The 55597-nt window shown below is 68.3% G+C and carries 54 protein-coding genes, 1 tRNA gene, 1 pseudogene and 1 riboswitch (1 of these 57 cut by a window edge); of the genes and pseudogenes, 31 read left to right on the top strand and 25 right to left on the bottom strand.

All coding sequences use genetic code 11. From position 1 onward, the window contains the following. The 4 genes from CHC08_RS03985 to CHC08_RS03970 form a co-directional block, all read right to left on the bottom strand. Positions 1 to 1026, bottom strand: the start of a protein-coding gene (locus CHC08_RS03985) for an AfsR/SARP family transcriptional regulator (protein WP_179281869.1). Its footprint begins 1965 nt before the window's first position; 1026 of the gene's 2991 nt are visible here — the first part of the coding sequence; it begins with the start codon at positions 1024 to 1026; the stop codon falls past the left edge of the window. Positions 1027 to 1343: 317 nt separating this feature from the next. After that, on the bottom strand, positions 1344 to 2081 hold the full coding sequence (locus CHC08_RS03980) for an aspartate/glutamate racemase family protein (protein WP_245878105.1): 738 nt from the start codon (positions 2079 to 2081) through the stop codon (positions 1344 to 1346). Positions 2082 to 2187: 106 nt separating this feature from the next. Beyond that, entirely contained in the window at positions 2188 to 2823 is a 636-nt protein-coding gene (locus CHC08_RS03975) for a response regulator (RefSeq protein WP_089205781.1), read from the bottom strand. Continuing rightward, complete coding sequence (locus CHC08_RS03970) at positions 2820 to 3938, bottom strand: sensor histidine kinase (RefSeq protein ID WP_089205780.1); 1119 nt, start codon at positions 3936 to 3938, stop codon at positions 2820 to 2822. The genes CHC08_RS03975 and CHC08_RS03970 overlap by 4 nt, the downstream gene beginning before the upstream one ends. Before the next feature lie 141 nt (positions 3939 to 4079). On the opposite strand from CHC08_RS03970, the gene CHC08_RS03965 reads away from it, so the two are divergent. Next, the gene (locus CHC08_RS03965; protein WP_218825115.1) at positions 4080 to 5135 is read left to right on the top strand and encodes a hypothetical protein; all 1056 of its coding nucleotides are present in this window, start codon (positions 4080 to 4082) and stop codon (positions 5133 to 5135) included. Between the two features lie 164 nt (positions 5136 to 5299). Here CHC08_RS03965 and CHC08_RS03960 read toward each other — a convergent pair whose 3' ends face one another. Together CHC08_RS03960 and CHC08_RS03955 are read right to left on the bottom strand one after the other, a co-directional pair. Next, positions 5300 to 5728 carry a VOC family protein gene (locus CHC08_RS03960; RefSeq protein WP_089205778.1) on the bottom strand — a complete coding sequence of 143 codons (429 nt, stop codon included), beginning with the start codon at positions 5726 to 5728 and terminating at the stop codon, positions 5300 to 5302. A gap of 39 nt (positions 5729 to 5767) precedes the next feature. Beyond that, positions 5768 to 6217 (bottom strand): helix-turn-helix domain-containing protein, encoded by a 450-nt coding sequence (locus CHC08_RS03955; RefSeq protein WP_089205777.1) that lies wholly within the window; start codon positions 6215 to 6217, stop codon positions 5768 to 5770. Between the two features lie 46 nt (positions 6218 to 6263). Here CHC08_RS03955 and CHC08_RS03950 point away from each other — a divergent pair, with 46 nt between their 5' ends. The 4 genes from CHC08_RS03950 to CHC08_RS03940 all read left to right on the top strand — a co-directional run bounded on the left by CHC08_RS03950 (position 6264) and on the right by CHC08_RS03940 (position 8117). After that, entirely contained in the window at positions 6264 to 6563 is a 300-nt protein-coding gene (locus CHC08_RS03950; protein ID WP_218825114.1) for an inositol monophosphatase family protein, read from the top strand. Between the two features lie 96 nt (positions 6564 to 6659). After that, positions 6660 to 6830: a glycerophosphodiester phosphodiesterase family protein gene (locus CHC08_RS48005; RefSeq protein ID WP_275937155.1), complete on the top strand. Its 171-nt coding sequence runs from the start codon at positions 6660 to 6662 to the stop codon at positions 6828 to 6830. A 198-nt stretch (positions 6831 to 7028) separates the two neighbouring features. Further along, the gene (locus CHC08_RS52870) at positions 7029 to 7535 is read left to right on the top strand and encodes an excisionase family DNA-binding protein (RefSeq protein WP_089205775.1); all 507 of its coding nucleotides are present in this window, start codon (positions 7029 to 7031) and stop codon (positions 7533 to 7535) included. Positions 7536 to 7553: 18 nt separating this feature from the next. Beyond that, positions 7554 to 8117: a PIN domain-containing protein gene (locus tag CHC08_RS03940; protein ID WP_218825113.1), complete on the top strand. Its 564-nt coding sequence runs from the start codon at positions 7554 to 7556 to the stop codon at positions 8115 to 8117. A 30-nt stretch (positions 8118 to 8147) separates the two neighbouring features. Here CHC08_RS03940 and CHC08_RS03935 read toward each other — a convergent pair whose 3' ends face one another. The 3 genes from CHC08_RS03935 to CHC08_RS03925 all read right to left on the bottom strand — a co-directional run bounded on the left by CHC08_RS03935 (position 8148) and on the right by CHC08_RS03925 (position 10160). After that, on the bottom strand, positions 8148 to 8525 hold the full coding sequence (locus CHC08_RS03935) for a VOC family protein (RefSeq protein WP_089205773.1): 378 nt from the start codon (positions 8523 to 8525) through the stop codon (positions 8148 to 8150). Between the two features lie 81 nt (positions 8526 to 8606). Continuing rightward, positions 8607 to 9323 carry a polyprenol monophosphomannose synthase gene (locus tag CHC08_RS03930; RefSeq protein ID WP_089205772.1) on the bottom strand — a complete coding sequence of 239 codons (717 nt, stop codon included), beginning with the start codon at positions 9321 to 9323 and terminating at the stop codon, positions 8607 to 8609. Between the two features lie 237 nt (positions 9324 to 9560). Beyond that, positions 9561 to 10160, bottom strand: a complete 600-nt coding sequence (locus CHC08_RS03925) for a DUF1707 SHOCT-like domain-containing protein (protein ID WP_089205991.1) — start codon at positions 10158 to 10160, stop codon at positions 9561 to 9563. A gap of 185 nt (positions 10161 to 10345) precedes the next feature. Between CHC08_RS03925 and CHC08_RS03920 the strand changes: the two genes are divergently transcribed. From CHC08_RS03920 to CHC08_RS48000, 4 genes are all read left to right on the top strand, one after another. Beyond that, entirely contained in the window at positions 10346 to 11068 is a 723-nt protein-coding gene (locus CHC08_RS03920; RefSeq protein WP_089205771.1) for a hypothetical protein, read from the top strand. 207 nt (positions 11069 to 11275) lie between these two features. After that, positions 11276 to 12364 carry a hypothetical protein gene (locus tag CHC08_RS03915; protein WP_089205770.1) on the top strand — a complete coding sequence of 363 codons (1089 nt, stop codon included), beginning with the start codon at positions 11276 to 11278 and terminating at the stop codon, positions 12362 to 12364. Between the two features lie 149 nt (positions 12365 to 12513). Then, on the top strand, positions 12514 to 12927 hold the full coding sequence (locus CHC08_RS03910; protein ID WP_218825112.1) for a ribonuclease domain-containing protein: 414 nt from the start codon (positions 12514 to 12516) through the stop codon (positions 12925 to 12927). A gap of 8 nt (positions 12928 to 12935) precedes the next feature. Beyond that, the gene (locus CHC08_RS48000) at positions 12936 to 13313 is read left to right on the top strand and encodes a barstar family protein (RefSeq protein WP_143653103.1); all 378 of its coding nucleotides are present in this window, start codon (positions 12936 to 12938) and stop codon (positions 13311 to 13313) included. Between the two features lie 60 nt (positions 13314 to 13373). Here the strand turns inward: CHC08_RS48000 and CHC08_RS03900 are convergent, their stop codons facing one another. Continuing rightward, complete coding sequence (locus CHC08_RS03900; RefSeq protein WP_089205769.1) at positions 13374 to 14123, bottom strand: SDR family oxidoreductase; 750 nt, start codon at positions 14121 to 14123, stop codon at positions 13374 to 13376. A gap of 248 nt (positions 14124 to 14371) precedes the next feature. Here CHC08_RS03900 and CHC08_RS03895 point away from each other — a divergent pair, with 248 nt between their 5' ends. Continuing rightward, positions 14372 to 15235 (top strand): aldo/keto reductase, encoded by an 864-nt coding sequence (locus tag CHC08_RS03895; protein WP_089205768.1) that lies wholly within the window; start codon positions 14372 to 14374, stop codon positions 15233 to 15235. A 371-nt stretch (positions 15236 to 15606) separates the two neighbouring features. Continuing rightward, entirely contained in the window at positions 15607 to 17082 is a 1476-nt protein-coding gene (locus CHC08_RS03890) for a sensor histidine kinase (RefSeq protein ID WP_089205767.1), read from the top strand. 559 nt (positions 17083 to 17641) lie between these two features. On the opposite strand, the gene katG is transcribed toward CHC08_RS03890, so the two are convergent. Continuing rightward, positions 17642 to 19873, bottom strand: coding sequence for a catalase/peroxidase HPI (gene katG / locus CHC08_RS03885; RefSeq protein WP_089205766.1), 2232 nt, complete (start codon positions 19871 to 19873; stop codon positions 17642 to 17644). Positions 19874 to 19906: 33 nt separating this feature from the next. Further along, complete coding sequence (locus tag CHC08_RS03880; RefSeq protein WP_089205765.1) at positions 19907 to 20344, bottom strand: Fur family transcriptional regulator; 438 nt, start codon at positions 20342 to 20344, stop codon at positions 19907 to 19909. Positions 20345 to 20747: 403 nt separating this feature from the next. Here CHC08_RS03880 and CHC08_RS03875 point away from each other — a divergent pair, with 403 nt between their 5' ends. Together CHC08_RS03875 and CHC08_RS03870 are read left to right on the top strand one after the other, a co-directional pair. Next, on the top strand, positions 20748 to 22955 hold the full coding sequence (locus CHC08_RS03875; protein ID WP_089205764.1) for a phosphocholine-specific phospholipase C: 2208 nt from the start codon (positions 20748 to 20750) through the stop codon (positions 22953 to 22955). A gap of 156 nt (positions 22956 to 23111) precedes the next feature. Then, a complete protein-coding gene (locus CHC08_RS03870; RefSeq protein WP_089205763.1) occupies positions 23112 to 23990 on the top strand; it encodes an acyl-CoA thioester hydrolase/BAAT C-terminal domain-containing protein in 879 nt (292 codons plus the stop codon). Positions 23991 to 24087: 97 nt separating this feature from the next. Here CHC08_RS03870 and CHC08_RS03865 read toward each other — a convergent pair whose 3' ends face one another. Further along, positions 24088 to 24774, bottom strand: a complete 687-nt coding sequence (locus CHC08_RS03865; protein ID WP_089205762.1) for a TenA family protein — start codon at positions 24772 to 24774, stop codon at positions 24088 to 24090. Beyond that, positions 24762 to 24860: riboswitch (TPP riboswitch) on the bottom strand. (Overlaps the previous gene by 13 nt.) A gap of 62 nt (positions 24861 to 24922) precedes the next feature. Then, a complete protein-coding gene (locus CHC08_RS03860) occupies positions 24923 to 25510 on the bottom strand; it encodes a TetR/AcrR family transcriptional regulator (protein ID WP_089205761.1) in 588 nt (195 codons plus the stop codon). Positions 25511 to 25671: 161 nt separating this feature from the next. On the opposite strand from CHC08_RS03860, the gene CHC08_RS03855 reads away from it, so the two are divergent. The 6 genes from CHC08_RS03855 (at position 25672) to CHC08_RS03830 (ending at position 31829) form a co-directional block, all read left to right on the top strand. Then, the gene (locus CHC08_RS03855; protein ID WP_089205760.1) at positions 25672 to 26691 is read left to right on the top strand and encodes an aldo/keto reductase; all 1020 of its coding nucleotides are present in this window, start codon (positions 25672 to 25674) and stop codon (positions 26689 to 26691) included. 174 nt (positions 26692 to 26865) lie between these two features. Continuing rightward, positions 26866 to 27741, top strand: coding sequence for an LLM class flavin-dependent oxidoreductase (locus CHC08_RS03850; protein WP_089205759.1), 876 nt, complete (start codon positions 26866 to 26868; stop codon positions 27739 to 27741). 303 nt (positions 27742 to 28044) lie between these two features. Then, a complete protein-coding gene (locus CHC08_RS03845) occupies positions 28045 to 28584 on the top strand; it encodes a GNAT family N-acetyltransferase (protein WP_245878104.1) in 540 nt (179 codons plus the stop codon). Positions 28585 to 28695: 111 nt separating this feature from the next. Further along, positions 28696 to 29097, top strand: coding sequence for an NUDIX hydrolase (locus CHC08_RS03840; RefSeq protein WP_089205757.1), 402 nt, complete (start codon positions 28696 to 28698; stop codon positions 29095 to 29097). Between the two features lie 243 nt (positions 29098 to 29340). Continuing rightward, a complete protein-coding gene (locus CHC08_RS03835) occupies positions 29341 to 30876 on the top strand; it encodes an ISL3 family transposase (protein WP_420823553.1) in 1536 nt (511 codons plus the stop codon). Between the two features lie 362 nt (positions 30877 to 31238). Then, positions 31239 to 31829, top strand: coding sequence for a DUF6368 family protein (locus CHC08_RS03830; protein ID WP_089205756.1), 591 nt, complete (start codon positions 31239 to 31241; stop codon positions 31827 to 31829). 217 nt (positions 31830 to 32046) lie between these two features. Here the strand turns inward: CHC08_RS03830 and CHC08_RS03825 are convergent, their stop codons facing one another. Then, complete coding sequence (locus CHC08_RS03825; protein ID WP_089205755.1) at positions 32047 to 32508, bottom strand: hypothetical protein; 462 nt, start codon at positions 32506 to 32508, stop codon at positions 32047 to 32049. Between the two features lie 531 nt (positions 32509 to 33039). Further along, on the bottom strand, positions 33040 to 33927 hold the full coding sequence (locus tag CHC08_RS03820; RefSeq protein ID WP_143653102.1) for a hypothetical protein: 888 nt from the start codon (positions 33925 to 33927) through the stop codon (positions 33040 to 33042). 260 nt (positions 33928 to 34187) lie between these two features. Here CHC08_RS03820 and CHC08_RS52740 point away from each other — a divergent pair. Further along, a pseudogene (locus CHC08_RS52740) lies at positions 34188 to 35344 on the top strand (IS630 family transposase). On the opposite strand, the gene CHC08_RS50530 reads toward CHC08_RS52740, so the two are convergent. Next, the gene (locus CHC08_RS50530; RefSeq protein WP_218825111.1) at positions 35341 to 35721 is read right to left on the bottom strand and encodes a hypothetical protein; all 381 of its coding nucleotides are present in this window, start codon (positions 35719 to 35721) and stop codon (positions 35341 to 35343) included. The pseudogene CHC08_RS52740 and the gene CHC08_RS50530 sit on opposite strands and share 4 nt — an antisense overlap. A 660-nt stretch (positions 35722 to 36381) precedes the next feature. After that, positions 36382 to 36455: transfer RNA gene (locus CHC08_RS03800), tRNA-Arg, on the bottom strand. Positions 36456 to 36679: 224 nt separating this feature from the next. Here CHC08_RS03800 and CHC08_RS03795 point away from each other — a divergent pair. From CHC08_RS03795 to CHC08_RS03775, 5 genes are all read left to right on the top strand, one after another. Then, positions 36680 to 37321: a PadR family transcriptional regulator gene (locus tag CHC08_RS03795; RefSeq protein ID WP_089205752.1), complete on the top strand. Its 642-nt coding sequence runs from the start codon at positions 36680 to 36682 to the stop codon at positions 37319 to 37321. A gap of 301 nt (positions 37322 to 37622) precedes the next feature. After that, positions 37623 to 38573, top strand: coding sequence for an ATP-binding cassette domain-containing protein (locus tag CHC08_RS03790; RefSeq protein ID WP_089205751.1), 951 nt, complete (start codon positions 37623 to 37625; stop codon positions 38571 to 38573). Continuing rightward, positions 38570 to 39391, top strand: a complete 822-nt coding sequence (locus CHC08_RS03785; RefSeq protein ID WP_089205750.1) for an ABC transporter permease — start codon at positions 38570 to 38572, stop codon at positions 39389 to 39391. The genes CHC08_RS03790 and CHC08_RS03785 overlap by 4 nt, the downstream gene beginning before the upstream one ends. A gap of 309 nt (positions 39392 to 39700) precedes the next feature. Next, positions 39701 to 40501, top strand: coding sequence for a phosphotransferase enzyme family protein (locus CHC08_RS03780; RefSeq protein WP_089205749.1), 801 nt, complete (start codon positions 39701 to 39703; stop codon positions 40499 to 40501). Positions 40502 to 40520: 19 nt separating this feature from the next. Continuing rightward, on the top strand, positions 40521 to 41525 hold the full coding sequence (locus CHC08_RS03775) for a cobalamin biosynthesis protein (protein ID WP_275937148.1): 1005 nt from the start codon (positions 40521 to 40523) through the stop codon (positions 41523 to 41525). A 152-nt stretch (positions 41526 to 41677) separates the two neighbouring features. On the opposite strand, the gene CHC08_RS03765 is transcribed toward CHC08_RS03775, so the two are convergent. Further along, on the bottom strand, positions 41678 to 43837 hold the full coding sequence (locus tag CHC08_RS03765; RefSeq protein WP_245878101.1) for an RNA polymerase sigma factor: 2160 nt from the start codon (positions 43835 to 43837) through the stop codon (positions 41678 to 41680). A gap of 235 nt (positions 43838 to 44072) precedes the next feature. After that, complete coding sequence (locus CHC08_RS03760; protein ID WP_089205747.1) at positions 44073 to 44405, bottom strand: YciI family protein; 333 nt, start codon at positions 44403 to 44405, stop codon at positions 44073 to 44075. A 370-nt stretch (positions 44406 to 44775) separates the two neighbouring features. Here CHC08_RS03760 and CHC08_RS03755 point away from each other — a divergent pair, with 370 nt between their 5' ends. Next, positions 44776 to 45447 carry a DUF998 domain-containing protein gene (locus CHC08_RS03755; protein WP_089205746.1) on the top strand — a complete coding sequence of 224 codons (672 nt, stop codon included), beginning with the start codon at positions 44776 to 44778 and terminating at the stop codon, positions 45445 to 45447. A gap of 164 nt (positions 45448 to 45611) precedes the next feature. Here the strand turns inward: CHC08_RS03755 and CHC08_RS03750 are convergent, their stop codons facing one another. Further along, the gene (locus tag CHC08_RS03750; RefSeq protein ID WP_089205745.1) at positions 45612 to 46229 is read right to left on the bottom strand and encodes a mycothiol-dependent nitroreductase Rv2466c family protein; all 618 of its coding nucleotides are present in this window, start codon (positions 46227 to 46229) and stop codon (positions 45612 to 45614) included. A gap of 391 nt (positions 46230 to 46620) precedes the next feature. Between CHC08_RS03750 and CHC08_RS03745 the strand changes: the two genes are divergently transcribed. After that, positions 46621 to 48144, top strand: coding sequence for a cobyric acid synthase (locus tag CHC08_RS03745; protein ID WP_089205744.1), 1524 nt, complete (start codon positions 46621 to 46623; stop codon positions 48142 to 48144). 17 nt (positions 48145 to 48161) lie between these two features. Then, a complete protein-coding gene (locus tag CHC08_RS03740) occupies positions 48162 to 48365 on the top strand; it encodes an SHOCT domain-containing protein (protein ID WP_089205743.1) in 204 nt (67 codons plus the stop codon). Positions 48366 to 48508: 143 nt separating this feature from the next. Here CHC08_RS03740 and CHC08_RS03735 read toward each other — a convergent pair whose 3' ends face one another. Next, on the bottom strand, positions 48509 to 49543 hold the full coding sequence (locus CHC08_RS03735; RefSeq protein ID WP_089205742.1) for a 1-acyl-sn-glycerol-3-phosphate acyltransferase: 1035 nt from the start codon (positions 49541 to 49543) through the stop codon (positions 48509 to 48511). 43 nt (positions 49544 to 49586) lie between these two features. Beyond that, entirely contained in the window at positions 49587 to 50420 is an 834-nt protein-coding gene (locus tag CHC08_RS03730) for a patatin-like phospholipase family protein (RefSeq protein ID WP_089205741.1), read from the bottom strand. A 155-nt stretch (positions 50421 to 50575) separates the two neighbouring features. Here CHC08_RS03730 and CHC08_RS03725 point away from each other — a divergent pair, with 155 nt between their 5' ends. Genes CHC08_RS03725 through CHC08_RS03715 form a run of 3 tightly spaced genes read left to right on the top strand, consistent with a single transcriptional unit; the run spans position 50576 to position 53389 of the window. After that, positions 50576 to 51496, top strand: a complete 921-nt coding sequence (locus tag CHC08_RS03725; RefSeq protein WP_089205740.1) for an ABC transporter ATP-binding protein — start codon at positions 50576 to 50578, stop codon at positions 51494 to 51496. Beyond that, on the top strand, positions 51465 to 52265 hold the full coding sequence (locus CHC08_RS03720) for an ABC transporter permease subunit (protein ID WP_089205739.1): 801 nt from the start codon (positions 51465 to 51467) through the stop codon (positions 52263 to 52265). Before CHC08_RS03725 ends, CHC08_RS03720 begins: the two co-directional genes overlap by 32 nt. Further along, positions 52265 to 53389 carry a PucR family transcriptional regulator gene (locus CHC08_RS03715; RefSeq protein WP_089205738.1) on the top strand — a complete coding sequence of 375 codons (1125 nt, stop codon included), beginning with the start codon at positions 52265 to 52267 and terminating at the stop codon, positions 53387 to 53389. Before CHC08_RS03720 ends, CHC08_RS03715 begins: the two co-directional genes overlap by 1 nt. A gap of 25 nt (positions 53390 to 53414) precedes the next feature. Here the strand turns inward: CHC08_RS03715 and CHC08_RS03710 are convergent, their stop codons facing one another. Then, positions 53415 to 54614 carry a cytochrome P450 gene (locus CHC08_RS03710; RefSeq protein ID WP_179281868.1) on the bottom strand — a complete coding sequence of 400 codons (1200 nt, stop codon included), beginning with the start codon at positions 54612 to 54614 and terminating at the stop codon, positions 53415 to 53417. 66 nt (positions 54615 to 54680) lie between these two features. Beyond that, positions 54681 to 55442, bottom strand: coding sequence for an ABC transporter permease (locus CHC08_RS03705; protein WP_089205736.1), 762 nt, complete (start codon positions 55440 to 55442; stop codon positions 54681 to 54683). Positions 55443 to 55597 lie beyond the last annotated feature (155 nt).

Here is a 55597-nt window from a genome sequence, read left to right as displayed (position 1 = left end):
GTCCGCCGGGTGTGTGTCCGCGCCACGGAGGTCGACGAAGAGCTGGCAGTCCGGGTAGTGCTCGCGGACCCGGTGCGCGACGTGTACGGCGAAGACGGTCTTTCCGACGCCCGGTGGACCGGTGACCGCGCAGATCCGCGGTACGGCCTCCGGCACACCGGTCAGGGTCCGCAGGGCGACGGCGAGTTCCTGATCCCGTCCGGTGAAATCGGCGGTGTCGGCCGGAAGCTGAGCGGGCACCTCGCCCGGTGACGCCCTGCGGGCTCCCACCGTGACCTGGGGCGGGGAGAGGTCCAGCGACGGATCGGCCCGCAGGATGGCCTGCTCCAGCTCGACCACCGCGTGGCCGGGGTCCAGGCCGTGCTGTTCGACGAGCGTCCGGCGCAGGTTGCGGGCGAGATCGAGGGCGTCGATCCGGCGGCCGCTCCGGTAGAGGGCCAGCATGAGCTGCGCGCGCAGCCGTTCCCGCAGCGGATGACTGCCCACCAACCCCTGAAATTCGCTGATCACCGTGCCGTGCCGTCCCAGGGCCAGTTCGGCGTCGATCAGCCCCTCCACGCAGGCGAGTCGCTTCTCCTCGAGATGGGCCCGGACCGACTCCACGTATGCTCCGGAGGCGTCACTCAGCGCCGGGCCGTTCCAGAGTCCGAGACCTTGACGGAGCAGCCGGACGACGTGCTCGGGATCCTGCTGTGACCGGGCCTGCCTCTCGCAGGCTTCGAACAGGGCGAGGTCCAGATCCTCGGTGCCCGCCTGCAGCGCGTAGCCGCCTCGGACCGAGGTCACCGTTTCGAGGCCGAGAGTCCGCAGCTCGCCGCGGATCGCGTGGATGCCCGAGTAGATCTGGGCGCGGGCCGAGGACGGGGGTGCGCCGTCCCAGAGGGCGTCGATCATCGCCTCCGATGGGACGACCCGACCGGCGTTGAGCAGCAGGAAGCCGAGCAGCCCCCGTCGCTGGGACCGGCCGAGCGTGCGTACTTCGTTGTTGTGCCGCACCCTGACCGGGCCGAGGATCGTGAATCGCACGGTGTCTCTCCGCCCCGGACCACCCGACGGCATCACGAATGCCGTAACGATCATTATCTTCGCGGAAGAGCCCCCCAACGAAAAGGGCATATCGGGCTGTTGTCATCGGAGGTGTCGGAAAATCAGCAGAACATCGGGTACCTGGCCGGGATCCAGGGGGACGACGGCGTGAAGACACCGGGGGAGCGCCTTCGGCCGGCTGAGGGTGCCGAGCCGTTCAGGGGCTGGAGGCGCGGTGGTGGATCGGCTGTGTGCCGTCTTCCCGCTGAAGGAGGGCGTGGTCGAGTAACCGCGCCATGAAGGATCCGCCCCGTCCGCTATTGGGCGACAGGGGTGCTCAGGGCCAGGTCGAGTGCGTGCTCGACGTGGATGCGGGTGGAGTCGAACACGGGGACCGGGCTGTCCTGGGGGCCGACGAGCAGGGTGATCTCGGTGCAGCCGAGGATGACCCCCTGGGCGCCGCGTTCGGCCAGGTCGGCGATGATCCGCCGGTAGGCGGTGCGGGAGGTGTCCTCAACCCGGCCCTGGGTGAGCTCCCGGTAGATGACGTCGTGCACCAGCGTGCGGTCGGGCTCGGCCGGCACCAGCACCTCCAGGCCGTGCTCGCGCATCCGGGACCGGTAGAAGTCCATCTCCATCGTGAACCGGGTGCCCAGGAGCCCTACGGTCGTGAGGCCGGCCGCGGTGATCCGTTCCGCAGTGCTGTCGACGATGTGGATGAAGGGCACGCCGATTCCGGCCTCGATCACCCCGGCCACCAGGTGCATGGTGTTGGTGCAGAGCAGGACCATCTCCGCCCCGGCCCGTTCGAGGGTCCCGGCGGCCTCGGCCAGCAGTCGCCCCGCGGTCTCCCAGTCGCCCGCGCGCTGCAGGGCCTCGATCTCGGCGAAGTCCACGGTGAGCAGCAGGCTCCGGGCGCAGTGGTGGCCGCCGAGGCGCCGCCGGGTCTCCTCGTTGAGCAACCGGTAGTACTCGGCCGAGGACTCCCAGCTCATACCGCCGATCAGGCCGATGTTCCGCATCACGGGCCCGTGGTGACCGTTGCCTGAGTCCATGGGTGGACCTGCCCTCCTTGGTGATACCGGAACAATACTCACGGCCCGCCGATCCGATGGCAGGCGGGGATCTCGTGCATCCGGGCCTCACCGGCCGGGGCGATGCCTAGGAGCCGGTGACGGCGCCGCGGCTCCACGCCCAGGCCGCGATGCCGACCCGGTTGGCCGCGCCGAGCTTGCGCTGGACGTTCGCGACGTGGGTCTTCACCGTGCCGGGACCGATGAACAGCTCGGCGGCGATCTCCGCGTTGGTACGGCCGTGGGCGACCAGGCGGGCGATCTCCAGCTCGCGCTCCGTCAGCGGTTCGGTGAGCGCGAACGGTGCGGCGGGCACGCGCAGGTGGGCCAGCAGGCGGACGGTGATCTGCGGGCTGATCAGCGTGTCACCGGCCATCGCCGCACGGACGGCCTCGATCAGCAGCGCCGGGCCCGACCGCTTGAGCAGGAAGCCGCAGGCACCGTTGCGCAGTGCCGCGTGCACGTACTCGTCAAGGTCGAAGGTCGTCACGACGATCACCCGGGTCTGCCCGGCCAGCAGCCGGGTGACCTCCAGCCCGTCGAGTTTCGGCATGCGGATGTCGGCGAGCACCACGTCGGGCCGCAGATGCCGGGCTAGGTCGACGGCGCCACGGCCGTCGGCGGCCTCTCCCACCACGGTCATGTCGGGCTGGGAGTCGAGGATGAGCCGGAACCCGATCCGCACGTCCTCCTGGTCGTCGGCGATCAGGATCCGGGTAGTCATGCGGGCTCCCCACGGTCGGCGGCCGGACGGCTCACGGGTGCGCCGCCGCGCAGGGACTCCCGGCGCGAGCGGACGGGCAGCGGACGGATGGGCAGAAGCGCCTCGACCCGCCAGCCGCCCGGCTCGGCCCCGGACGACAGCGAGCCGCCGAGTATCTCGACCCGCTCGGTGAGCCCGACCAGGCCGAAGCCGCCGCGCCCGGTCGCCTCCGAGTAGCCACCGCCGTCGTCGGTGACCCGTACGCGGACCGACTCCTCCACGCGAGCGACGATGACCCTGACGGAGGTCGCCTCACAGGCATGGCGGCGCACGTTGGTGAGTGCCTCCGTCACTACCCGATAAACGGTGGCGGAGGTCTCCTGGGAGAGATGCCGCTCCAGGCCGGGCTCGACCGAGAGGTCCACCCGCACCGACGGGGAGTAGCCGTCGACGAGCCGGGCCAGGCCGTCGACTCCGGGCAGCGGCTCCGCCACGCCCGGTCCGGTCTCGTCGGCCCCGTGGAGCATCTGGACGGTCCGGTCCATGGCGGCCAGAGCGCGTTGACCGGCCTCCTCGATGCGCCGCAGCGCGTCGGCCACCTGCGGCGGGAGCGGTCCCGGCACAACCTGGGCGGCCTGCGCCTGCACGAGGATCCCGCTCACGTCGTGGGCGACGAAGTCGTGCAGGTCGCGGGCGAGCACGAGCCGCTGCGTCCGCCTGGCATCGGCCACCGCGCGGCGGCGACCGCTGTCCAGGACGCGGGCGTAAAGCCCGGTCCCCGTTGCCGCGATCGCGAAGAGGGACCAGCCCGCGCAGGCTCCGAGGGCGGTCATGAGGTCGCCGGGCCAGAGCACGCGCACGAGCATCAGCGCGACCGCGCCTCCCGCGAGCCCGGCCGAGACGACGGCCTGAGGGGCCGGCGCACGCCTGACGGTCATGAACGTCAGCACGAGAAGAGGTGGTACCTCGACCAGCATCCAGAGGCCGGTGCCGTCGTGCCATCCACCCAGCGGATGCGCGACGGTGATCGCGATCGAGACGGCCCCGGCCGCGGTGGCCGGCCACGAGGGCGGTACGCGCGGCACGAATGCCACGATCATCGCGGCGAGCGCCAGGAGCGCGGCGACCAGGTCCATGGATCGACTCTATGGGGAGGCCCTGCCACGGGAAATCCACCAAAAGGGGGACGGATCGCGGTGCCGGCCGGGCGGGATCCACCGAACGGCAGATGGGCCCGGCACCCTCCTCCGCTCAACGCTTGAGCCATGGAAACGACGATGGACGATCGGAAGGCGACCGCCCGATGGCCACGGTGGGCGGCGTACGCGGCAGGCGCGTGGTCGCTGGTCTACGGCGGGCTCGGGCTCTACTGGGCGCTGGGCGGCGCGGGTTTCCCCTTCGGTGAGGGCGACATCCCCGACGCGAGGGCGGAGTCGCTGCTGGGCGGCGCGACGGCCGCGGGAACCGCGCCGGTCATCGCGGCACTCGGGTTCGCGGGCGCGATGCTCGCGCTGGTCATGGCCCGGGTACGGCTGCGCGGCGCGGCCCGTGTCGCGGTGCTCGCGACGGCCTGGCTCGCCGCGTGGGCGCTTGTGGCCCTCATCCCCGACGTCCGAATCATGATCGCGGTCGGCTACGCCCCGATCTTCCTGGTCGGGCTGCCGTTCGGCTGGCCGCCCGTCGACTACTTCGAGGTCGGGCTGCCGTGGCCGGTGCTGAACCTGATCATCTGCCTGGGCGGAGGGCTGCTGTGGACGGGCGCGGCGCTGGCCTTCCAGCGACGCACCGGCGATTCCTGCGGCGGCTGCGGCCGTTCCGAGCGCAGGACCGCCACCTGGACGGCCCCCGCCTCGGCGGCCAGGTGGGGGCGCTGGGCGGCCTATACGGCCTTCGTCGTCCCGCTCTTCTACGCCGTGGTCCGCTGGGCGTGGGCGCTCAACGTCCCGCTGCTGTTCTCCAGGGAGGATCTGCGCTGGCTGCACGAATCAGGCCTGGTGTGGGCAGGAGCGGGGCTGGCGACGGTCGCGGCGGCCGGTGGCGTTCTCACGCTCGGGCTGGTGCACCGCTGGGGCGAGGTCTGGCCCCGCTGGATGATCGGCTTGGCGGGCAGGCGGGTGCCGCCCGCCCTTCCGATCACCCTCGCGTCGGCGGTCACCGCCGTGCTGCTGTCGGCGGGCATGCAGGCCGTTCGCATGACGGACTGGACCGATCCGGCCGCCTGGCTGAGCAGCCCGATGGCGTACTGGCCGATCTGGGCCGTGGCGCTCGGCGTGGCGACGCTGGCCTACTACCTGCGCAGGCGGGGCAGGTGCCACTACTGCGGGCTGGTCTGACCGTCGAGCCCGGCCGCGACATCGCCGAATACCGCCGAGCTCGCCTCGGCGGTATTCGGCGACGTCGCCGGGGAGTCCGGAGCGCACCGGACCAGCCAGACCAGGCCGCCCAGATCAGGCCGTCCAGACCGGACCGCCCAGGTCGGCCCGGCTCGGGCGAAGTCTCAGGCGAAGTCCTCGGGAGCGAACTCTTTGGGCTCGACCAGGACCAGCCAGTTTCCCGTGTTGTCGCGCATGACGGCCTCGACGCCGTACGGCCGGTCCGACGGCTCCTGCAGGAAGGTCACGCCCTTGGCGTTCAGCTCCTCGTAGGTCTTGCGGCAGTCGTCGACCCGGAGTCCGAGGCCGCCCATCTCGCCCTTCTCCAGCTGACGCCGGACGAAGGCCGCGGCCTCGGCGTCAAGCGGCGGCCCGGGCGTCGCCAGGGTGACCTCGATATCGGGCTGACTGGGGTGGCCGATGGTGACCCAGCGAAAATCCCCGCCCATCGTGACGTCGGAGCGGGGCTCGAAGCCCAGGTTCTCAACGTAGAAGTCTCGCGTCTTGTCCTGGTCGAGGCAGTAGACGGTGACCAGTGAGATGTTGGTAATCATGTGAACACCGTAGGCGACGTCGCCCGGCCGGTGCTTCTCTCAGATTGCGCGATCCGGCTCGTCGGCGATGGGCCCCGTCGTGCCACGGGGATCAAGCGCTCCACGCATGAACAGGAAGCATCCGGGGATGTGCGGGCCGCCCCGGACGGCCCAGCGGTTGCGGTACGCGGTGGGACTCTCGCCCACCAACTGGGCGAACCGCGATGAGAACGACCCGAGGCTGGCGAACCCGACCAGCATGCACACCTCGGTCACCGTCAGGTTGGCGACCCGAAGCAGGTCCTGGGCGCGCTCGATGCGGCGGCGGGTGAGATAGCGGATCGGGGTCTCTCCGTATGCCGCCTCGAAGCTGCGGGCGAAGTGGAACTTGGACACCCCGGCGACCGCTGCGAGTTGGTCGAGGTTCAACGCCCGCTGGTAGTGACGGTCGATGTGATCACGCGCCCGGCGAAGGTGAGAGAGCAGTTCGACGGTTACGGCTCGAGTCATCGCCCCTGTCACGTATAAGAGGGTATGCGACGACGACCGGGATTTCGTGCCGCCGGTCGAGTCGCTACCGGCGGCACGCCGCGATCTCATCGAGGGCCTCGCCTCGGCCGCTCGTCCCCGTGAGTGGGAGTGGGCGCATGCCGCTCTCCTGGTGGCCGCGGGCGAGCTTGACCTGGCGGTGCAGGTGGGCGGCAAGGTGTGGGACTACGCTCCGCTGTCGTTGATCGTCGAAGAGGCCGGCGGCAGGTTCGGCGGGGTGGGCGGGGAAGGTCATCCGGTGGAGGGGACCGCGCTGTTCTCCCGATCGGAAGATCTCCATCGGGCCGCCCTCGCCCTGCTTCTCTGAACGGCGACCGGTACGGGACGAAAGAGCACATGGGGTCCGACGGCGGCCCCGTACGGGGCAGGAGAGCCCACGGGGTCCAGACGTCTCCGTGGCTTCATCGACCGGGCACGGCGTACGGCGTGGACCGTCGACGACGAGCCCACCATGAACAAGCTCATCGACGACGGTGTCGACGGCCTCATCACCGACTACCCCGACCGCCTGCGTACGGTGCTCGCCTCGCGGGGCTTCAAGCTGCCCAAGCAGTATCGCCGCGCACGGGGCTGATCGTCTTTCCCCCGCACGCCGGCACGGCCTCCGCGGCCGCCCGGCACCAAAGGGTCCCGGTCCGCACCGGGACCCTTTGTCATACGGGTCATGACGCCTTGGCTTGGGGGAGCACCATCTTTTGGCTGAATGCGCTTTCACTAGTTTCGTTTTGAGATACCGTCCAAGTACGGAGACATGCGGTGACGGAGGACTCACATGGGCGACACGTCGTTGGCCGCGGCAGACGCTAGGACATTCCTACCTGAAGAGGATCCTCAGACTCAGGCTGCCATTGTTGATCTAGTGGAGGAGTTGCGTAAGCGAGGACGGTCGGTGGCAGACTGCCCGGCGCTCCTTACGGGCCCTGATGGGTCACCTCAGATCCCCTTGCCGACGCAGATCTACGAGGCTCTCCTGCAAGTGGCGGAGGCTCTGTCGATGGGTCTGGCTGTCACTGTTGCACCGCAGCACATGACAATGTCCACTTATGAGGCATCTGAACTGTTGGGAATATCCAGACCCACCCTGGTTAAGCTGTTGGAAGACGGAGAGATTCCCTATCGGCGGGCGACAGATCGTCCCGGGGCGCATAGAAGAGTGAAACTCCAGGATGTTCTTGCCTTCAAGGAGAGGCGCCGAACGGAGCGGCGACGGCTTCTGGATGAATTGACTGCAGACTCTGTGGGTGCGGGTATGTACGACAAGCCCACCAATGAATTCTAAGAAGCCTATGCTGTTCTGGTGCCGTTCTCTGCCGTGCTCGACGCCTGTGTGCTGTACCCAAACGCGCTACGCGACACCCTTCTAAGAACTGCGGAAGCCGGCATTTACCAGCCCCTATGGAGCGAGCGGATACTAGCCGAGGTTCGGGGTGCCCTCGTGAGGAACGGGCGTCCTGAACTCCTGGTAGACCGTACATTCTCCTTTGTTCGAAGGGCTTTCCCCGAAGCCATGGTTGAAGGATGGGAACCTCTTGAGGACTCGATGGGGAACCATGTCAAGGATCGTCATGTCCTTGCTGCCGCAGTTCGCGGCCATGCCGATGTGATCGTAACTCTTAATCTCCGTGACTTTCCGGGCTCAGCATGCGAACACCTCGATATTGAGGTCCAGCACCCTGACACGTTCTTGTGCTACAAGCTGGAACAGGCCCCGGATGTTATTCTCCATGTTCTGGAGGAGCAAGTCGCGGCAACCGGCAAGCCGTCTCATCTTCCGATGACCATGAAGGATGTGCTGAGCTCGTTGGAGAACTGCGGAACTCCGGTTTTCGTCGCCAACGCGCGTTCGTTTCTGGGGATATAAGAAAGTTTTCACCGCTCTCCGGGGTGCTGCCTACCGTGTCCACAGGCAGAACGGGTGCCCGGCGGGATCGAGATAGACCCGTACGTCGTCCTGGGGCTGATACTCGGCGAGGGTCGCCCCCGCGGCGACCGCGTGCGCTCCGGCGACGTCGAGATCGTCCACCTCGATGTCCAGGTGCGTCATCATCTGCTGATCGCCGGGGCCGGCGGGCCAGGTCGGCCTGACGTAGGCCGCCTCGGTCTGGAACGACAGTCCCGGTCCGCCACCGGGCGCGCGGAGCGTCACCCAGTCGGGCTCGTCCTGCTCCACCTTCCAGCCGAACAGCTGATGGTAGAAGTCCGCCAGCGCGTGGGGGTCGGGTGCGTCAAGCACCGTGGCTGTCAGCGTCATCCGTGGCCTCTGGCGCATATCGCCTCCTGCGGTGTTCTTGGCAGAGGTTATTCTTCTCACAGATCGGCCGTGGTCGCGACGGGGCCCAGACGCCTGGCCTCAGCGCCTGAACCTCAGCCGCCACGGCATCAGCGCCGACTCCAGCTGCACCCGCAGGCTCATCTTCGAACTGCCCGCCCTGCGGTCGGAGAAGTGAATGGGAATCTCGATGATCGTCATCCCCGCCCTGGTCGCCCGGTAGTGCATCTCCACCTGGAAGCTGTAGCCACCCGAGGAGATCCCGCCGAGGTCCAGCGCCGCGAGGCTTTCGGCCCGCCAGATCTTGAACCCGGCGGTCACGTCCCGCAACCTGATGCGCAGGATGGTGCGGACGTAGAAGTTCGCCCACGCGGACAGGGCCCGCCGCCGCCGGCTCCATTCGGCGGCCAGCGTGCCGCCCGGGACGTACCGGCTGCCGATCACGCACGCCGCCCCCGTCGCCTCCGCGGTCCCGAGCAGTCGCGGAACGGCGTCAACGGGATGGGAGAAGTCGGCGTCCATCTGCACCACGAACTCCGCCCCGGCCGAGAGCGCGGTCTCCATGCCTTCGATGTAAGCGCGCCCGAGCCCTTCTCTGACCTGCCGGTGCACCACGCTGACCCGGCCGGGATGTGCGGCGGCCAGTCCGTCGGCCACCTTTCCCGTGCCGTCCGGGGAATTGTCGTCGACGACCAGGAGTCGAAGGCCGTCAAGTGGCAACGCGAGCAGGGCCTCCGCGATCAGCGGAAGGTTGTCCACCTCGTTGAACGTCGGGATCACGACGGTGACGATGGCCATGTTCGGGGTCAGGGCCTTCCGGGATCGATGGTCGGATGTTCTTGTCGCAGGACTGCGAGGCATTCCCGCCCAGTTGATCTCGAATACCGGAAGTCACAAAGGGCACCCCATGCTAGCGGCCGGGAGAACACCGATGCCGGGGGCTCCTGCCGCCGACCGTCCGAAGAGGAGGAGCCCTTCACCGAGGCGGGCGTGGTCCGTGCTGAAACCACCTCCGTGCGCTCCGGACGCCGGTGCTCACCGCGGTTGATCGCGCCTCAGTTTGCGGCGTTCCAGGCCGTTGGGGTGGCGGATGACGACCCCCGCCGCGCCGCCGGTGCCGGTGAGACGGATCAGGGGTGTGCCCGGAAGCCGGTCGGAAGTGGTCCTGTCCTTCAGGCCGCCCATGCCCGGATCCACTTCGCCGGTCTCCGCGATCCAGCCGTCGGGGATGACGATGACAACACCGGCCATCTGGCCGTTTACTTCGATCTCGACCTCGGGTAGCCGGCAGTCGGTCCGGGTGAAATCGAGCTTGACGCCCGCCATGCCGCCGTACGCGGTTATTTTCGCGGGCACCTGCCAGCGCCCGACGCGCGCCACGCCGTGGAGGCCTCCTTTGAGGACCAGCGGCTTTCCGGCATTCGGCGGAACTTCGGACGGCAGGTCGGCGGTGAGGGGTGTCAGATCGGCGTAGGTCCTGGCGGTCAGCGCCCGTTCCAGCCTCTCATCCAGCTCGGTGAGGTCGATGCGACCCTCGGCCGCCGCCTTGCTCAACTGCTCCACCACCGCTTCGCGGTCGGCATGGGAGACGCGTAGTTCGCCGCGGTGGGAGGGATCCGGGGACTCAGCGGTCATGTAGTCGATGATACGGAGGCGCGACCGCATGTGCGGCTGTGCCGAGGGTGTGAGCCGACCGGCAGGATCGCGGACTCGCTTGACACGACTAAGACGACCGGTCATATTGAAAGCGGGGCCATGCCCAGTCGTGCCGGACCGGCACGGCCGGTCATATCGACGACAGAGAGATGCGAGAACCTGAAATGAACGAACTGAGAGATCGTGTGATCGCCGTACACGGTGGCCTGGACCGGTGGAATGAGCTCACGTCCGTCAGGGCGCACCTCGTCAACGGCGGTGGGCTCTGGGCGCTTAAGGGGCAGGAGGGCGTCATCGAGGACGCGACGGTGCACGTCGACCTCCACCGCCAGTTCGCCAGTCATTTCCCGTTCGGCCGGCCGGGACTGCGCAGCGCCTTCACCGCGGATCGCGTCGCCGTCGAAAGCGATGCGGGAGAGGTGGTCGAGGAGCGGCTCGATCCCCGGGACGCGTTCGCCGGCCACACCGTCGAAACGCCGTGGGACAGGCTGCACCTGGCCTACTTCGCCGGATACGCGATGTGGACCTACCTGACCGAGCCGTTCTCGTTCGCGGATCCGGGGTTCCGGACCGAAGAGCTGTCGCCCTGGCAGGAGGACGGTCAGACCTGGCGCCGGCTGAAGGTGACCTACCCCGACCACATCGCGACCCACAGCAAGGAACAGACCTACTACATCGACGCCGACGGGCTCATCAGGCGGCACGACTACGTCTCCGAAGTGCTCGGTTCCACCGGCCCGGCGGCGCACTACTCCTCGGAGCACCGGGAGTTCGACGGGATCGTCGTCCCGACCAGGCGCCGGGTCCACCTGATCGGCGAGGACGGCAACGTGATGCCGGAACCGCTGATCGTGTCCATCGACCTCGACGACATCGTGTTCGAGTGACGACCGGGCTCCGGCGTGTCCACCGCCGGCTCGCGATGTGCCGGCCTTCGCCCAACGGCGTGAGGACGGCGGCGCACCGGGCGGGGCCGGACGGCGGTGAACGGGGTGGCCTCGCCGGGTGACTCGCTCCCGGCTGGAGGCGCCGGGGGACTTTCGCCGCCGTCGTAGGGTGTCGTAGGCAACGCCGTCTCTTGTTTCGGGGCCTCGATGAGTGCGAACGCGCAGCCGGACGATGCCCGCCTGACATGGCAGGGGGTACGCCACTACCTGAACGGTCATCGTCACGATCTCGCCCGCATCGCCGACCGGCTCTACCCCGACCACGAGCGGGTGGGATCGACGCCCCTGCTGACCCGCGATGACTGGCGGCTGAGCGAGCCGCTCGCACTCGATCGCATCGCGCTGAAATGGTCCGGCTCCGCTCCTCCGCCGGCCGTGACGGGCGATGAGCGGGAGGTCCGGCCGGCCCTCTTGGAGGGCGGCGCCACCTACGCGGCGACCATGATGAACCACGGCAGGCCCGGCCTGTTCGAGAACCGCCCGTGCTACCGGTTGCTCGACGTGGGATGGCCGGGGCTGAGTTTCACCCGCGGGTCCTACTTCGACGGCGTCAATGTCGGAGAGGCCGTGGCACACGAGCTGGCGACGGCCCACCTGTCGCAGGACGACGGGCTTCCCTTCCGGTCCCTCATCGGGGATCCCACCGACCTGAGCAGACGGGCCGCCCTGCCCGCCGTGTCGATGTTGACCCTGCGCCGCGACAGCCGTACGGGTGAGATGACGTTTGTCCTCCACTGGCGCGACCCGGCGCGGGTCGCGCACGGAGGCGGGCTCTACCAGGTCATGCCGGTGGGAATCTTCCAGCCGGTGAGCGAGGCGACCGAGGCGGAGGACTTCGACCTCTGGAAGTGTGTCGTGCGGGAGTACGGCGAGGAGTTTCTCGGGCGCTCCGAGCTGTACGACGAAGCATTCACCTACGGCTCCTGGCCTTTCTACCAGCAGCTGGAGCAGGCCCGCGCCGATGGCCGGCTCCGGTCCTTCGCACTCGGGCTGGGGGTCGATCCGCTGACGTTCGCGACGGACCTCCTGGCCGTGACGGTGATCGAGGCGGAGACGTTCGACGCGATCCTCGGAGACATCGTGGAGAGCAACGAGGAAGGACGGGTGATCGGGGCCACCGGCATCCCTTTCCGCGCCGATCAGGTGGCCCGCTACGTTCACGACGAGCCGATGCAGGCGGCCGGTGCGGCCGTGCTGGAACTCGCCTGGAAACACCGGCGGGCGCTCGCGCCGTAACTCCGAAGTCGTCGCCTGCGATCTCGGCGTCGGCCCAGTGCCACGAAGAGTTCACCGTACCTTTGGCGATCTTTGTCTTTATTTGACTCGCTTTGACTGTGATCCTGACTGGTGTCCGTCCCCGCGTTTCCCCCCCGCATGGAGGCCTCGTGCATACCCTGCAACGCCCCCGATCTCTCTGGCTGGCACGGCTCATCGTCATGCTCGCCGCCATCACGTCCCTGACCGGTGTGGTCGGCATCACCCCCGCCAACGCGTCGGTCATCAACTCCTGCACCATCTCCCGGTGCGCCGACGCGCGCTCGGCCAACTCGACCTGGTCTTCCAAGGGCTATCCCACCACCGCCGGCTGGTACACCTGGTCGGGCGGCAAGTACAACTACACTGGCGGACGCTTCCAGAACCGCGAGGGTCAGCTTCCCAGCGGGGGCACCTACTACGAGTACGACGTGTACTCCCGGACGCGCGGTGCCGCACGTGACGCGTACCGGATCGTCGTCAACCGCAGCACCGGCGTGACCTGGTTCTCGCCGAACCACTACCTCGACTTCTACAGGCTCTAGGAACTCCCATGACATCCGCCGCACGCCCGCTGCCGCAATGGCTGACGGTGTCCACCGGCCCAGCACCGGCGGTCGTCGACGGACGCGCATGCAAGACCCGCGCCGCCTTCTTCGAGGAGGTGGCGCGGGTTCTGCGCCTCCCCGGCTACTTCGGCCGCAACTGGGACGCACTGGCCGACTCCCTGCGCGATACGACCAGTGCCGGGAACGTCACACTGATCGTGGAGCACGCCGAGGAACTGCTCGGCGCCGAGCCCCCCGAACAGTTCGCCACCCTGCTGAGCGTCCTGGCGGGCGCGGCCGACGCCGGACTGACGGTGACGCTGTGCACCGACCCCGGCCACGAAGCCCCGCTCCGCCTGCGGGTCGCCACCGCCCTGGCCTGATCGGCAGACCGGGAGGGCGGCAGTCTCTGTCCGGGCTCGGCGCTCTGGGCGAAGGATGAGTCAGATCTGGGCGAATCCGCCGTCGACCTGCAGGTCGACCCCGTTGATGAAGCAGGCGTCCTTTGAGGCAAGGAACGCGACCGCGGCGGCGACTTCTTCGGCCCGGGCGTTTCGGCCGAGGGGGATCCGGGCGGCGAGAACGGCGAAGAGCTTGTCAACGTCCCCGTCGCCTGCGAGGCCGGCCAGTCCTGGCGTCTCCGTCGACCCGGGGCTTACGACGTTGACCCGGATCTTCCTGTCGCTGAGCTCCTCGAGCCAGTTGCGCGCGAGATTGCGGGTCGCGGCCTTCGTCGCCGCGTAGACGCTGCGACCGGGTCCACCCTTGGACGCGTCGACGGACGCGTTCAGGATGATCGATCCGCCGTCCGTGAAGAGGGGCAGTGCCTTCTGGACCGTGAAGATCAATCCCTTGATGTTGATGTTCAGAATACGATCGACGGCCTCTTCTGTCAGGTTGCCGAGCGCCTCCGGCTCTACGACCGCGGCGTTCGCGAACAGGGTGTCCACCCTGCCCCTCTCCTCGGCGACGCGGGCGTAGAGACGGTCGAGGTCGTCCAGCCGGGAAACGTCGGCCTGCACGGCGAGGGTGTCCCCACTCAGTACGGCGACAGCCTTGTCGAGTTCCGCCTGGCGCCGGCCCGCGATGACCACGGACGCACCTTCCACGACAAATCGAGCAGCGGTTGCCAGTCCGATCCCGGTGCCGCCACCGGTGATGACTGCGACCTGACCGTCAAGCAAACCGGACATAGTTCATCCTTTCTCCCATTTTGGACAAATATGACCGGTCGTTTTGGTGTTGTCAACCGGTCTCCGGGACTCTCGGCGGGAGCTAGGCTCCCATCCGTTGCAACCCGACCATGGGTGATCTGTGGCGACACACCGCAGTAGAACCTGCTTCCGCCGACACTCACCGATTAACCTGCAGAAATAGGATCACGCGGAGATCGACTCGTACACCGCTCCGCTGGATGTGACCCTTCTAAGGAGTCCGAATCATGGCTGATCAGACACCCGTGAGCGCAACCGCCGCCGGCACGATCGACATCGGTGGCGATCTCACGGTCAACCGCCTTGGCTACGGTGCCATGCGGATCACCGGAGATGGAATCTGGGGCGAGCCCGCCGACCGTGACGAAGCCAAAGCGGTGCTTCGCAAGGCCGTTGAGCTCGGCGTCAACTTCATCGACACCGCTGACTCCTACGGCCCTCATGTCAGCGAGATACTGATCGCCGAGGCACTGTATCCGTACCCCGAAGACCTGGTGATCGCGACCAAGGGCGGACTGGAGCGAACCGGGCCGGGGCAGTGGCCCGTCAACGGCCGGCCCGAGCACCTGAAGGAGGTCTGCGAGGGCAGCCTGCGGCGGTTGAAGCTGGAGCAGATCCCGCTCTACCAGCTCCACCGCCCCGACCCCGCGGTGCCCTACGAGGACTCCGTGGGCGCCCTGGTCGAGCTCAAGGAGCAGGGCAAGATCCGCCACATCGGGCTCTCCAACGTGACCGAGGAGCAGTTGCGGAAGGCTCAGCGCCTGACGCCGATCGTATCGATCCAGAACCGCTACAACCTCGGCGATCGAGTCTCGGAGTCGCTGATCGACCTGTGCGAGCAGGAGAGCATGGTCTTCCTGCCCTGGGCGCCGCTGCAGGACCTGGACCACAGCCAGACGGTGCGGGAGGTGGCCGAGCGCCACCATGCCACGCCCAGGCAGATCGTGCTCGCCTGGTTGCTGGCCCGTTCCCCCTCCATCCTCCCCATCCCCGGCACCGGCTCGGTCGCGCACCTCGAAACCAACATCGCCTCGGCCGGCATCACCCTGAGCCCCGACGAGGTCCAGGCACTCAGCAAGGCCACCGCCTGACAATCGGCTCACCCATCGCGCGCGGGGTGCTCAGACCCCGCATCGATCCGGCGCCGGCTCACCGTGAGGAGAGCCGGCGCCGGACCCGTGAGCGGCGCCGCCCTCACCAGCCCGCGGCGGCCGCATTCCCCGCCTCATCGGTCATTCCGTGCATATTTCGGATCTTGCCCTCGGTGGTGTGCCACGCCAGACGCGCGCCCCCACGGACGGGGTCGGCAGGCTCCGAGAGCTACGTCACACCAGGTCAGCGCCCTGCCGAGGACGGCGGCCTCCTGTTGGCCCATTCCAAAGCTTTGCCTTATTTCGGGACGTTATTGCCAGATATAGAGGTTCTTTTACATGTATAGGAGGTGAGTTCGGAGGGGAGGACGTTGAACTGGTACCCAACATCGTTTCGGGCGCGGAGGACTCTGGCGACCGGCGTTGTCGCGGCGCTGGTGTGCATCGGGGTCAGCCTGCTCTTCCTCCTGTTCGCGGGCGGCAAGGAGGCCGACCGCTCCCAGGCTCTGGCGACCGGGACCTGGAACCGGGTGGTTCCCCTCGTCAGGCAGGGCCCTCTCCCGTCTGTACTGCATGACGGCAAGGGTGTGGCGATTCAGGTCCTGGACGCACACAACCAGGTGGTTTCGGCGACCCGGCAACTCGTCGGCAAGCCGCCGATGGCCACCTTCCGTTCGACGAGCGAGGACGTGCGCGCCGCGCGGGTGCTCTGCCCTCCGGCCGGCCTGAAGGGCTGCATGACCGTCGTCTCGTACAAGATCTATCAGCTGGACGGGGTCTGGCTGCTCTACCTGGCGGTTCCGGTGATTCCCTGGTACGGGGACACCACGGCGCTGTTGCTGGCGATCGGCGTGTCCCTGCTGGTGGTCACGATGATGACCGCCTGGGCGTTCCGTGATCTCACCAAGGTCCTGCTGCCGGTGAACGCCATCCGGATGGAACTGGCGGAGATCACCGCCACCGGCCTTCACCGCCGGGTCCCGGTGCCCGGGAAGTACGAAGAGATCAAGTGCCTGGCCGAAACGGCGAACGACACCCTGGACCGCCTTGAGGGCGCCTACCAGCAGCTACGGCGCTTCACCTCGGACGCCTCCCACGACCTGCGCAGCCCGATCACCGCCATGCGGGCTCAGCTGGAGGAGGCGCTCATGTATCCGCGGGACACCGACTGGCCGAAGATGACCGAGGCGGTGCTCACCGGGGTCGAACGGCTTCAGGCGATCGTGACCGACCTGCTGGCCCTCGCCCGGCTGGACGCGGGCGCCCCCCTCCTCCGCGATGCGACCGATCTGGGCCGGCTGGTCGGCGCCGAGCTGTCCCGCCGGACCTACCGCGTGAAGATCGTCAAGGATCTGGGGCGGAACGTCTTCATCTGCTGTGACCGGTTGCGGATCATCCGGGTATTGGTCAACCTGCTCGACAACGCCGAACGCCACGCCACCTCGCAGATCACCGTCGGCGTGCGAGCCGACGGGCAGACGGCGACCCTGGAGGTGCTCGACGACGGCGCCGGAATCGCCGTCGAACACCGGGAGATGGTCTTCGACCGCTTCACCCGGCTGGACGCCTCACGCGACCGGGACGCGGGAGGGACCGGGCTGGGACTGGCGATCGCCCGGGAGATCGCCGAAGCACACGATGGCACCTTGACCATCGAGGACAGCGAACGAGGAGCGCGCTTCGTCCTGCGCCTCCCCGTATGCGATCCTCCGCCGGCCGTCGACCCGGACGACTTCTCTGAGACACGATCCCCGAGCGCGGGCGCCGACGACGGGGAGGATCGCCCGAGACCACCCGCCCGGGAGAGCTGGACGATTTCGAACGCGCGCGGGGGCGGGACCTCGTAACCCGCGCCGGCGGACTCGATGGTCTCGACGTCGGGATGGTCGTGTGCCCGCGGGACACCTGGCATCTGGCGGCCGAGCATTCGCGCCAGGGGGGCCGGCCGGAGGATGATCGTCTTCACCTCGCAGGGTAAGGGCGTGGAGGCGCTCCGTGAGCGCTCCGGGCCGGACCGATCCGGAAGATCTCATCCTGGAACGATCAAACGTACGGCGCGTGCGGGCGTTGTGGCGGAAAGGGAGAGGTCTCCCGATAGCCTTAGCACGACGATGCCACTGCCCTAATGGGTGGTGGCATCGTCGCGTCCTCGACGCGCCCGGATGGGCTGCGTTCGCCGTCTCCGTGCTCGCCGCGTTTTTCAGCCGGCGGGGCGTGAGACGAGGCCGATGTCACGTTCTGGGGACCGTGCCGTACGAAGACCGGCCGGCCGCGCGGGCACGCTCACCGGCTCGATCCCTGCTCGATCATGACCCTCTCGACGTCGCGCCGGAGACGGACGATGCCGAGATCCGCCGGACCGAGGACGTCCAGGCCGGCCCGCGCGGGCCGGCCTGGACGTCATGATCAGACGAGGTCGAACCGGTCGAGGTTCATCACCTTGTCCCACGCGGCGACGAAGTCGTTCACGAACTTCTCCTTCGCGTCATCGCTCGCGTAGACCTCCGCGAGCGCGCGCAGCTCGGAGTTCGACCCGAAGACGAGGTCGGCGCGGGTGCCGGCCCACTTGACCTCGCCCGTGGCGGCGTCGCGACCCTCGAACGTGTTCGCGTCCTCGGACGTCGCCTTCCACGTCGTGCCCAGGTCGAGCAGGTTGACGAAGAAGTCGTTGGTCAGAGACCCGGGGGTCGTGGTGAAGACGCCGAGCGGCGACTGCTGGTAGTTCGCACCCAGGACGCGGAGGCCACCGACGAGGACCGTCATCTCGGGGGCGCTCAGGGTCAGCAGGTTCGCCCGGTCGATCAGCAGGTACTCGGCCGGCAGCCGGCTGGCCTTCCCGAGGTAGTTGCGGAACCCGTCGACGGACGGCTCGAGCGGGGCGAACGACTCCACGTCGGTCTGCTCCTGCGACGCGTCCGCACGGCCCGGGGTGAAGGGGACCTCGACGTCGAAGCCGGCGTCCTTGGCGGCCCGTTCGACGGCCGCGCCACCGGCGAGCACGATCAGGTCGGCGATCGAGACCTGCTTGCCGCCGTTCTGAGCGGCGTTGAAGGCCTGCTGGATTCCCTCAAGGGTGCGCAGCACCGTCGCCAGCCGGTCGGGCTCGTTGACCTCCCACCCGCTCTGCGGCTCGAGACGGACGCGCGCGCCGTTGGCGCCGCCGCGCTTGTCGCCGCCGCGGAAGGACGAGGCCGATGCCCACGCGGTGGACACGAGCTGGGACACCGACAGGCCCGAGGCGAGGATCTGGCCCTTGAGGGAGGCGATGTCCTCGGCGTCGACGAGCTCGTGCGTCACCGCGGGGATGGGGTCCTGCCACAGCAGCGTCTCGGCCGGGACCTCCGGGCCGAGGTAACGCACGATCGGGCCCAGGTCGCGGTGGGTCAGCTTGAACCACGCCCGGGCGAAGGCGTCCGCGAACTGGTCGGGGTTCTCGTAGAAGCGCCGCGAGATCTGCTCGTAGACCGGGTCGACGCGGAGCGCGAGGTCGGCCGTCAGCATCGTCGGGGCGTGGCGCTTCGACGGGTCGTGGGCGTCGGGCACGGTGCCCGCCCCGGCGCCGTCCTTCGGCCGCCACTGGTTCGCGCCGGCGGGGCTCTGGAACAGCTCCCACTCATAGCGGAACAGGTTCTCGAAGAAGCCGTTGCTCCACTTGACCGGCGTGCTCGTCCAGATGCCCTCGAGACCGCTGGTGATCGCGTCGCCGCCCTTGCCGGTGCCGTGGGTGTTCTTCCAGCCGAGGCCCTGCTGCTCGATCGAGGCGGCCTCGGGATCGTCGCCGACGCTGTCGGCCGGGCCCGCGCCGTGGGTCTTGCCGAAGGTGTGACCGCCCGCGATCAGGGCGACCGTCTCCTCGTCGTTCATCGCCATCCGGCGGAACGTCTCGCGGATGTCGCGAGCCGAGCCGAGCGGGTCCGGGTTGCCGTTCGGGCCCTCCGGGTTGACGTAGATGAGGCCCATCTGCACGGCGGCGAGGGGGTTCTCGAGCTCACGGTCGCCGGTGTAGCGCGCGTCGTCGAGCCAGGTGGACTCGGGGCCCCAGTAAACCTCCTCCTCGGGCTCCCAGACGTCCGCACGGCCGCCGGCGTAGCCGAAGGTCTTGAAACCCATCGACTCCAGGGCGACATTGCCCGTGAGGATCATGAGGTCGGCCCACGAGAGCTTCTGGCCGTACTTCTTCTTGATCGGCCACAGCAGACGGCGGGCCTTGTCGAGGTTGCCGTTGTCCGGCCAGCTGTTGAGGGGGGCGAAGCGCTGCTGGCCGGCCCCGGCGCCGCCGCGGCCGTCACTGATGCGGTAGGTGCCCGCGCTGTGCCACGCCATCCGGACCATGAGCGGGCCGTAGTGGCCGAAGTCGGCCGGCCACCAGTCCTGCGAGGTCGTCAGCACCTCCGCGATGTCCTGCTTCACAGCCGCGAGGTCGAGGGAGTTGAAAGCCTCGGCGTAGTCGAACTCCTCACCGAGGGGGTTGGCCACGGCGGGGTTCTTGGCGAGGATCTTCAGGTTGAGCCGCTCCGGCCACCACTGGCGGTTTCCGCCACCCTGGGTCGGGTGCGGGACGCGCTCGTGCGCGACCGGGCAGCCGCCTCCGTCCTCCGCCTTCGCGTCTACGACGATTGCATCATGGTTCTCAGACATGGAAATCCTTCTGGATCAAGGGGATCATGGTGCTCAGGAACTGCGAGTGGTGGAACAGGCGGGGCACAGGCCCCAGTAGATGACCTCGGCCTCTTCGATCGAGAACCCGTGGTCGTCGGACGTGGTCAGGCAGGGCGCCTCGCCGACCGCACAGTCGACGTCGGCGACGGCACCGCATGCCCGGCACACGATGTGGTGATGGTTGTCCCCGACGCGTCCCTCGAACCGGGCCGAGCTGCCGGCCGGTTCGATGCGGCGTACGAGTCCCGCCGCGGTGAGCGCGTGGAGGGCCTCGTACACGGCTTGAAGGGAGATGTGGCCTACACGATCGCGCACCCCGGAGGCGAGCGCCTCGACGCCGAGATGGTCACCGTCCCGGACGGTCTCGAGCAGTGCGACGCGGGCGGCCGTCACCCGCAGGCCCGCCCCGCGTAGCTCCTCGGCTGTGGTCGGAGCCTTGGGTGCGGTCATCGCGCCAGACCTACCTTCATAAACACGAACTATGCAAGACAACGAATGACCCAAGTCTAGGGCCGCGTCAGGCGATGTTAGTCCCGCCGTGGAGTGACGTGCCACCCGGTTGGCGGGCTGGTGGGAGCGTCACGGCCGGGCAGTCTCGGCAGCGGAACGAGCACGCGTACGCGAGGCCGATGAAGAGGGGCGGCGACCGCCGCGGAGGTACCGGCCGGTGATGGGGCGCTGGCCCGCATATGTGTTGTCCGCCGTCGTCCGTTCTCTTGGCTGTACTTCTGGTTATGCGGCGCTATACAGACAGCCCCAATCGGCAATTCCGGCTTCGGCTTCCCGTCGCTTGGGGGCAAGGTCGCGGGGCTAACTTCTTCTGGCACGTCCCCGCACTCGGAGGTCTTGAGCCGTGTCTGAACTGTCCCGCAGAAATTTCCTCGGCACCGCCGCCGCCATCACCGGAGCGGCCGCCGTCGGCGCCGCGCTGCCCAGCGCGAGCGCTGCCGCAGAGAGCACGGCTGCCCTGTCCGGTCATGATCATGGCCACGAACACGAACATGAACACGGCCATGGTCATGCGCACGGCGACATCCGTGACATCAAGCACGTCGTCGTGGTCATGCAGGAGAACCGCAGCTTCGATCACTACTTCGGCACCATGAAGGGTGTGCGCGGGTTCGGTGACCGCTCCACCATCCTGCTCCCGGGTGGCAAGACCGTCTGGGAGCAGCCGGTGACGCCGACGGTCGGAGCCGCCACGCAGTACCCCTGGCGGCTGAGCGGAGCGAAGACCTGGAGTGGGGCGACGCCGCCGAGCGCCGAGCTCGGCGCCGCCAACTACGGCGGCACCGGTCACGGCTGGACCGACCAGCACGGCGCCTGGTACGGCGGGCTGATGAACGGCTGGTACTTCGCCAAGGGCGGCCCGACCACGCTGGGTTATCTGGACCGTCGCGACCTGCCGTTCCACCACGCCCTCGCCGACGCCTACACGGTCGGCGACGCGTACCACTGCTCCGTGCTCAGCGCGACCGGGCCCAACCGCACCTACCTGTGGGGCGGAACGATCAACGCGAACAAGAAGCACGGCAGCTTCACCGCCAACGACGGTGGCGACGAGCGCGGCAAGTTCCTGCCCTGGGAGTCCTACGCCGAGACGCTCCAGACGGCGGGCGTCAGCTGGCGGGTCTACCAGTGCGCCGACGACTACGGCGACAACGGCGCGGAGTACTTCGACACCTTCGCCAAGCTCGACCCCACCCAGGGCGGGACGGCCGCTCCGGGCAACGTCTACTACGACAACGGCGTGAAGAACGTCCCCGAGCCGGTCACCGGGCTGTCGGGCAACGCCGACAACCTCAACGCCGCCGTCCGCGCCGACGTGCTCAACGGCACGCTGCCGCAGGTGAGCTGGGTCGTGAACAACCAGTTCTTCTCCGAGCACCCGGTCACGGCCCCGAGCAACGGCGCGTACTTCCTCCGCGGCCTCCTCGAGGCCCTCAACGCCGACCCGGACGTGTTCAACTCGACGCTGGTGATCATCAACTACGACGAGAACGACGGCCAGTTCGACCACGTCCCGCCGCCCATGCCGGCGCCGGGCGAGGAGGACGAGTTCGTCTCCGGCACCATGGGTCAGTACGGTGTCGTCGCTCCCCTCCCGGTCGGGCTCGGCTTTCGCGTACCGCTCATCCTCATCTCGCCCTGGACGCGCGGCGGCTGGGTGACCTCGGAGGTCTCCGACCACACCTCGGTCATCCAGTTCATCGAGAAGTGGACGGCCGCGAACGGCACGCCGGCCATCTCGCCCAACATCAGCGCCTGGCGGCGCAAGGTCTGCGGCGACCTGACGGGCGCCTTCGACTTCGCCAAGCCGGTCTACGGCCTGCCTCACCTTCCGGACACCGGGGAGCTCATCCCGGAGGTCCGGTACACCCCGCTGCCGGGTGACAACACGATGCCGACCCAGGAGGCGGGGACCAAGCGGGCCCGCCCGCTGCCCTACCAGCCGAACGCCAACCTGACCAAGTTCACCAGCGGGCCGTCCGGCGTCGTGGCGAATCTGACGTTCAGCAACGTGGCTCCGTTCGTGACCAAGGCGAGTCACTTCGCCGTGTACAACAACCGGGCCGGGTCCCCGGCCCTGGCGCAGTACCCGGCCGCGTTCCCGGGCCAGTACACCGTCGCGGCCCGGGCGACGGCGTCCGGAACCGGCACCGTGGGCGCCTCCGCCGGCGACACCGCGTACGACCTCACCGTCACCGGGCCGAACCGGTTCCTGCGCCGGTTCATCGGTGACCTCGCCACCGCGGGCAAGGACCTCGTCGTCGAGGCGACCTACTACGAGGGCAGGTCGAACGGGGAACCGAAGCTGAAGCTGTCGCTGCGCAACCGCGGGAATTCGCGCGTGAGGTTCACGATCACGCACAACAACTACATCTCGGGCCGACCGCAGACCGTGAAGGTCGCCGCGCACGGCGAGGAGGTGTGGGCGGTGAGCCCGCTGAAGGTCAGCGACGGCTGGTACGACGTGACCGTCACGGCCGACTGCGACGAAGCCTGGTCGCAGCGGTTCACCGGCCACCTCGAGACCGGAGAGGCCAGCATCACCGGCTGATTCGGCGTCGCACCGAGGGCCGGCCCTTCCCGCCACGCTCGGACCGCGAGCACATCGCGACCGAGCCCGCGGGCAGGGCCGAGCCCTGCGGGTGCCATAAACTCGGTCACCCTACGCGGCCTGCGAGATTCGCCGTTGGAAGGGGGGCGGGGCAGTATGAACGTCGACGAGCAAGAGCTGACCGAACCGTGGCAGGGCGTGATGATCACTCCTGCTACCGGCAGTGACACAGGCGTCCTCGTCCTGGCCGGCTCCAGCGGGCGCATCGAACGTGAGAGATCACGAGTCCTCGCCAACCACGGACTGACCGCGCTGTCGATCCGATGGTTCGGCGGACCCGGTCAACCTCCAGGCATCTGCGAAATACCGCTGGAAACCTTCGTGTCCGCCATTGATCTGCTTGAATCCAGCGGAGCTCGCCGTATCTGCCTCCTGGGAATTTCCAAGGGAGCCGAGGCCGCCCTGCTCACCTCTATCCACGACCGGCGCGTGGACGCGGTTATCGCGCTGTCGCCGACCTCCGTGGTCTGGGGGAATGTCGGTCCGGGGCGAGATGGGCAGCGTCGTCCGTACCGGTCGTCCTGGACCTGGAGGGGGCAGCCTCTTCCCTTTGTCCCTTATGACGACGAATGGACGCCCGAGGAACCAGATCATGATGGTCCGGTTGCCCTTCGCGGGCTGTATGAACGCAGCGAAGAGAAGTTCGCCGACATGGTCCACGCCGCCGAGATCCCGGTGGAGAAGGCCAGGGCCGAAGTGCTGCTGGTAGCCGGGGGAGACGATGCGATGTGGCCATCGCTACCCTTCGCGGAACGACTGGCCGCTCGTCGTCACGCCACCGGCGCGGTTCGTTTGGTCAGCCGAGCCGACGCCGGCCATCGCCCCCGTCTTCCGGGTGAGAGTCCGGCTCCGGCATCGCCGCACTTTTGCTACGGAGGCGACAGCGTCGCCGACGCCGCCTTGGGAGCAACCGCCTGGCCGCACATCCTCGGCTTACTCCGCGGCGATCACGTTGATAGCGGCCCACTCAGCTGACCCTCGACAGAACCCTCGGTGACCGGTGTCGGACGAGATCATCAACGCGCTGACCCGGTCTTTTGCATGATCGGGTCAGCGCGCGGAAATGCCGGTGTCAGTCGTTGGGCAGCCATTGCGCCGTGGGCCACGCCTCCCGGTGCCACGCACTGTCCCAGAACATCCACTCGTACTCTGTGGCCTGGACGAACGCCTCGGTCATGGCCGCGCGGGTCGCGTCGTCCGCCGTGGCCGCCAGTCGATCGGTGATCTCTTTGGCCTGCTCGACCGACTTGGCGAAGTCCGGATCGGCATAGGTGGAGATCCATGCCCGGTAAGGGTGGTCGGCGATGTCGCCGGTCTGCTTCAGAAGCGCCGCGCCCACGTCCTGGTAGACCCAGAAACACGGCAGAACGGCGGCCACGAGCACCGGGTACGGCGCGGCGAGCGCGACGGCCTGCAGAAAGGAGGAGTAGCCGAGGCAGGTGGGCGAGGTCCGGATGCCGGAGAGATCGGCGGCGGTCAGACCGTACTCCTCGATGTAGCCCTCGTGCAGGGTTCGCTCAGCGTCCAGTGCGGCGTGCGCGCTGCGCGACCAGAACGCGGCCTCCTGGGAATCGCCGGCCCGCACCGAGGCGGTGGCGAGCGCCTTGGAGAACGCCTCGAGGTATCTGGCGTCCTGCACGATGTAGAAGGCGAACCGCCGGTGGTCGAGTGTGCCTTCACCGAGTGCGGCGTTGAAGGGGTGCTGATGGATGGCTTGTAGCAGTGTGGCGGAACGTGCCCAGACGTCGTCGCAGAACATGACGTCCCTTCGCTAGTTCGAACTAGATCAGGTTCGACGGGTGTGCTCTCAGCCCCGGACATTCCGGGGCACCCCGCGTCGCGAACCAGGGTAACAGCTCGCTCATCTGCCGGACGCTGCCGCGTGAGGAACTCGTGGCCGACCCTCCCTAGTGGAGGCGCAGCCCTGTGATGAGGAGTCCGACCATGCGACGTGCGTCGTAGCGGGGGTTGTTGCCCGCGCCGATACAGAGATTGCCGACGCCACGCAGCAGTTGGTAGGCATCCATGTCCGGGGAGATCTCGCCCGCCGCGGCGGCGGCGTCGAGCAGTTGGTCGCACACGGGGACGAGGCGGTCGAGGAAATAGGCGTGCAGAGTCTCGAAGGCGGCATCGTCGGATTGCAGTGCCTCGGCGAGGCCGTGCTTGGTGACCAGGAAGTCGACGAAGAGGTCGATCCACAGCGCCAGGGCGGCGTGCGGTGTGCTGCTGCTCGCCAGCAGTGCCGGACCGGCCTCGGCGCACGCCTCGACCTGGTGCCGGTAGACGGCGACGATGAGATCGGCCCGCGTCGGGAAGTGGCGGTAGATCGTGCCCACGCCCACGCCGGCCTGGGCGGCGATGTCGCGTACGGGCACATCGACGCCGGAAGTGATGAAAGCCGCGGCGGCCACGCCCAGCAGAGTCTCCTCGTTACGCCGGGCGTCGGCCCGCTTCCGCGGGGCTGACGACCCTGATCCGTTGTCGATGTCGACCACTGCGCGTCACTCCATTTGGCAAACGGAACTGTGTTCCGTATATTGATTAGCGGAACACGGTTCCGCTTGTTGCTTAGCGGAACATGGATCCGTTTGTTCAGGATGCCAGAACGGGCGGGCCGGAACCAAGCCACGTACCCAACCTCTCAGGGGGAACAGTCATGCAATACCGCACCTTGGGCCGCACCGGTGTGCAGGTCAGCACCCTCGTGCTCGGCGCGATGAACTTCGGCAGTTTGGGACGCACCACCCAGGACGAGGTCACCGCCATGGTCGACGCCGCCCTGGAGGGGGGAATCAACCTCATCGACACCGCCGACAGGTACAGCCAGGGCGAGTCGGAGGAGATGGTCGGCAAGGCCATCGCCGGCCGCCGCGACGACCTCGTGCTGGCCACGAAGGCGGGCATGCCGATGGACGACGAGCGCAACCATCAGGGCAGTTCGCGCCGCTGGCTGGTCACCGAGCTGGACAACAGCCTGCGCCGTCTGGGCGTCGACCATGTCGATCTCTACCAGATCCACCGCTGGGACCCGAGCACCAGCGATGAGGAGACGCTGTCGGCCCTGACCGACCTACAGCGCGCGGGAAAGATCCGTTACTTCGGCTCCTCGACGTTCCCCGCCTACCGCATCGTGCAGGCCGAATGGGCCGCCCGGGAGAGTCGCCTGAGCCGGTACGTCACCGAACAGCCCAGCTACTCGATCCTGCAGCGCGGGATCGAGACCCACGTCCTGCCCGTGACCGAGCAGTACGGACTCGGCGTGCTGGCGTGGAGTCCGTTGGCCTCGGGCTGGCTGTCGGGCGCGGTCCGCGAGGGCCGGGAAATCACCACCAGCCGTTCGACGCTCATGCCGCAGCGCTTCGACACCGCCATCCCCTCCAACCGGGCCAGGCTCGATGCCGTCGAGCAGCTGGCGAAGGTCGCCGACGAGGCCGGTCTGACGATGATCCAGCTCGCGCTCGGATTCGTCACCGCGCACCCCGCCGTGACCAGCGCGATCATCGGCCCCCGCACCATGGACCACCTGCACTCTCAGCTCGCCGCCGCGGACACCGTGCTCTCCGCCGACGTGCTCGACGCGATCGACGCGATCGTCGCGCCGGGCGTCGACCTCGCCGCACACGAGAAGTTCGACACGCCGCCCGCCCTGCTTGACGCAACGCGGCGACGTCGCTGATCGCTCGTCGCGTCGGTCACCAGACGGCAGGCGAGCAGTAGCTTACGCACCCCCCTGCCGCCTGACGCGTCTGCCGCCTGACACGTCGCAAGGGCAGGCCCTCAAAGACCCAAGCCTCCTGTCAGCTTCCGAACCGGAGCGTGTTCCCACCCGTGCCGAAAGGACCAACCGCCCATGCCGCAAACACCTCGGCCCCGTTTCGGGATCATGACCGCCCCCTCGCAGGTCGACTACCACGACATCCTGCGGGTCTGGCGAGAGGCGGACGCCATCCCGGAGATCGAGCATGCGTGGCTGTTCGATCACCTCATGCCGATCGGCGGCGACCCGAGCGGACCGACCCACGAAGGCTGGACGCTGCTCTCGGCCCTCGCTGCACAGACCCGACGACTGCGCCTCGGCCTGCTCGTGACCAGCAACCGCTTCCGACCGCCCGCGATGCTGGCCAAAATCGCCGCGACCGTCGACATCGTCTCCGGCGGACGGCTCGACTTCGGCATCGGCGCGGGCTCACGACCCAGCCACCCGCTGGCCCGGCGCGAGTATGACGCACACGGCCTGCCCTTCCACGACTCCGCCCACGCCGTGGGGAGCCTCGCCGAAGCGTGCACGGTTATCCGGCGGCTGTGGACCGAGACCGAACCGTTCGATTTCGATGGCACCTACGTCCACCTCACCGGAGCGTTCTGCAACCCCAAACCCGTCCAGCGCCCTCATCCGCCGATCCTCATCGGCGGACGCTCGGCCCCTGTGCTCCGCGTGGTCGCCGAGCACGCCGACCTGTGGAACATCCCCGGCGGAGACATCGACGACGCCGTCGGCCGCAGTGCACTGCTGGACCGCTACTGCACCGAGATCGGTCGCGACCCCGCCTCGATCATCCGCTCGATCCACCTGCCGGTCTCCTACGACCAGCCCGGCATCACCCGGGACGCGATCGGCGAGGCGCTCGACGCCGGTTTCCGGCACATCGTCCTCGGACTGTCAGCTCCCTACCCCGCCAACGCCGCGCAGTGGGTCACCGACGAGCTCATCACCACGTCGGCCTAGGACTCCCGCCGTGGAGGGAATCGGTTCCGTGGTTGTCGCAGGGTGGTTTCCGCAGGGCGACGGAGAGATCGACATGCGCTCATCGGCATGTCCGGCTGATTCCGTGGTGCGTCCCGCCGTCGAGGGGCTCACCGGTGAGGATGGGCCAAGCAGGCTGACACAGCCGATCGCCCCCGACCGCAGCAGCGGGCCTCGGTCACCCGCGGCAATCGTTGAACCGCGTCTGAGCAGTGATGTGACCCGCGGATGACGTAAGTACGGCGCGGCATGCGTGTGGCGGAACGGAACAGGCACAATACCTGGATGAATCGCCCAGAAATGCCCCCAACTCCCGAACTGCTCATCCGTCCGGCAGAGCCGGGCGATGTCGACGTGCTGCACCGATTCATCGTCGAACTCGCGGAAGTGGAAGAGCATCCCGAGCCGGTCACCGCCCGGCCACGAGATGTGGCAGAGGCCCTGTTCGGTCCGCAGCCGCTGGCGGAAGCCCTGTTGGCGACGATCGACGGGCAGCCGGTTGCGTTCGCCCTTTTCTACTCCACCTACAGCACCGTGCGCGGCCGGGCAGGCATCCATCTCGAAGACCTGTACGTCCGTCCCGGGCACCGAGGGAGCGGACTGGGGCAGGCACTGCTCTCTCACCTTGCCGAGCTGGCGGTACGGCGGGGCTGTGCCCGCTTCGAGTGGTGGGTGCTGCGCACCAACGAGCCGGCCCTGCGCTTCTACGATCGCCTGCACGCTCGCGAGCTCGACGAGATAGCGGTCCTGAGAATTGACGGCGAAGCCCTGCACAGCCTGGCGGCGAACAACGGCCACCGACCGGCGGGGAGAGCCGCCCCCTGACGCGGCCCCGGTGGCCCGGGGCCCTGCCGCACGCTGGGACCGGCGTGCGCAACCCCCCGATGACCTGGCCGCCTGAACCCTTTCCACTACCTCCGCCACCAGGAGCACACGGTGAAAAAGACCATCGACAAGATCGCCTGGATCCACCTGGACAACGGCAAGATCCTCAGCACCCGCTCACGAGGCAAGAACGCCTACTACATCCCCGGCGGCAAACGTGAACCCGGCGAAACCGACCTCGACACCCTCATCCGCGAGATCGACGAGGAACTCTCCATCACCATCATCCCCGCCACCGCCACCCACGTGGGCACCTACCACGCCCAGGCACACGGCCACGCCGACGGCATCACCGTGCGGATGACCTGCTACACCGCCGACCATCACGGAGTACCGGCACCCAGCAGCGAGATCGAAGAAATCACCTGGCTGACCTACGCCGACCGCGACCGCGTGTCCCCGGTCGACCAGATCATCTTCGATCACCTCCACCAGACCGGACAACTTCACTGACTCGGCGACCCCCAAACCGATCCGCAGGCATTGACCAACACACGCGGTGGGCCCGGGAGTCAGAGGAGATCGGCTGTCAGCGTCACTGACCTGCGGCTGCGACAGCCCGCGATCGGACCCTGGCTGATTGCGCGCCCCGCCTCACCCCCTCTGTTCCAGCCGACCTCTCAACCGGGTCTGTCCAGTTAAGGGCTCTGTCCCGTAATCGGTGGTAGCCGTGCGTCACTGATGCCAGGCTGAGGTGTGCTGGAGATCGACGCTCTTGCGGGTGTGGTGTTTTCGGGGTTGTCTGCCCTGGTCATCGAGGGTGTGGTGGACGAGGGCAATCTGGTTCGGGTGGTGGCACGGACTCGGGACGATCCCGTGCTGTGTCCGGTGTGCGCGACGCCGACTGGCAGGGTGCATGGGTTTTGCGGCCGGATGGTCGCGGACCTTCCCGTGGACGGCCGGCGGGTGGTGGTGTCGGTGCGGGTGCGGCGGATGGCCTGCCCGGTGTGGAGTTGCTCGCGACGGACGTTCCGGGAGCAGGTACCCGGGCTGCTGGAGCGCTACCAGCGCCGGACGAACCGACTCGCCGACCAGTTGGGCGCGGTGGTGAGAGAGCTCGCGGGCAGGGCGAGTGTCCGGTTGTCCCGGGCCTTGGGCGTGCAGGTAGCGCGGTCGACCGCGTTGCGGCTGCTCAGGCGACTGCCGCTGCCTGCGGTTGGAGTGCCGCGGGTGCTGGGCGTCGATGACTTCGCGTTGAGACGCCGCCACCGGTACGCCACGATCCTCATTGACGCCGAGACGGGGACGCGGATCGACGTGTTGCCAGGTCGCGGCGCCGAGGTGCTGGAGGTGTGGCTGCGTGCTCATCCCGGCGTGGAGATCGTCTGCCGGGACGGTTCCCTCACCTATGGTGAGGCCGTCCGCCGGGCACTGCCCGACGCGGTGCAGGTCAGCGACAGGTGGCACCTGTGGCGGAACTTGTGCGACAAGACCCTGGCCGAGGTCCGCTCCCATACCTCCTGCTGGGCGGCGGTCAACCCGCCCCGTCCTGGGGGCGTCCGCGAGCGAACCACCCGCGAGCGCTGGCATCAGGTTCATGACCTCCTCGGCAAGGGCGTTGGCCTGATGGAATGCGCCCGCCGACTCGACGTGTCCCTGAACACCGTCAAACGCTACGCCCGCAGGAGCGAGCCCGAGGAAGTCCGCCGTGCTCCGCGCTACCGACAGACCCTCGTCGACCCCTACCGCGACCACCTGCGCGCCCGCCGCGCTGAGGATCCGGCCGTTCCGGTGATGCGGCTGTTCCATGAGATCAGGGAACTCGGCTACACCGGCAGCCTCAACCTCCTCTACCGCTACCTCACCCAGGGCCGAGCCGAAGGCGACCGGCCCGTCATCACTGCCCGCCATCTCAACCGGCTCTTGCTCACAGACCCCGACCGGCTACGCGACAAGGACGCTGACCTGCTGCGGGATCTCACCGCCGCATGCCCTGAGCTGGCCGCACTCGCCCGCCTCATCCACGCCTTCGCTGAGCTGCTCACCCCTGCCGTCGGAAACGACACCCAGCTCACCGAGTGGATCACCGCCGCACGCGCTGCCGATCTACCTCATCTGCACGGCTTCGCCAACGGAGTGGAGCTCGACCGCGCGGCCGTCGATGCCGCTCTCACCCTGCCCCACCACAACGGCCGGACCGAAGGCGTCAACACCCGCACGAAAAGGATCATGAGACAGATGCACGGCCGCGCCGGATTCGACCTCCTTCGCCACCGCATTCTCCTCCCGTGACATTACCCAGCGCTACCACCGATTACGAGACAGAGCCGTTAACTGGACAGACCCCACGGGGACCTTGAACGACAGCGATGGGACTCCGAACCGGCGCTGTCAGCTTGGGAAGTGTATGGATCACGGCTTGTAGGGTGGCTGACCTGTGGTTGATACCGGTCATGAGTGACCGTGGTTGCCCCCTTGTTACCCTCCTTAATGGCACGCTAATGGCACGACGATGGGCGGCTCTGTGGGGATGAACGAGCAGGTGGCAGCCAAGACTGCAGAGGAGTGCCTGGCGCGGTGGCGTCGTGTCGAATCTCTGTGGGATCCGCGATCATGGAGGAGAACGGCGATAAGGACTGATCGAGGGGGTGCCGATGGCCGGCCCGGCTCTCGTTTTGCTGCTGATGGAGCGTCGCGAGCGTTCTGACTTCGCGGATTTCGTTCCGTGGCTGAAGACCTTCTGCAGCCCAATAGAAGTGACCGATGATGGCAGTCTGGACTTTTGGGTTCGTGATCCATCCTTTCTGGGCGCACCAGTCACCCTCGACGACACCGGCTTCCCTGGGTTCCATCTATCACAGGATGCGGAGTTCGGTGCGGATGGGGGCGAGTACTCGGCGTTCACCCCACAGCCGGTGCAAGGGCTCTTGTTATACGCGAACGCTTCGGGCCACATCAACCATCTCCTCCTCGGCTATCTCGCCCTTGCGATGGCACATCGCCTTGGAGCTCTCATCGAGTTCGACGGCTTGCTTGGGTACGGGCACCGCCTCTTGGAGCTGGGCGCGGAGAGTGGAGATCACCGAGCCGAAGCATGGCAGTTGGTCTCGTCTCTACCCGGTGTGATCAAGGAAGTTTCGTGGGGTACTCCGGACGATGACGAAGGTCAGGGGTGGTTCCATGTAGGTGACGCGGAATTTCTGGCCGCATGGTTGGCGCACCCTGAGTTCCATTTGATCAAGTAACGCGACCTGGAGAATGGGCGTTCGATCCCCCGCTATCAGCTTGGGAAGTCTCTAACGCTCCCGGCCTCTGATCTGGGGAAGTGCTGACCTGCGGGGGAGTGTTTTGGTTCCCCGGGGTTCCCCGTGAGTCCCCCTTGATCACCCTCCTGACGGGCATGCAACGGACACGAAGATGGTCAGGGCTACGCCGCGTTTGAAGCTCTGATCCCGACCCCGCTCAACCTTGGCCGTGTCCGTTGATCAGCCAGCGGCCATCGATCCGATCTAAGAAAAACCTCTCGCCATAGGCGCCATCATCACCGGTGTAGAACTCGCACTGCTCGAAGGTGTAGTTAACCTTCACCCGCACACAGCGTTCGACGTCACCGCAGGTCTCCGGCTCGGGCTGGCCGATCTTCACGTCGGTGAGGCTGGTCCAGTTGGCGAAGGGGCTGGCCACCCCTCCAAACTCGGCCTCGTACTGCGGGCTACGGTGATCCCACATCAACTGGCCGGTTTCCTTGTCATGAGCGGCGAGGGCCTGGAAATACGCGCGGACGACCTCAACTGGGGATGCACCTTCAGGCGATGGCGCCACGCGCTGCACCTCGACATCCTCCCCGCATGTCCCACAGCCGGCCACTAACCCCACTGGGCTGATCACAAGGGTGAGCGCGAACAGCAGCCGGATGCTTCTCACCTTGCAACCTCCTACCCGTTCGCAGACCATCCAAGAAGGGACGCCCGCCAGTAGAAACGAATCCACCGATTACGTTTCATGCAGGACTATCCCACTAAGATCATTACCGCGCATAGTCATGTCGGCCTGACTCGTTCTCCGTCTCCTACATCCGTGGTTTATCCCGTGATCATCGGTACCTGGCTGATCAGCCACGTTGTCCGATGAGCCAGGGTGAGGAACGAACCCTGGATCTCCGATCGCCCCCAGCCACAGCAGAGCTCGACCACCCCGTGGCGATCGTCGTGCTGCATATGGGTGGCGGCGTGACCGAAGGCCGGCGGATGGCGTGGGTACGGCGCGATGAGCGTGCGGCGACGGCCCGGAGTCCTGCTCGCGCGCCGGGACCGGCCCCCAGGCCGCATGCCCGGCGTGCGCCGCAGGCGCAGCGCCGCCGCCCCTTGATACCTATGAGAACAATTCGGCAATGCAACGGAACGGTCTTCCGGCCCTGCATTCGATACCTGATCGCCAAGCGTCTGGTGGGTTAGATCAATCGGTCAGGAGTGCTACGGCATCAGGGGTGAGGCGGCCGAGGGTTCCATCGGGACGCAGGAGGTTACGGCAGCCGTCAAGCTCGACGTATGCCTGCTTGTAGTGGCCGGGGTTCAGTACCGCGAACCGGGTGTGGTCGCTGGGGCAGTCGCTGGCCGGTGCGGTGTCCAGAGCGGTGAGCAGGGTGCGCAGGCTGCTGCCTTTGAGGATGCGCACGGACTCAAACTTTCCTTCGTCCGTGTCCGAGGTCTTTCCGTCGGTACGGAAGATGCATACCCGTAGGCCCTTCGGCGGGGGATTCCAGGTCTGTGTGGTCGCCCCTGGCCGCCCCCGGGAGAGAAGGTCGGGGTACTCGTCGCCGCAGCCGGTCCGGAAGGCCTTGTCGCTCTCGACTCTCCGCACGGGTATCTGTTCGTCGACCTGGTACGGCAGACCGCGAAGGACATCGAGGGCGGAAGAGAACGGTCCCCCGCACACGCCGGTCGGCAGGTCTGGCAGCACCACCCTGCCCGAGGAGTCCACCACGACGAAGTAGTCCGCCACGATCAGGATGTCTAGGCAGTTCACGCCAAACATTGATCTCTCGGACGGGCGGCGCAGCTCGGTCATCAGCTCGCCGGCCGGACCGTCGGCGTGCTCCTCGACCACGACCTCCCAGCGGCCTTTGCCGGGCAGGTAGCGGTACTCCCAGCGGCAGCGGATGACCTGGACCGGCACGAAATCATCGGGAAGCGTCTGGCGCGACAGGGACAGGTTCGGTTCGGGACCTCTCGGGCAGGAAGCGCCGACGACATGATCCAGCCGTGCGATCCGGTCTTCCCTGTGGGCGCATCCGGCGAGAACCACGACAGCGAGCATGACGAGGGCGACGCGGAAAGGGTGCACTGGCGCACCTTATTTGGGATGTGTCACCTGTTTTGCTGGTTCACCGAGAAAGACGATCAAGGGCGAGGCGCCTTGAGTATGTGGGGTGAGGCCGCCCTGGTATTTGAGGGATGAGGGGTTTCCTCTGTCGCGCGGGTGATCGAGGTGTTGTCCGGTGCAGGGGTGACCGATGCCGCTAGCTCTGACCGGGAAGGTGCGCCGGGTTGGTGGTCGGAGCGGTTGGATGTGCGGTGACGCCCGTTCCGACCGCTGGAGGTGCGGTGGCCGAGCCTGTCCTTGTGCGCAGACTGACCGACCGGGAAGGGCAGAAGCTGAAGCAGATCGTGCGCCGGGGCAGCACCAGCTCGGTGCGCTACCGGCGCGCGATGATGCTCCTGGCCTCGGCCGGCGGGAACCGTGTCCCGGTGATCGCCCAGCTGGTGCAGGCCGACGAGGACACCGTCCGCGATGTGATCCACCGGTTCAACGAGATCGGCCTGGCCTGCCTGGACCCTCAGTGGGCGGGAGGCCGTCCCCGCCTGCTCAGTCCTGACGACGAGGACTTCGTCGTCGCGACGGCCACCACCCGCCCGACCAAGCTCGGCCAGCCCTTCACCCGCTGGTCCATCCGCAAGTTGCTCGCCTACTTGCGCAAAGTCCACGGCCGGGGCATCCGCATCGGCCGCGAGACGTTACGCCGCCTGCTCGCCCGCCGCGGCGTCACCTTTCAGCGCACCAAGACCTAGAAGGAGTCTCCAGATCCGGATCGCGACGCCAAGCTGGATCGGATCGAGGAGGTCCTGGACCGCTTCCCGGATCGGGTCTTCGCCTTCGACGAGTTCGGCCCGCTCGGTATCCGCCCCATTGAAGGGGCGGGCTGGGCCGCTGCCGGCCACCCCGAGCGGCACCCGGCCACGTACCATCGCACCCACGGTGTCCGGTACTTCCACGGCTGCTATTCGGTCGGCGACGACACCCTCTGGGGCGTCAACCGCCGCAAGAAGGGCACTGCGAACACCTTGGCCGCGCTGAAGTCGATCCGGGCCGCCCGCCCCGACGGTACCCCGATCTACGTGATCCTGGACAACCTTTCCGCCCACAAGGGCGAGAAGATCCGCCGCTGGGCGAAGAAGCACCGGGTCGAGCTGTGCTTCACGCCGACCTACGCATCCTGGGCGAATCCGATCGAGGCCCACTTCGGGCCGTTGCGGCAGTTCACCGTCGCCAACTCCAACCATCGCAACCACACCGTCCAGACCTGGGCCCTGCACGCCTATACCTCCGCTGGCGCAACAAGAACGCCCGGCACCCCGACGTCCTCGCATCTCAACGCCATGAGCGCGCCCGGATCCGTAGCGAGAAAAGCATCCGATGGGGCGGACGGCCTCTCGCTGCCGCAGTCTGGTCCACCTGGCGAACCTTGCCCGACCAGCCCTAGCAGTAGCCGTCCAGTCTGGTTCCAGCAGGAGCGAGGTTGGGCCAGGGGTGCCCTGCTCTGTCCGAGGCTGCGGACCTTAGAAGATCAAGAAGACTGCATCCCGGGTAGCCACGGAAACTCGAATAGGCGGAACGGTAGTAGCAGCTCCAGTAGCTCACGACCCGTCGCTGAGTGCGTGCGAAGAAGGCCGGGTTGTCTACGATGAACTGCCCGTAAGCGAGGTGGCTTCGGCTGCCCGGCGTGGCGAGATCACGAAGCTCATCGCGGATGATGACCAGGATTTCCAAGACGTACTCGCCGACCAACTGCACGACGAACGGGACGACCCACGGGTCCGCGGAGCCCACGACCTTCGCCAGGTGGCGTTGCCTAACCATCCCGTCGCAGTGCCTTGAGTACAAGCAGTGCAGAAGTTGACGTTGACGCGACGAGAGCGACGCTACCGCTTCTGTCGGCGGCTCGTCGTTGTAGAGACGCCCAGGAATGGCCACCTGTTGGCCCTCTACAACGACCGAAAACGGCTCAAGCGGCCGGAGGCGGGAAGCGGGCATGACTGCCAGAACTGCCTCGGCATCGCCTGCAAGATCGGCTGGGAACGCCAAGGTCAACGGATCGCTGCTGTTGGAAGGCGGCTGCACGAGCTGAGCATAAGCGGACGCCCTACCCACGAGCATGGCCCCACCACCTGACGGTCGCCCAATCCGGTGAACGTATGCGGTCAGAGCACTAGCTGGTAGAGGTCGGCGCGGCAGACGGCGCATCCCTGGATGCACCGTTATCGGGAGGGTGGGCTGAATACGCCGACCAATCGCTTTCATCGGGTGGATGCAGACGCTGGCGCGGATCGAGGCGGTGATCTGTGAGTTGCGCCGATCCCGTCCGCGGCGGAGCAACGCACGCCGGCGTGCTCCGTGGGAAGGCATTGGGAAGGATCAACCGTAATCCACCAGTGTCAGCCGTACATCACCGGACACAGCAAGAGGGCCCGCTACCGGCATCGCTGCTGGTCACGGGCCCTCTTGGCTGCTCACGCGCTGTGCACCCTGCAGGATTCGAACCTGCGACCGTCGGATTAGAAGTCCGATGCTCTATCCAGCTGAGCTAAGGGTGCCCCCGCCTAATTGTGCATGATCCTGGGAGCATCCACGCATCGGTTTTCCTCCTGTGTCGCGAGGATCACCCTGTGATGTCGATCACCAGCCGCCCGACGGGGTCGGCGAGGACCTCCAATCCGACAGGCGGCCCCTTCCGCCGGAGTCCATTTGGAAAAATACTTGCGATGTATCGCGAGTTGGCTAATACTCGAAGTCGAGTATTCGAATCGGAGGATGTGCCATGACCCGTAGGCGGAGCAACCCCCTCGCCCTCGCCGTGATGGCCCTCCTGTTCGAGCGCCCGATGCACCCGTACGAGATGGCCTCCTCCATGCGCACCCGGCGCAAGGAGGAGAGCATCCGTCTCAACTACGGCTCGCTCTACTCGGTGGTCGAGAGCCTGGAGAAGCGCGGGCTGATCAAGGCGGTGGAGACCGTTCGCGAGGGCAACAGGCCCGAGCGCACGATCTACGCGATCACGGAGCCGGGCAAGCTGGAGCTGTTCGACTGGCTCAGCGAGCTGATCAGCACTCCCGCCAAGGACTACACCGGCTTCGAAGCGGGTCTGTCACTGCTCCCCGTTCTCCCGCCCGACGAGGTGATCCGGCTCCTGGAGGAGCGCAGGCTCAAGCTGGAGCAGCGCCTGCACGCGGACGCCGCGCTCCGGGAGCTCGCCGTCAAGCAGGATCTGCCGCGGTTGATGCTCATCGAGTGGGAGTACACCGACATGCTCCGCCGTTCCGAGCTCGCCTGGGTGGACGGCCTGATCGACGAGCTGCGCGCCGGCACGTTCGACGGGCTCGACCTCTGGCGGCTCTGGCATGAACGGTCCGCCGCCGGTCTGCCGGCCGGCTTCGACGACCTGGAGGCGCCCACCCCCTGACACGCAAGTGGTCCCCGGCGGGTGCTGGAACACCGTGCCGGGGACCGGAAGGTCTCGCGTGGAGGCGACCCTTATTGTGAACTGCCTTGCTACAAGGCAGTTCCACGATAAGGGTTCGTGCCCGCGGAGAACGACGCACCTTCGGTGAGAAAGCCGCATGCTCTCGTACGGCTGCGCCCCACGGCGCCACTCGCCGACCGTGGTCCGCTCCGCGTCGGCCCGCTCCTGATGCGTGCGCGGCCGAGCGCCGTGACGCCGCCAGGTCATGCCTCCGCACACGTAACTCTGTGGAGGAAACGAAATGGAATCCATCCAGGCAGACCGCCTGGTCAAGGCGTACGGGAAGGTCCGTGCGCTGGACGAGCTCAGCTTCGGCGTGCCGACCGGCACGGTCTTCGGGCTGCTCGGCCCCAACGGCGCGGGTAAGTCGACCGCGGTCAAGATCCTGACGACCCTGTCCCGGCCCGATGGCGGGAACGCCAGGGTCGCGGGCATCGATGTGCGGAAAAATCCGGACCAGGTGCGTGCGGCCATCGGCTGCGTCACCCAGAAGATCAGCGTGGACCCCCAGGCCACCGGGCGGGAGAACCTCCTCCTGCACGGAGCCCTGTACGGGATGTCCAGGCGGCAGCTCAGGCTCCGTGCGGGCGAGCTCATGGCCAGGTTCGACCTCGCCGAGGCGGCCGACCGGCAGGCTCGCACCTACTCCGGCGGCATGCAGCGCAAACTCGACGTCGCCATGGGCCTCATCCACCGCCCCCGGGTGCTCTTCCTCGACGAGCCGACCACCGGCCTGGACCCGGAGGCCAGGGCCGCGATGTGGACGGAGATCGCCAGGCTCGCCGCGGAGGAGGGGCTGACCATCCTCCTCACCACGCACTACCTGGAGGAGGCCGACAAGCTCGCCGGAGCCCTGGCCATCGTGGACAGGGGAAAGGTCGTGACCACCGGCAGTCCGGACGAGCTCAAGAGCCAGTTGCGCGGTGACGCGATCGTCGCCGAGCTCGTCGACTCCCAGGGGATCCCGCAGGCCGAGGAGGCCCTGCGCCGGGTGCACGGCGCCAGGGAGATCACCACGGCCGGGCGGGTGCTCCGGGCCAGGGTCGACGACGGCGCGGCGGCCGTACCGGCCGTGCTGGCCGCCCTGGACGCGGCCGGGGTGAAGGTGGGGGCGATCACCGTCGCCCGCCCCTCCCTGGACGACGTCTACCTGCGTCACACCGGACGGACCTTCGAGGAGGTGGCGGCATGACGACCATCACGATTCCCGCGGACGTGAGTACGGGGAGGAACAGAGGCTCGCTCCTCGCGCATTCCGCCTACTTCACCCTCCAGTCGATCAGGGCCCTGTGGCGGCAGCCGCTGTATGTGGCGGTCATGCTGGTCCAGCCGATGGTCTGGCTGCTGCTGTTCGGGCAGCTGTTCAAGCGGATCGTCGAGCTGCCCGGTTTCGGCGGCGTCAACTACATCGACTTCCTCGTCCCCGGGGTGGTCGCCATGAACGCGCTCTTCATCGGGGCGTGGAGCGGTACCGGGTTCATCGAGATGATGGACCGGGGAATCATGGACCGGGTGCTGGTCACCCCGGTACGGCGGGGCGCGATCATCATCGGCTCGCTCTCCTACAACATGCTCTCCCTGCTGGTCCAGGGGATCATCGTGTTCGTGGTGGGCCGGCTGTCCGGGGCGACCTACCCGGGAGGACTGCCGGGCATCGCGACCAGCCTGCTGGCCGCGATGCTCCTGACGGCGGGGTTCTGCTCGATGTCCAACGCCCTCGCGCTGCTGCTGCGCACCAACGAGGCGCTGATCGGCCTGTCCCAGTTCCTGACGCTGCCGCTGATGTTCCTGTCCACCGCGATCATGGCTCAGGAGGCCGCCCCGGAGTGGATCCAGACGGCCTCCTCGTACAACCCGGTGAACTGGGCTGTCGTCGCCGCCCGGGAGTCCCTGACGGCCTCGCCCGACTGGGGCACGGTCTGGGCGAATCTCGGAGGGCTGGCGGCGGTCGCGCTCGTCCTGGGATATCTGGGCACGAGGGCCTTCGGTTCCTACCAGCGCTCCCTCTGAGAGAGCTCTGCCGGTGCTCCCTCTGAGAGAGCTCTGCCGGTGCTCCCTCCGAGAGCTCTGCCGGCGTTCCCTCGGAAAGAGTCCGGCTGACGCTCCCTCTCAGTGAGTACGGCCGGTGTTCTCTGAGAGAGCTCGGCCGGCTCCCTGAGAGCCGGCCAGGGGGTCACCGGGGGGTCCCGCTGAGTGCTCCCACCGGGGATTTCGCCACTCGGTCCCGCTAGAGCCCTCTCTGAGAGTTCCCTTCGAGTACGGGCTGGTCCACCCGAAACCGTTCTGTGCGGTGGGTGGACCGGTCTAGGCTCGTGTGCCATGTTCGTCGTCACACTCCAGGAAGAGATCCCCCTGGTGGGCGGTGATGTCACCGACGGGGTGGTGCGGGTCGGCGACACCGTCCGCAGACCCGTCAGGGCCTCCACACACTCCGTGCACGCGTTGCTGCGGCACCTCGAGGCGGCGGGGTTCGACGGAGCGCCTCGCGTGGTGGGCCTGGACGAGCGGGACAGGGAGATCCTGACCTACGTCGAGGGCGACTCCGCGCTCAGGCCGCTGCCCGCCTACGCGCTCACCGACGAATCCCTGGCCGCGCTGGCCCGCCTGATGCGGAGCTTCCACGACGCCTCGGCGAGCTTCGTCCCGCCGCCGGACGCCGTCTGGGAGGCCGGGTCCAACGACGACGCGTCTCCGGAGCTGATCGGCCACTGCGACGTCAACCTCGACAATGTGATCTTCCGCGACGGGCTCCCCGCCGCGCTGATCGACTTCGACATGGCCCGGCCGACGACCCGACTGTTCGACATCGTGACCACCCTGCGCCACTGGGCGCCGATCGCCGACCCCCTCGACCTGGAGCCGCTCCAGCGCCGCCTGGACATCGGCCCGCGACTGCGCCTGTTCTGCGACGCGTACGGTCTCACACCTCGTGACCGCCGCCACCTCCTGGATCTCGCCCGGCTCCGTTTCGACCGCTCCTACCACGCCATGCGCAACAACGCCCTCACCATCGGCGGTGGCTGGGCCCGCATGTGGGCCGGGGGAGCGGGCACGCGCATCCGCCGGGCCAGCGCCTGGCTCGAGACCCACCAGGATGAGCTCCATGAGCATCTCATCTAGCCGGTCAGGGTCATCTGGATTGTCCGGCTCATCCGGACGGAGCGGACGGCGGGGGCCGAAGTCCGGACGGTCGACGTCCGGGCGGCGTGAGGCGAGGTGGGCCGAGGCGCTGGGAATGCTCGCCGGGGTCGCGATCGACGCCGCGTTCGCCGACCCCCGGCGAGGGCATCCGGTGGCGCTGTTCGGGACGGCCGCGGCCGCGCTGGAGAAGCGGGTGTACGGCGACGCCCGGAGCAGGGGAGTGCTCTACGTGGGCCTGTGCGTCGGCCCGGTGGCGCTGCTCGGATACGCCGTGACCCGAAGGGGAAATCCGGTGGTGCGAGGCGTGCTGAGCGCCGTGACGACCTGGTCGGTCCTCGGCGGCACGACGCTGGGCCGCGAGGGCGTGGCCATGGCGGAGTTCCTGGAGGACGGCGATCTGGAGGGGGCACGCGGGAGGCTGTCCCACCTGTGCGGGCGCGACCCGTCCCGGCTTGAGGCGCCGGAGCTGGCCAGGGCCACCGTCGAGTCGATCGCGGAGAACACCTCCGACGCCGTGGTGGCGCCGCTGTTCTGGGGCGCGGTGGCCGGCGTGCCCGGGCTGCTCGCCTACCGGGCGATCAACACGCTGGACGCGATGGTCGGCCACCACAACGCGCGCTACGAGCACTTCGGCTGGGCCGCGGCCCGGCTCGACGACGTGGCCAACTTCGTTCCGGCCCGGATCACCGGACTGCTCACGGCCCTCGCCGCCCCCCTGGCCGGGGGCTCGGTCAGCGAGGCGGCGGCCGTACTGCGCAGGGACGGTCACCGCCACCCGAGCCCGAACGCGGGCCGGTGCGAGGCGGCCTTCGCGGGGGCGCTGGACGTCACGCTCGGCGGCGCCAACGTCTACGGCGACCGCGTGGAGCACCGGCCGGAGATGGGCAGGGGGCCCAAGCCGGAGGTCCAGGACATCCGCAGGTCCGTACGGCTCGCACGGGCGGTGGGCTTCGCCGCCGCAGGGCTGGCCGTTCTCGCCGTACTCCGGGGCACCCGCCGGTAGTTACCGGGACCGGATCGACGGCACCGGGGCCGAACCGAGCGTGGCCGACCTGTCTCGGCCGAGGCGTTGGCCCGCCGATCTCGAACGTTGCAACACCTGAATGGATCAGGTGTTGCAACGATCCCTGGAACCCAAGGGCATGGCGCGGGTCCCTACCTGGTCCGAAGTTGGTCGAGGGTGTAGCCGGTGGCCTGCTTGAACAGATACTCGGCCCGTTCGTAGGAGAGTCTGCGGCGGCCGGTCTCGGGGCACAGGTCGCCGGGGGCGGGGGGCCGGCCGGGGCCGGGCCTGCGGTCGGACAGGAACAGGGGACCCCGGCCGCGGCCCGCAACGAGGTGGGGGATGAGCTCGGCGGTGCCGGCCCGCCACCGGACCCAGCGGGACCCGGAGGACTCCCTTCCCGTTCCCGCGGCCACCCTTCCGCGCATCCCGGCCAGGTCGAGGTCCTCGACGTTGAGCGCGAGCGCCGCGCCGACACCGGCCGCGCTCTCGTGGAGCAGCAGCCACAGGGTTCGTTCGCGCAGGGCGAGGTCCGGACGCTGCCACAGCGCCTCAATGTGCGGCCGATCGATGGGGCGGGTGCGTCCCCGAGGTTCGGGCCGACGACCGAGCCCGGCGGCCAGATCACGGGTCAGGTCGCGGGTCAGGTCACAGGCCGGGTCGCGGGTTGGGCCACAGGCCGGGTCTCGGGTTAGATCGCGGGTTGGGGCATGGGCCGGGGCACGGGTTGGATCATGGGCTGGGTCGCCTGCCGGATCACGGGCGGAGTCGCCGGTCAGCAGGCCCTGGGTGGAGGCCCAGACGGAGAAGGAGCGTACGGCGGCGCGGTGCCGGTTCCAGGTCGCGGAGGCGGCGCCGCCCCACGCCGCGGTGAAGACGTCGGCGACCTGCGCGGCGCTCACGTCCGGCAGCGGGGTGCCGTCGCCGAGAGCACGGCGCAGCCGGCTCATGGTCTGGCCGTAGGAGCGGACGGTCGCGGCGTCCAGATCGTCACGGGAGAGGAAGGCGCTCGCGGCCTCGGCCAGGGTGGGGGCCGTCCCCGGCGGAGCCGCCTCGGCGCAGGCCGCGGCGCGTTCCAGGAGGATCGTGCGTTCGGGCCCGTTGAGGGTGAGGGCGGCGGCGCGTTCGAACTCCCGCCGGGCCTCCTCGTGGCGACCGAGCCTGACCAGAAGGTCACCGCGCACGCTGGGCAGGCGGTGATAGTCCTTGAGCGACGGTTCGGTGACCAGGGTGTCGGCGAGCGCCAGTCCCGCCTCGGGTCCGTACGCCATGGCCAGCGCGACCGCGCGGTTGAGCTGCACGACGGGCGTGGGCAGCACCTTGGCGAGGGACTCGTAGAGGGCGGCGATCTGCGTCCAGTCGGTCTCCTGCGCCGTACGGGCCCGCGCGTGACACACGGCGATGGCGGCCTGCAGCACGTAGGGGCCGAGGGGTCCGCCGCACTGCCTGGCGCGCAGCAGGGCCGCGAAGCCTCGGTGAATGAGGAGCTGGTCCCAGCGTCCGCGGTTCTGCTCGTGCAGCGCGACGGGCTGCCCCGAGGGCGTCGTCCGGGCGGCCGACCGCGACGCCTGGATCTCCATCAGCGCGACCAGGCCGTGCACCTCGGCCTCGCCGGGCGCGAGTCCGGCCAGCAGGCGGCCCAGGCGCAGCGCCTCGTGGCAGAGGTCCTGGCGCATCCAGCCGTCGCCGGCGGTCGCCGCGTACCCCTCATTGAACACCAGGTAGATGACCTCGAGAACCGACGACAGACGCGCCGCCCGGTCCGGCCCCACCGGGATCTCGAAGGGGATCCGGAGAGCGGCGAGAGTGCGTTTGGCCCGGACGACGCGCTGCGCGACGGTCGGCTCGGAGACGAGGAACGCGCGCGCGATCTCCTCGGTGCGCAGGCCGCCGAGCAACCGCAACGTCAGAGCCACCCGGGACTCCGCGGGGAGAGCCGGGTGGCAGGAGACGAACATCAGGCGCAGGACGTCGTCGCCCACCTCGTCGTCGAGGGCCTCGTCGAGGTCGGCCTCGGAGGTGTCCTGCCGGGTGGCGATCTCGTGGGCGAGCTGTTCGTGCCTGCGGTCGAGCCGTTCGCCACGCCGCAGGTGGTCGATGGCGCGACGCTTGGCGACGGCCATGAGCCAGGCGCCCGGGTTGTCCGGCACGCCCGACTCCGGCCACTGCTGGAGGGCGGAGAGCAGCGCGTCCTGCGCGAGCTCCTCGGCCAGCCCCACGTCGCCCACCATCCGGACGAGCCCGGCGATGATCCTCGCCGACTCCATCTTCCAGACCGCGTCGACCGCGCGGTGGGCGTCCTGGGATGTCACGTGCTCGATCAGAGCATCCGTCCGGCCGGGTGTGCAAGCGCCCGATCGACTGTTCGGGCCGAAGACCTGTTGGATCAGGGCGCCCGGTTGGGTGCGCGAGCGCTCACTCGGCTCTTCGGGTCGAAGGCCTGTTGGATCAGGGCACTTGCCCGGCCGGACGTGCGAGCGCTCAGTCGGTGCTTCGGGCCGAAGGACCGTTGGATCAGGGCGCCCGGTTGGGTGCGCGAGCGTCCGATCAGTTCTCCGGGCCGAAGACCTGCTGGATGTCGCCCTCGCCGTCGCCGATGATCTTCCAGAAACGCCGGGACAGTTCGACGGCCTCCTCCTTCGAGCGCGCCTCGATGAGCGCGAAGCTGACGATCGCCTCCTTCGCCTCGGTGAACGGCCCGTCGGTGATGGTGAGCTTGCCGCCGGAGGCCGAGACATGGGTGCCGGCCGGGTCCAGGCCGCCGGTCGCCAGCAGCACGCCCGCCCGGGTCATCTCCTCGACGAAGGCATCCATCTCGGCCATGACCGCCTCGGTCGGGGGTGCCAGGTCGCCGCCTTTGGTGGTCATCAGGAATCGCATTTCAGTGTCTCCTCACGGTGGTCGGATGACCGATCCTCGCCGGTCTCCGGCTACGCGTCGAACGGACCCGGCGGACATCGACACGCGTCGCCTGACCAGGGCGGCAACCTGATGTGACAGGGAATGCGATGTGACAGGGAATGCGCATCGGGTCGCGTATCCGCAGCTCAGGGACGTGATGGCGTGGCGGTGTCGAGTCGGTCCCTCCTCGTTCGACGCGTCAGCGAGGCCGGACGAACCCGGCGGACCCCATCCGGCGGCGAGCCTTCGTCGCCCCAGAACCCGGCGACCCTCGTAGCCCCAGAACCCGGCGACCCTCGTCGCACCACAACCTGGCGACGGATCCCGTCGCCCCGGAAAGGAAACAACCATGACCACCCTTCAGCCCGGCATCGTCACCACCGTCGGCTCCGCCACGCCCGCGACGCGGGTCCTGCTCGCCGGCTCCGTCATCTCCGCGCCCCTCTTCGCGGTCGTGTCGCTGGCACAGGCCTTCACCCGTGAGGGCTTCGACCTGATCCGTCACCCCCTGAGCATGCTGAGCACCGGCGATCTCGGCTGGCTCCAGATGGCCAACTTCCTGATCAGCGGCGCTCTGACGGTCGCCGGGGCGATCGGTCTGCGCCGCGTCATGCGCGGCACACCCGGTGGCACGTGGGCGCCTCGGTTGATCCTGGTCAACGGCGTCGCGATGGCCGCCGCCGCGTTTTTTGTCATGGATCCGGGCGACGGCTTCCCCGTCGGCACTCCTGCGGGCCAGCCGACCGCGATGAGCTGGCACGGCCTCATGCACATGGTCGCCGGGTCCATCGCGTTCACCGCGCTCATCGTCGCCTGCTTCATCCTGGGCCGCCACTTCTCCCGCACCGGCCGCCCAGGCTTCGCCGTGGCCTCGCGGCTCAGCGGCCTGATCTTCGCCCTCGGCGACGGCTGGGCGATGTCGGGCGGGTACGCCGGGTCCCTGACCCTGTGCGTCGGCGCGATCACCGCCATGGCGTGGGTCGCCGTGGTGGCGGCGGACAAACGGGCCGCGTTCCGCTAGAGACACCCTTACGGGCCGGGTCCCTCGCGCGCGGGGGCCCCGGCCCGTTGAGGTGCGGTCCCCGGACGTCACGCCAAGATCGGCCATGACCGGAGCCATCCACTCCGGGCAGGGCCGCCGCCGGTGAAGATCAGACCGGCCGACGGCGTCGGCCGGTCTGATCTTCAGTCGAAGATCGGCCGGCGGGTGCGGCTGCGCTTCAGCTCGTAGAACCCGTCGGTGCCGGCGACCAGCAGCACGCCGTCCCAGAGCCTGCCGGCCGCCTCGCCGCGCGGGATCGGTGTCACCACCGGCCCGAAGAAGGCGACGAGCTCGCCGTCAGGTCCGGGGACGTGGATCGCCGGCGTGCCGAGATCCTCGCCGATCGGGGCCAGGCCCGCCTGGTTGCCGGCCAGGAGCGCCTCGTCATAGTCGGTGGTCTCGGCCGCGTCGGCCAGCTCCGGCGAAAGGCCGGCCTCGGCCAGCGCGGCGAGGTACAGATCACGGTCGATCGGCGTCTTCCGGTGGTGGATCCGGGTGCCCAGCGCGGTGTAGAGATCGCGGAGCACCTCGTTGCCGTACTTCTGCTCGGCCGCGATCGCGACCCGCGCCGGGCCCCAGCCGGTGTCCAGCCACTGCCGGTACCAGTCCTCCAGCCCTTCGCGGCCCTCGTTGAGCACCGACAGGCTCAGCACGTGGAAGCGCACCCGCATGTCGCGGACCTGCTCCACTTCGAGCAGCCAACGGGAGGTGATCCAGGCCCAGGGGCATTTGGGGTCAAACCACATGTGGGCGATCGTCATATCAGTCTCTCCTCACGAGAATCCGCTGTTCAAGGCCACACCAGAGGGCGCTCAGAACCATTGTCCGGCGGTGGATTGGCCGGCTGTAAGTTCCAATGAGGGTCGAAATGATTGGACCGATATGGCCGGGTCTCACGTTCGCTCCCGGCACCGCCGGGGGTGGTCCCGGTGAGCGGTACGGCATGCGGCGCGTCATGCTGGTCACCATGATGGTCGATTCCCCCCGAGAGCTACCCGTGGTTCCGACCGGCTCCGGTGTCACATGGCCGGTTGTGGCCGGTGCCGGAGCGTTCGCCCACGCCGGAGTGCCTGCCCGAGCCGAGACGTCTGCCCGTGCCGAAGTGCTTACGCACGCGGGCGGACCGCTCGTCGCGTCGTGCCCGGTGAGAGCGTGAGGGGGGCGCTGCTGGTCGCCGGGACCACCTCCGACGCGGGTAAGAGCGTCGTCACCGCCGGGATCTGCCGCTGGCTGGCCCGGCAGGGCGTGAAGGTCGCGCCGTACAAGGCGCAGAACATGTCACTCAACTCCTTCGTCACCGCCGACGGCGCCGAGATCGGCCGTGCCCAGGCGATGCAGGCCGCCGCGTGCGGCCTGGAGCCCAGCGCGGACATGAACCCGATCCTGCTCAAGCCGGGCAGCGACCGGCGCAGCCAGGTCGTGGTCATGGGCAAGCCGCTGACCGAGGTCGACGCCATGGAGTACTGGCAGGTCAAGGAACGGCTCCGCCAGGTCGCGGTGGACGCGCTGGAGCGGTTGCGAAGCTCGTACGACGTGGTGATCTGTGAGGGCGCGGGCAGCCCGGCGGAGATCAACCTGCGCAGGGGCGACATCGCCAACATGGGCCTGGCCCGCGCCGCGAACCTGCCGGTCATCGTGGTCGGCGACATCGACAGGGGCGGGGTCTTCGCCGCGCTGTACGGGACGGTGGCGCTGCTGGAGCCCGCGGACCAGGCCCTGATCGCCGGTTTTGTGGTCAACAAGTTCCGGGGGGCGCCAGAGCTCCTCGAACCCGGCCTCGACATGATCAGGGAGCTGACCGGCCGCGAGGTGTACGGCGTGCTGCCCTGGCTGGACGGCCTCTGGCTGGACGTCGAGGACTCCCTCGCCCTGGACAACCGGCCCGCGATCGGCACACGCACGCCGTACGGCAGGCAGGTCCTGCGGGTCGCGGTGGTCAGGCTGCCGCGCATCTCCAACTTCACCGACGTGGACGCGCTGGCCTCCGAGCCCGGCGTGACGGTCCGCTTCGTGACCTCTCCCGCCGAGCTTGAGGACGCGGACCTGGTGGTCCTGCCCGGCTCCCGGGCCACGGTCTCCGACCTGGCGTGGCTCCGTGCCACCGGTCTGGCCGACGCCCTGCCCGGCCGGGCCGTACTGGGCATCTGCGGGGGGTACCAGATGCTCGCCGGAACCATCCACGACGACGTCGAGTCGGGGGCGGGCCGGGTCGAGGGGCTCGGGCTGCTGCCCGCGACGGTGGAGTTCGCGGCGGAGAAGACGCTGGGCCGTCCGGTCGGCGCCGCTTACGGCTGCCGCGTCGAGGCCTACGAGATCCACCACGGCGTCGTGACGGCCGAGGGCGGCGAGCCCTTCCTGGACGGCTGCCGCGTCGGGTCGGTCTGGGGCACGACCTGGCACGGCGCCCTGGAGAACGACGACTTCCGCCGGGCGTTCCTCGCCGACGTGGCGGCCGTCTCCGGCCGCGACTTCACCCCCGCCCCCGACGTCTCCTTCGCCGCGATGCGCGAGGAGCGGCTGGACGCCCTGGGCGACCTGATCGAGCGGAACGTGGACACCGACGCCCTGCTCAGGCTCCTTGAGGGAGGCGCCCCGCAGGGGCTGCCGCTGTTGCCACCCGGCGGGGCACTGCGCGAAGCCCCGGATTTCTCGCACAATAGATTTCTCGCACAATAGAACGTAGGAGGTGAACGATGGGCCGGATCGTGTTGATCTTCTTCATCATGGCTGTGATCGCCGCGGTGGTCATCGGTGTCGCTCTGCTGGGCCGCGGTTCGAGGGCGGGCAAACCCACTCTCGAAGAACCCCGGGAGATCCTCAAACGCCGCTACGCGGCCGGCGAGATCGACGAGGACGAATACCTCCGCCGCATGTCGGGCCTCTCCCAGGACTGGTAGGCGCCGATTACTCCTGGCTCGCCGGGCCGGATCCTGTCTCATCCGCCCCGAGCATCACCCCGGCACGCCCGGCCCGTCCCCGCCCGACCAAGCCGGCTAGTCCTCGTCGAGATTGACGAAGGAGGCCCGCGGCACTCTCGTCCTCAGGTCCTGGCGGCCGGAGCGGGGCGGTTCTCGGCGATCCAGGCGTCGATCTCCTCCCACTGGTCGAAGAGCCAGCGGGTCTGGGCCTCGCGGTCGCGGGGGACGTCGGCGGCCTGCACACGCCACCACTTGGCCTTGATCTCGGCGCGCACCGGGAGCCTGCGCCAGACGTCTCCAAGGGTGATCAGGTCGTCGAGGCCGGTGTGGGCGACGAAGACCACGTCCGCGGCCGGGCAGGCGTCGATGGCGGCGATGGCGCCGCCCGGATGGGGAGGGAGGAGGTAGTGCATCTTGCGGGCCCGGGCGGCCTCCTCGGTCAGGCCCTTCTGCTGAAGCCGCAGGATGGCCCGCCAGCGGCGCTTGGGCGTGAAGTTGCCCCCCTCGGGAAAGATCACCAGGGCGTCGTCGGCGTCCATGTCGGAGGACAGGCGGCTGATCTCGGCGATGATGCCGCTCTCGGCGGTCTTGCGGGGGACGAAGGCGTTGGGAAGCCGGTTGATCACCACGTCCAGTGAGGGGTCGAACTGCAGCGCCGCCTTCATCACGATTCTCGGGCGCCGGCCGTACCGGGCGAGAAGGTGATAGATGAGCAGGAACGAGTCGCCGGGGCCCGCGTGGCGGGACAGGACGATGACGGGGCGGGTGAGGCGGCGGGAGATCTCGTCGGAGGTCGGGGTCGGCTCGTCGATCTCGACGCTCAGGTGGAAGATCCGTACGGCCACGGTGTACACCTTGGACAGGAACCACTGGATCAGGTCGTAGTGCCGTTCCTGGTATTCGTCCTTGTTGAGCCGTCCGCCCAGCCCGGCGGCCACCCAGAGTCCCAGGGAGGCGACCAGCGCCATCGACTCCAGGGTCAGCCACGCCAGCGCGAACCAGACCAGCCGGGTGCCGCGCCGCTGCGGGACCGGCAGGCGCAGCGAGGCCGCGGTCACCACCACCAGCCAGATGGGCAGGGTGATCACCGCCACCACGGTGAGCACGAGCACCAGGGGAGCGAGGACCAGTCGGCGGATGAAACGAGGAGGGAGCACAAGTGACTCCTGCCTGTACGGCACGGCTCGGGATGGACGGATATCAGGCGGACGACTGCTGGGTCAGGTAGTGGGACGAGGCCTGATAAGCGCGTTCTATATATCCAGATATATGCGATGAATCGCGATAGCGCAGCTGGGAGAGATCCACTCCGGGGCGGGAGATGCTTCCCGCGGGCATGACGTGGACCTCGATATCGGCGGGAAGCGTGGCCATCTCCTCGGTGAAGCGGTGGCGGCGGGCGATCTCGAAGGCGATCAGACCGACCTCCCACGGCTTCCGCGGCACGACCAGGGGACGTTCGATCCGGCCGACGTGCAGCACGTAGACGCGGCGCGCGCCGAGGGCGACGGCGCGGCCGACCGGGATGCTGTGGACCAGGCCGCCGTCGAGGAAGTGGTCGTCGCCGATGCGGACCGGGGGAAGCAGCCCGGGGACGGCGCAGGAGGCGAGGACCGCGTCGACCAGCGGACCCTTGGTGAACCAGTGTGCGGCGGCGCGCTCGACGGAGGCCGCCACGCACTGGAACGGCACGGAGAGATCCTCGATCCGGGCGACCGGGAGCATCTCGGCCAGCAGGCCGCGCAACGGGCCGGCGGAATGGAGATGGGTGCCGGTTTTGGCGAGGGTGGACAGGCGGGTCACCCACGAACCGGCGAAAGCCGTACGGACCACGTCGGACTTCCACAGTGAGGTCAGGCGTGCGACGGCGTCGCCCGGGGCGGCCGCGAGCATGACGCCGTTCAGCGCGCCCACGGACGTGCCGACGATCAGGTCGGGCTTGATGCCCGCCTCGTCCAGCGCCTGCAACATGCCCACCTCATGGGCGCCGAGGACGCCCCCGCCGCCCAGTACGAAGGCCGTGTCCACGCTCATGGGATCACCATAGACCGCATCGGGGACCCCGGCTTCAAAGTGGGAGGCCCGCTCCGCGGGAGGCCGATGGGTTCCGGGTTCTGGCAACGAAGGGGCGTTCAACTGTCGGGGTTCGGTCATGGTCCGGCAAAGGGGCAGCGGGCACGATCAGAGGTATGACAGCGGTAGTGGAGACCGAGGGACTTACCAAGTTCTACGGTAAGCGCCGGGGACTCGAGGATCTCAACCTCGTGATCCATCCGGGAGAGGTGTTCGGGTATCTCGGCCCGAACGGTTCGGGAAAGACGACCACGATCCGGCTGCTCCTGGACGTCATCCGGCCTACCAGTGGCCGGGTGACCGTGCTCGGGACAGACCCTCGTGACGCGAGCGTGCGGAGCCGGATCGGTTATCTGCCCGGAGAGCTGTTCCTGGAGGGCAGGGAGAGGGCGAGGGACTACCTCGCCTTCCTGGGCGCGGTGCGCGGCGGCGTGCCCAGGACCCGGATCGAGGGGCTGGCCGAGCGACTGGAAGCCGACCTGTCGGCTCCGATGGGCAAGCTTTCCAAGGGCAACAGGCAGAAGGTCGGGCTGATCCAGGCGTTCATGCACGAGCCGGAGCTCCTGATCCTGGACGAGCCGACCGGTGGCCTGGACCCGCTGGTGCAGCAGGAGTTCCTGACGATGGTCCGTGAGGTCCGCGCCTCGGGCCGGACCGTGCTGATGTCCTCCCACGTGCTGGCCGAGGTCGAGCACGTCTCCGACCGGGTCGGCATCGTCCGCGCCGGCAGGCTGGTCGCGGTGGAGGATATCTCCGCGCTGCGGGAGAAGGCGGTGCGCCGGGTGGAGTTCCACTTCGACGCACCCGTGCCCCGTGAGGCGTTCGAGAACCTGGCCGGTGTGCGGGACCTGCGCGTGGAGGGGGCCGCGGTGAGCTGCACCATCGACGGCCGCCCGGACGCGCTGATCAAGGCCGCGGCGCGGTTCACCGTGGTGCACATGGTCAGCGCCGAGCCCGACCTCGAAGAGATCTTCCTGACCTACTACAGCGATGAGGAGGCGCGTCATGCCCGCGCTGGTGTCGAAGAGTCTGCGTGACTACCGCAGGGGGCTGATCGGCTGGACGCTCGGCATCGGCGTCTTCATGCTGGTCTACCTGTCGGTCTACTCCTCCATCGTGGCGGATCCGGACACCTACGGTCCGGCCGCGCTGGCCAAGTTTCCGGGGCCGTTGAAGGATCTGATGGGAGGACTGGACAACTTCACCAGCGGTGCCGGGTATCTCCAGGCCGTGGCCTACCAGATGTTCGGTCCGCTGTTGTTCACCATGTGCGCGGTCACCCTCGGCAGCCAGGTGATCGCCCAGCCGGAGGAGAGAGGGACGCTGGAGCTCACCCTCACGCTGCCGATCGACCGGAGAAGACTGCTTCTGGAGCGGTTCGCCGCGCTGGCCCTGAGCCTGCTCGGCATCGCGCTCATCACCTTCGTGCTCGTTGCCGGGATGGCCTCGGCTCTCGACATGGGCGTTCCCTTCGTCAACATCGTCGCCGCGCATACCGGGCTCTTTCTCCTGGTGCTGTTCTTCGGCACCGTGACCGTGACCGTGAGCGCGGCCACGGGGCGCAAGAGCCTGTCCATGGGGGTCGCCGGGGCTTGGGCGGTGGGAGGTTACGTGGTGGAGACCCTCGGCCGTGACGTGGCGGCCATCTCCTGGCTGCGCTGGCTCTCACCGTTCCACTACTACCTGGACGGCAGGCCCATCTATCAGGGGTTTCCCACCGGGGGCTACCTTGTTCTGGCAGGCGCGACGATCGTGCTGCTGCTGACCGCGATGCTCGCCTTCGATCGGCGTGACGTAGGAGTCTGATGGACGAGCTCCTCGGCGGTCACCTCCGGACGTTACGGGAGGCGGCCGCCACCGGCAGGCTGCCGGATCGGACCGAGCTTGACGACTGCCGCGCCGCCGGCGCACGAGCCGCCGAGCAGGGTCTGTCCGTGCGTGCCCTGGTCGAGGCCGCCCTGGTCATGGCCGAGTCCCTGCGTACGGCTCCGCTCCCGGCCCTCAGGCGTACGGTCTCCGCCCTGATGGAGGGCTACGAGAACGCCCAGAGGTCGGCTCTGCGCCACGAGGGGGAGGCGCGCAGGGAGTTCGTGAACGACCTGCTCCAGGGCAGGGCCGACAGACTCGCCGAACGGGCCGAGCACTTCGGCCTCCGGCTGGCCGAGACCTACGTGGTCGCGGTCGCCCGCCCGGCCGGTCCGATGACGACCGGTCCGATGACGACCGGCCCGGTGACGACCGGTCCGGTGACGACCGGCCCGGTGACGACCGGTCCGGTGACGACCGGTCCGGCGCACGACCGGCAGGCGGAGGGCGACGGTGCGCTGGCCCGGCGGATCGAGGAGGCGATGGTCGCCCGGTTCGGCTCGCACAACGTGCTCATCGCCGTCCGCGACGGGATGCTCGTCTGCGTCGCACCGGGCAGTCTCGCCGTCGCGACCGGGGAGTTCACCCACCACGTGAGGCAGATGTTCTCGCCCGGCTGGCGGGTCGGGCTCGGCCGGCCGCATCGAGGCCCCGGCGGGGTGGTCACCTCCTACAGGGAGGGCGCCAACGCCATCGAGTTCGGTGACCGGCTGGGTCTGCGGGCACCCGTACTCAAGGCCGCCGACCTGCTGGTGTTTCCGGTGCTCCTGCGCGACCGGGCGGCCATCGAGGATCTGGTGACGACCGTGCTCCGCTCGCTGCTGGAGGCGAGGGGCGGACCCGGGCCACTGCTTGACACGCTGGAGGCCGTCTTCGCCTCCCAGGGGAACCAGGCCGCCGCCGCGCGCAAGCTCGGTGTGAGCACCCGGGCGGTGACCTACCGGTTGGAGCGGATCCGCCGTCTCACCGGGTTCTCACCCGACGATCCCACCCAGCGGTTCACCCTGGAGACGGCGGTGCTGGGCGCCCGCCTGCTGGACTGGCCGGCTCACCCGCTGGCCTGACGGCCCGCGGTTGGCCGGGATGCGGTCAGGCGTCCCAGGTGACCGGGAGGCTCTTGACCCCGTAGATGTCGGCGGCCTCCGGGCGCAGGGCCACCTCTTCAGCGGGTACGGCCAGGCGCAGCGTGGGGAAGCGGTTGAGCAGCGCGGGGAAGGCGACGCGCAGCTCGACGCGGGCCAGCTGCTGGCCCAGGCACTGGTGGATACCGTGGCCGAAGGCCAGGTGCCCGCCGTCCTGGCGCTGGATGTCGAGGGTGTGGGGGTCGGTGAAGCGTTCGGGGTCGCGGTTGGCGGTGTGGTACGAGAGGAAGACCATCGAACCGGCCTTGATGGTCTGGCCGCCCAGCTCGACGTCCTCCAGCGCCGTCCTCATGAACTGCTTGGCGACGCTCAGATACCGCAGCAGTTCCTCGACGGCCTTGTCGGTGAGCGTGGGATCGGCGCGCAGCGCGGCCAGCTGCTCGGGGTTCTGCAGCAGCGCGAAGGTGCCCAGGGCCAGCATGTTCGCGGTGGTGTCGAACCCGGCCGACAGCAGGATCAGGCTCATCCCCTTCAGCTCCTCGTCGGTCAGGTCGCTGTCGAGCAGGTCGCTGAGCAGGTCGTCGGTGGGGTTGGCACGCTTGGCGGCCACCAGCTCGGCGAGGTACTGCTGGGTCGCGGTGTAGGCCGCGATCAGTTCCTCGTCGCCGACCTCGCCGCCGAGGAACTTGTCGATGTTCTCCTGGAAGGAGCCCCGGTCCGCGTACGGCACGCCCAGCAGCTCACAGATGATGATGGAGGGGATGGGCTTGGCGAACGCGGTCACCAGGTCCGCCGACGGACCGGCCTTCTCCATGGCGTCCAGGTGCTCGGCGGTGACCTGCTCGACGCGCTCGGTGAGCAGCCGCATCCGCCGTACGGTGAACTTGCCCACCAGCGGTTTGCGGTAGCGGCTGTGCTGCGGCTCGTCCATGAGCAGGAACTCCCCGGGCGGCGCCGGGGGCATCTCGAAGCCGCTGAGGTCCATCAGCGGGTGGTGGCGCATGAGCTCCTTGCGTGAGCTGAAGCGCGGGTCGGCCAGGACCGACCTGACCAGGTCGTAACCGGTGACCATCCAGCCCTCGTGTCCGTCGGGGAAGGGGAAGCGGCTGATCGGGCCATGCTCGCGGGCGTCGAGCAGTTCCTTGGGCGGGTCGAAGGGACAGCCGGACTGACGCGCGGTCGGCAGTGTGGTGAAGGTGTGTTCCATGGTCATTCCTCTCATCGGCCCTGCTGCGATTTGTTGCGGTGACTGGACGGACTCGATCAATGCGGCCTAGGAGATCTTGCGGCGGTAGGTGTTCATGGCGAAGGCGTAGGCGACGATGAGGATGCCGACACACCAGGCCAGGGCGATCCAGATGTCGGTGCTGACCGACTGCTGGGTGAACAGGTCGCGGATGGCGTTGACGATGGAGGTCACCGGCTGGTATTCGGCGAAGGCGCGCACCGGGCCGGGCATGGTGTCGGTGGGCACGAAGGCCGAGCTGAGAAACGGCAGGAAGATGAGCGGGTAGGAGAACGCGCTCGCGCCTTCCACGGACTTGGCCGTAAGACCGGGGATGACGGCGATCCACGTCAGCGCCAGGGTGAACAGGATCAGGATGCCGGCGACCGCGAGCCACGCCTGCACCGGCGCCGACGAGCGGAAGCCCATCAGCAGGGCGACGAGCACGACGACCACGAGCGAGATCAGATTGGCGATCAGCGAGGTCAGCACGTGCGCCCACAACACCGACGACCGCGCGGTCGGCATGGACTGGAAGCGCTCGAAGATGCCGCTCGTCATGTCGGTGAAGAGCCGGAACGCCGTGTAGGCGATGCCCGAGGCGACCGTGATCAGCAGGATGCCGGGCAGCATGTAGTTCACATACGAATCCGACCCTGTTTTGATCGCGCCGCCGAACACGTAGACGAACATCAGCATCATGGCGATCGGCATGATCGCGGTCGTGATGATGGTGTCCGGGCTGCGGCTGATGTGGCGCAGGGATCGTCCCAGCAGGACGGTGGTGTCGCCGAAGAAATGCTTGCTCATCGTTATTCCTGACTTGTCTGTGCTGAGATGAGGTGTTTGCCGGCGTCGCCGTCCGTGCCATCGGCGCCGACGAGGGTGAGGAAGACGTCTTCGAGGGTCGGCTGCTTTTCGATGTATTCGACCTTGGCGGGCGGGAGCAGCTGCTTGAGCTCGGC

Origin of the sequence: Streptosporangium subroseum (genome assembly GCF_900188345.1) — a bacterium.
Taxonomy (GTDB): Bacteria; Actinomycetota; Actinomycetes; order Streptosporangiales; family Streptosporangiaceae; genus Streptosporangium; species Streptosporangium subroseum.
The sequence above is the reverse complement of the archived record's forward strand: the minus strand, read 5'-3'. Positions and strand labels throughout refer to the sequence as shown.

What these genes read in the sequence shown, in the direction of transcription:
- CHC08_RS03755 (WP_089205746.1), top strand. Translation starts at nt 44,776, where the DNA reads ATGACCACCCTTCAGCCCGGCATCGTCACCACCGTCGGCTCCGCCACG.
- CHC08_RS48000 (WP_143653103.1), top strand. Translation starts at nt 12,936, where the DNA reads ATGACATCCGCCGCACGCCCGCTGCCGCAATGGCTGACGGTGTCCACC.
- CHC08_RS52870 (WP_089205775.1), top strand. Translation starts at nt 7,029, where the DNA reads ATGGGCGACACGTCGTTGGCCGCGGCAGACGCTAGGACATTCCTACCT.
- CHC08_RS50530 (WP_218825111.1), bottom strand. Translation starts at nt 35,721, where the DNA reads ATGGTTAGGCAACGCCACCTGGCGAAGGTCGTGGGCTCCGCGGACCCG.
- CHC08_RS03935 (WP_089205773.1), bottom strand. Translation starts at nt 8,525, where the DNA reads ATGCGCCAGAGGCCACGGATGACGCTGACAGCCACGGTGCTTGACGCA.
- CHC08_RS03920 (WP_089205771.1), top strand. Translation starts at nt 10,346, where the DNA reads ATGAACGAACTGAGAGATCGTGTGATCGCCGTACACGGTGGCCTGGAC.
- CHC08_RS03710 (WP_179281868.1), bottom strand. Translation starts at nt 54,614, where the DNA reads ATGGAACACACCTTCACCACACTGCCGACCGCGCGTCAGTCCGGCTGT.
- CHC08_RS03760 (WP_089205747.1), bottom strand. Translation starts at nt 44,405, where the DNA reads ATGCGATTCCTGATGACCACCAAAGGCGGCGACCTGGCACCCCCGACC.
- CHC08_RS03930 (WP_089205772.1), bottom strand. Translation starts at nt 9,323, where the DNA reads ATGGCCATCGTCACCGTCGTGATCCCGACGTTCAACGAGGTGGACAAC.
- CHC08_RS03975 (WP_089205781.1), bottom strand. Translation starts at nt 2,823, where the DNA reads ATGACTACCCGGATCCTGATCGCCGACGACCAGGAGGACGTGCGGATC.
- CHC08_RS03970 (WP_089205780.1), bottom strand. Translation starts at nt 3,938, where the DNA reads ATGGACCTGGTCGCCGCGCTCCTGGCGCTCGCCGCGATGATCGTGGCA.
- CHC08_RS03715 (WP_089205738.1), top strand. Translation starts at nt 52,265, where the DNA reads ATGGACGAGCTCCTCGGCGGTCACCTCCGGACGTTACGGGAGGCGGCC.
- CHC08_RS03720 (WP_089205739.1), top strand. Translation starts at nt 51,465, where the DNA reads ATGCCCGCGCTGGTGTCGAAGAGTCTGCGTGACTACCGCAGGGGGCTG.
- CHC08_RS03870 (WP_089205763.1), top strand. Translation starts at nt 23,112, where the DNA reads ATGAACGTCGACGAGCAAGAGCTGACCGAACCGTGGCAGGGCGTGATG.
- CHC08_RS03960 (WP_089205778.1), bottom strand. Translation starts at nt 5,728, where the DNA reads ATGATTACCAACATCTCACTGGTCACCGTCTACTGCCTCGACCAGGAC.
- CHC08_RS03705 (WP_089205736.1), bottom strand. Translation starts at nt 55,442, where the DNA reads ATGAGCAAGCATTTCTTCGGCGACACCACCGTCCTGCTGGGACGATCC.
- CHC08_RS03730 (WP_089205741.1), bottom strand. Translation starts at nt 50,420, where the DNA reads ATGAGCGTGGACACGGCCTTCGTACTGGGCGGCGGGGGCGTCCTCGGC.
- CHC08_RS03895 (WP_089205768.1), top strand. Translation starts at nt 14,372, where the DNA reads ATGGCTGATCAGACACCCGTGAGCGCAACCGCCGCCGGCACGATCGAC.
- CHC08_RS03865 (WP_089205762.1), bottom strand. Translation starts at nt 24,774, where the DNA reads ATGTTCTGCGACGACGTCTGGGCACGTTCCGCCACACTGCTACAAGCC.
- CHC08_RS03795 (WP_089205752.1), top strand. Translation starts at nt 36,680, where the DNA reads ATGACCCGTAGGCGGAGCAACCCCCTCGCCCTCGCCGTGATGGCCCTC.
- CHC08_RS03725 (WP_089205740.1), top strand. Translation starts at nt 50,576, where the DNA reads ATGACAGCGGTAGTGGAGACCGAGGGACTTACCAAGTTCTACGGTAAG.
- CHC08_RS03900 (WP_089205769.1), bottom strand. Translation starts at nt 14,123, where the DNA reads ATGTCCGGTTTGCTTGACGGTCAGGTCGCAGTCATCACCGGTGGCGGC.
- CHC08_RS03925 (WP_089205991.1), bottom strand. Translation starts at nt 10,160, where the DNA reads ATGACCGCTGAGTCCCCGGATCCCTCCCACCGCGGCGAACTACGCGTC.
- CHC08_RS03740 (WP_089205743.1), top strand. Translation starts at nt 48,162, where the DNA reads ATGGGCCGGATCGTGTTGATCTTCTTCATCATGGCTGTGATCGCCGCG.
- CHC08_RS03850 (WP_089205759.1), top strand. Translation starts at nt 26,866, where the DNA reads ATGCCGCAAACACCTCGGCCCCGTTTCGGGATCATGACCGCCCCCTCG.
- CHC08_RS03750 (WP_089205745.1), bottom strand. Translation starts at nt 46,229, where the DNA reads ATGACGATCGCCCACATGTGGTTTGACCCCAAATGCCCCTGGGCCTGG.
- katG (WP_089205766.1), bottom strand. Translation starts at nt 19,873, where the DNA reads ATGTCTGAGAACCATGATGCAATCGTCGTAGACGCGAAGGCGGAGGAC.
- CHC08_RS03785 (WP_089205750.1), top strand. Translation starts at nt 38,570, where the DNA reads ATGACGACCATCACGATTCCCGCGGACGTGAGTACGGGGAGGAACAGA.
- CHC08_RS03780 (WP_089205749.1), top strand. Translation starts at nt 39,701, where the DNA reads ATGTTCGTCGTCACACTCCAGGAAGAGATCCCCCTGGTGGGCGGTGAT.
- CHC08_RS03965 (WP_218825115.1), top strand. Translation starts at nt 4,080, where the DNA reads ATGGACGATCGGAAGGCGACCGCCCGATGGCCACGGTGGGCGGCGTAC.
- CHC08_RS03855 (WP_089205760.1), top strand. Translation starts at nt 25,672, where the DNA reads ATGCAATACCGCACCTTGGGCCGCACCGGTGTGCAGGTCAGCACCCTC.
- CHC08_RS03980 (WP_245878105.1), bottom strand. Translation starts at nt 2,081, where the DNA reads ATGGACTCAGGCAACGGTCACCACGGGCCCGTGATGCGGAACATCGGC.
- CHC08_RS03880 (WP_089205765.1), bottom strand. Translation starts at nt 20,344, where the DNA reads ATGACCGCACCCAAGGCTCCGACCACAGCCGAGGAGCTACGCGGGGCG.
- CHC08_RS03790 (WP_089205751.1), top strand. Translation starts at nt 37,623, where the DNA reads ATGGAATCCATCCAGGCAGACCGCCTGGTCAAGGCGTACGGGAAGGTC.
- CHC08_RS03845 (WP_245878104.1), top strand. Translation starts at nt 28,045, where the DNA reads ATGAATCGCCCAGAAATGCCCCCAACTCCCGAACTGCTCATCCGTCCG.
- CHC08_RS03915 (WP_089205770.1), top strand. Translation starts at nt 11,276, where the DNA reads ATGAGTGCGAACGCGCAGCCGGACGATGCCCGCCTGACATGGCAGGGG.
- CHC08_RS03830 (WP_089205756.1), top strand. Translation starts at nt 31,239, where the DNA reads ATGGCCGGCCCGGCTCTCGTTTTGCTGCTGATGGAGCGTCGCGAGCGT.
- CHC08_RS03955 (WP_089205777.1), bottom strand. Translation starts at nt 6,217, where the DNA reads ATGACTCGAGCCGTAACCGTCGAACTGCTCTCTCACCTTCGCCGGGCG.